Genomic DNA, 55,682 nt, shown 5'->3' on the forward strand with positions numbered 1-55,682 from the left:
GGCGCCACCATCAATTTTGGCAGCGGTGGCGGCACGCTCAATCTTGCCGGTTCCGACGCGGGCATTGCGCTGCTGTCTGGCGCATCCATCAACCACTTCGGCAGTGGTGATTCCATTATCGTGGAGAATAATGGCGCCCCGGCAACCGTGACCGGCATCAGCTATGATGGCCTGTTCGGCACGTCCACCCTCACCTTCTCCAACGGCGATACGCTGGCGCTACAGGGCCAGTATCAGGATACAAACCCGAAGGCCGCGGGATATGTCTCCACCGTAGCGGATGCCGATGGCCAGGGCACGGTCCTGGTCTGCTTCCTAGCCGGCTCCATGATCCGCACGCCAGATGCTGACATTGCCGTTGAAGACTTGTGCGCGGGCGACACCATCATCGCCATGGTGAATGACGCGCCACAGCCGCGCACCATCACATGGGCAGGCAGGGCGCATGCTACGGTTCGCCCCGAACTGCCTGATGATGAAGCGGGTTACCCGGTCCGTATCCTGAAAGACGCCATAAGCGAGGGCGTACCTTACAAGGATATGCTGATTACGGCGGAGCACTGCCTGTATTTTGATGGCAGATTCGTGCCCGCCCGCATGCTCGTCAATCAGACATCCATTTTCTATGATCGCGCGATCACGTCCTACGATTACTATCATATTGAAACGCAGGAACACGCGGTCATCATCGCTGATGGCATGCTGACCGAAAGCTATCTCGATACCGGCAACCGCCGTGCCTTCCGGCAAAATGGCAATGTCGTTTTACTCAGTGGCAGCCGCAACCTGACATGGGAACACGCCGCTGCCCCTCTGGACGTGTCGCCGGGCTTCGTCGAGCCACTGTTCCGCCAGATCGCAGCCCGGGCCGCTGCGGCAGGGCACTCCCCCCAGCCACAGGCCGCCAACCTGACAGATGCGGCCGACCTGCATCTGGTCACGCAGGCTGGCGCCATCATCCACAAGATGCGCGAGGCAAACGGATTTGCCTTCTTCATGATCCCGCCCGGGGTGGAGAGCGTGCGCATCATGTCCCGGACCAGCCGCCCATCGGACACGATCGGCCCCTACATTGACGACCGCCGCCAACTGGGCGTTCTGGTCAAGGACATCAGACTGTTCGAAGGCAGCGTGGCACGCCCCATTACCACCCATCTCGCCCCTGAAGCGCCCGAGGGCTGGCATGATGGCTGGTACGCGCCTGAAAATGTTCCCTGCCGCTGGACAGACGGGCAGGCCACCGTGCAACTGGGCGCCCGGCACCCCACGCTCATGGGGCTGCTGTGCCTCGAAATCCTTGCAGGTGGCCCCTATGTCATCAGGCCTGCCGCCCAGCCCCGGTCCCTGACAGCCTGAGGAATGATCCCTGCACCCTGAACGGGTGCGGGGATCGACAAAAGCATGAAAACACCCTTTACCCTCAAAGCCGGACAGATCTGGACCGGTGCGCCCCCGCGCAGTGAAATACGCGGCATTGATGATGTGGGGGAAACCGAGGTCTCGTTTCACAAACAGACCTCAAGGCGCCGTTTCCTGACCTATCAGACCACGACGATCATGGGATTCCGGAAATGGATCCAGCAAAGTCAGGCCGTGTCCAATGATGGGCTGAGTGCTGCCAGCATCCACGGATTTTCCCCATCACGTGAAATCGGGCAGCGCATTCAGCTCCTGCGCAAGGCGGCGGGGCTGAGCCAGCAGGCCCTGGCCAACAGGCTTGGTGTCTCCCGTACCGCCGTTGGTTTTTGGGAAACGGGGCGCCCCAGCATGATCAGCAAGCATGTGCCGCGTATCGCGCAGATTTTTGGTATCAGCGAGGAAGTTTTCCTGAACGGCCAGAGCAGCGAAAAAACACAGATGGCCATTACAAAGGACGAAGAAAATATCATAAACCTCTACAGAGCCCTTTCAATAGATGACAGGCTCCAGGCCATCAAACGCATGGAAATGCTTTATAAGAAGACATTATATTCTTCATGATGCGTTGCAAAATGTCAGGCCGTTACTACAACTTATATTATTTCCATGCTTTGACCTAAAACCCGATAACCGCATCACCACCAAAGGTGAACATGCCGTTATTGCGCCCGCCATTGAATGGCGTGGTGCCATTGAGCGCCCGGTCAAAGCGGATTTCAGGCCGCAGCATGAACACGCGCACATGGTGACCAATCTGCGGGCGGTAGCTCAGCCCTAGCGTCATTTCCCCATAGGTCGTGCCGTGGCTCGAGGCGGAAGGCCCCGGCACCACCGTGCCACCCGTACCCGCAAGGGCCTGCATGTAGGAATTGTTGCCCTGGAAGGTCGCGACCATGGCGTTGTTGTTGTCGCGATAGATCTCGCCACGATAGTTGAATGTCAGGTCGCGGTTGATGCGGTAACTCAGGAAGCTGATGAAGCTCTCCGCATCCACCCCCGCAAACTGCCCGCGCGCGCCCATGCCGCGCGTGCCCTCATCATGCAGGTAATTGAACTCCGCCGTCAGGCTCAGGCGTTTGTTGACCTGGTAGTAGGCGCTGACATCGTTCCAGAAACGCTGGGTGTGATTGGCTTCGTAATGCCCGATGCCGCGCCAGGCGTTTTCAGGCCCGACCCGGCTCAGTTCCACGATCCTGAGCCTGCCGTGGGCAAGATTGTTGAGGTTGAAGCCAAAATAGCCCGCGGGCGCATTGTTGTTGTCGGAGTGGCCAAACGATGTCTGGTTGCCGGTATCGATCCCGAACGTCACATCGACCATCGGCGTCACGTGCCAGTTGAACATGGCCCCGATATGCTGGAACGGCACCGAATATTCAGACGTATAGGCCAGCGTGTAGAAAGGGCGCGAGGTGGGGTCCAGTCCTTCCACCCCCATCGGGGCCTGCAATATGCCCGCCTGCATGTCCAGCCCGCCACGGGTGGCCCAGGGCAGGTGCACATCCATATGCGCCTGCGCGGGAATAAGCTGGTAACGCGCGTTCCATTCCCGGTCACTCACGCCAAGCAGCTGGTAGTAACGGGCATCCGAGCCGTACATTCCTTCGAGCGTAAACCCGACCTGATAGGTATTGCGGGTGGAATCAATGGCCTTGGCGAGTGTGAATTCCGCCTGGTTCAGTTGCACCTGATTGGCGTGGTCGGCAAAGAAATCACCAAAATTGTAGCCGGGCTGGGGGCGGGCGGGGTTGGCCATGATGCCGCCTTCGATCTGGCCCGTCAGGGTCACGCCACCCAGCCAGCGCGTGAAACCCGTGTCATGCCCCAGCCCGGAAAACACCTTTACCTGCGCCCGCGCCTTGCCCGAAACGCCGGTGAAAAGGCAGGCGACCACCAGAAGGCCCCAAACCCGGTGGTGTGATTTCATGACAGGCTGCTCCCCCTCCGGCATCCGCGGACAGCGCCAGGGCATGCGCGCCCGTGTCCGGCAATCATGAAATTTCTTTTATTTTATTTTCCGTCAGGCCGAAACCTAAATTATTGAAATGGTTCGATCTTATAACAATATCCTATAAGATATATCTTTACTTCCCCAGCCATCCCCGCCGCCAGAACCACAACAGCGGCAGCGCAACGGTGGCCGCCATCAGGGCGAGCGAATACCAGTAGCCATATTTCCAGTTCAGTTCCGGTATATCGTGAAAGTTCATGCCGTAAATACCGGCCACCAGCGTGGGCGCCACGCCAATGAAGCTGACCACGGTCAGGATCTTCATGCCGTTATTCTGCTCGATGCTGATGAAGCCCAGCGTCGCATCAAGCAGGAACTGCACCTTGTTGGCGGTCTGTGACACGAAATCGTTGAGCGAGCGGATATCACGCCCCACCGTGCCCAGCCGCGCCTGCAGCCGCTCGCTCAGGTCATGGCGCTTGTTCTCGCCCAGAAAGATCGAGATCCGCTCAAGCCCCAGCAGGCTGTCGCGCACGGATGAACTCAGGTCGCCCGACCGCCCCACCCGGCGCAGCATGTTGCGCAGCAGGTTGGCCGCCTGCGCCTGGCTTGGCGCCTCGGACTGAAAGACATCCTTGGACATGCCATCAAGCGACTGGCCCAGGTGCTCCAGAATATCGGCCAGCCGGTCCACGATGGCCTCGAGCAGCATGATTCCCGCCTCATTGGCGCATAGCGGCGCGGTCTGCCCCGCCACCTGCCGCGCCACCACGTCAAACGCGCTGAAGCCGGTATAGCGGATGGTCAGGATCCGCTCATGCATGAGCACGAAACCAACGGGAGAGACAAAAAAATCGTCCGGCGTCTTGCGCACCAGCGGCGTGGAGAGATAGACGGCATCCCCTTCCATGAACAGGCGCGATGAACTCTCGATCTCGTCAAGCTGGGCGCGGGTGGGAATGCGCAGGCCCGTAATCTGGGCGGCGAGGGCTTCCTCATCTGTGGTGGGGTCAAGCAGGTCCAGCCATGCCGCACCTGCCGCATCTGCCGCCGTGGTCACGGTGCGGGCCGGTGCGCCGGGATGATGCGCTAGAAACATGGGCTGTCTTTCGTTGGTTCCTGTCGTTGTTCATCCATCATGCCGGGGCAGGCATGTCAAATCATGACACGCCGCCTTGGCCTGCAAGGGCTGGTCTTTTGCCGCCATCCAGTCCAGAACCGCATGACACGGCAGCCCGGGACGGCTGCATGACGAATACCCCTGAGCCACGCACCTATTTCTTGTTTCTTGCGGAGTAGCGAAGTTGAGCGCAACAGACACACAGGCAGGCGCCAATAGCCTGCGCAGCGGGCCGGACGGGCGCGGCCGTTTCGGCATTTTTGGGGGCCGCTTCGTGGCCGAGACCCTGATGCCGCTCCTGCTGGAGCTGGACGCCGCCTACAGGGCCGCCCAGGCTGACCCCGAGTTCCAGCGCGAGCTGGATTTCTACCTCAAGGATTACGTCGGCCGTCCCAGCCCGCTCTGGCTTGCCCGCCGCATGACCGAGCAGCTCGGTGGCGCCAAGATCTACATGAAGCGCGAGGAGCTGAACCACACCGGCTCCCACAAGCTCAACAATGTCATGGGCCAGATCCTGCTCGCCCGCCGCATGGGCCGCACGCGCATCGTGGCCGAGACGGGCGCGGGCCAGCATGGCGTGGCCACCGCTACCGTGTGCGCGCTGTTCGGCATGAAATGCGCCATCTACATGGGGGCTACCGATGTCGAGCGGCAGAAGCCCAACGTGTTCCGCATGCGGCTGCTCGGCGCTGAAGTCATTCCTGTCACGGCAGGCGCTGGCACGCTGAAGGATGCCATGAACGAGGCCATGCGCGACTGGGTGACCAACGTGCACGACACCTACTTCCTGGTTGGCACCGTGGCAGGCCCTCACCCCTACCCGCAGATGGTGCGTGACTTCCAGTCCGTCATCGGCGTGGAAACCAGAGAACAGATCATGGCAGCCGAGGGCCGCCTGCCCGACGCCATCGTGGCCGCCATCGGTGGCGGGTCGAACGCCATGGGCATCTTCCACCCCTTCCTCGATGACCTCGAGGTGAAGCTGATCGGCGTTGAGGCGGCAGGCTGCGGGCTGGACAGCGGGCGCACCGCCGCCTCCATCGAGCGGGGCAAACCGGGCGTGCTGCACGGCAACCGCACCTACCTTTTGCAAGATGAGGACGGGCAGATCACCGAGGCGCATTCCATCAGCGCGGGCCTCGACTACCCCGGCGTCGGCCCCGAGCATTCATGGCTCAGCGATATCGGCCGCGCGGAATATGTGGGGGCGACCGATCAGGAGGCGCTCGACGCCTTCCAGCTCTGCACCCGCACCGAAGGCATCATCCCCGCGCTGGAAAGTGCGCACGCCATCGCCTATGCCGCCAAGCTCGCGCCCACCATGGGCAAGGACCAGATCATCGTGGTCAACATTTCCGGCCGGGGAGACAAGGACATCTTCACCGTAGCCGAACATCTGGGAGTGAAACTGTGAGCCGCATCGCCCGCCGCTTCGCCACCCTGCGCGCGCAGGGCCGTGGCGCCCTGATCCCTTATGTCGAGGCCTGCGACCCCGATTACGACACCGCGCTCGCCATCCTGCGCGGCATGCCTGCCGCCGGTGCCGATCTGATCGAGGTGGGCGTGCCCTTCTCTGATCCGTCAGCCGATGGCCCGACCATCCAGAAGGCCGCCCTGCGCGGGCTGAAGGGTGGCTCGACCATGAAGCGCGTGCTGGAAATGGTCAGCACCTTCCGCAAGGACGATGACGAGACCCCGATCATCCTGATGGGCTACACCAACCCCATCGAGGCCTACGGGCCGGAACGCTTCTGCACCGATGCAAAAGCCGCGGGCGTGGACGGGCTGATCGTGGTCGACATGCCGCCGGAGGAAGCCGACCTGCTGGCAGGCCCGGCAGCGGCAGCCGGGCTGGACATCATCCGCCTCGTTGCCCCCACCACGCCCGATGCGCGCCTGCCCATCGTGTTCAATGGCGCGTCGGGCTTTGTCTATTACGTCAGCATTACGGGCGTAACCGGCACGCGCACGGCCAGCACCGATGAACTGGCCGCCGCCCTGCCGCGCCTGCGCAAGGCTACCGACCTGCCGATCGCCATCGGCTTTGGCATCCGCACGCCAGAACTCGCGGCCAATGCCGTAAGCGTGGCCGATGCCGCCGTAGTGGCCTCCGCCCTGCTCAACACGCTTGAGGGCACGCTTGATGCGGATGGAAAAGCAACAGCCACAACCGTGCCTGCCGTGCTGGAGCAGTTGCGGGCGCTGGCCGACGCCGTGCATGCCGTGAGCAAAACCGGCTCAAAATAATCCATTGATAAAAAAACAGAAGTTTCTGGATGCCGCCTTTTTTGAAAAAGGCGGTATTCTCTCGAAGCTTTTTGTAAAAAGCTTCACCAAAAACTTTTTATGGTTTGTGGGCCGTTTCACCGGCAATTTTCCACAACGGTGCCTGCAATGACAATCTGGCCCAATCGTTCATCTGCCTGTATGGAACAGGCCTCCAGAAAGCTTAAGGGAGAGGCAACATGAGCTGGCTGACCGAATATGTGCGCCCCAAGATCCGTGGCCTGCTCAAGCGGGAAGTGCCGGACAACCTGTGGACCAACTGCGAATCGTGCGAGCAGATGATCCTGACCAAGGACCTGCGCAAGGCGCTGAATGTGTGCCCGCATTGCGGCCACCACATGCGCGCCTCCGTGCCCGAGCGGCTGGAATGGACGTTCGATAACGGGGAATACACCCGTATCGAGCTGCCCAAGGTGCCGGTTGACCCGCTCTCCTTCCGCGATCGTAAGCGCTATACTGATCGGCTCAGGGATGAACGCGCCAAATCCCACCTTGAGGAATCGATGGCCGTAGCCCATGGCCAGATCGGCGGGCACAATGCGGTGGTGGCCGTGATGGCGTTCGAGTTCATTGCCGGCACCATGGGCGCGGCACTTGGCGAGGCTTTCCTTGCCGCCGCCCGCCTGGCCATCCTGCAGCAGTCACCACTGATCGTGTTTACCGCATCGGGTGGCGCGCGCATGCAGGAGGGCATGATCAGCCTGATGCAGATGCCGCGCACGACAGTTGCGGTGCAGATGCTCAAGGAAGCAGGCCTGCCCTACTTCGTGGTGCTGACCAACCCGACCACGGGTGGCGTATCCGCCTCGTTCGCCATGCTCGGTGATGTGCAGATTGCCGAGCCCAATGCGCTGATCGGCTTCGCGGGCCAGCGCGTGATCGAGGATACGGTGCGCGAGAAGCTGCCCGAAGGCTTCCAGCGCGCGGAATACCTCCTTGAGCATGGCATGCTCGACATGGTGGTCAAACGCGGCGACCTGCGCGAGGTGCTTGGCCGCCTGACAGCACAGCTCAACTACCGCCACATTGCCCCCCGCGCCGCCTAAGCTACGGAAACCCCGCACATGAAAGCGCCCGCCCTCGGGCCGGAATTCGTGGGCCGCACAGGGCAGATACTGGAACGGCTGAACCGGCTGTATCCGGCCCTGATCGACCTGTCGCTCACCCGGCTTGAAACGTTGCTTGGCCGCCTTGGCCACCCCGAGCGCCACATGCCGCCGGTCGTGCATGTGGCGGGCACCAACGGCAAGGGCAGCACCTGCGCCTTCATGCGCGCCGTGGGGGAAGCTGCGGGCTGGCGGGTGCATGTGCTCACCTCGCCCCACCTCGTGCATGTGACCGAGCGCTTCCGCATTGCGGGCCAGATCGTGAGCGAACACGAACTCGCCGCCGTGCTTGAAGAGATCGAACAGGTCAACGCAGGCGCCCCCATTACCGTATTCGAGGTGCTGACAGCGGCAGGCTTCATGCTCAGCACCCGCCATCCGGCGGATCTGACCATTGTGGAAGTCGGCCTCGGCGGCCGGTTTGACGCGACCAACGTGATCCAGCGCCCGGCAGCCTGCGCCATTACCGCCATCTCGATGGACCACGAGGCCTTTCTGGGCGATACGCTGGCTGCCATTGCAGGCGAGAAAGCCGGGATCATCAAGCACGGCGTGCCGGTCGCCACGGGCCGCCAGCCTGCCGCGGTGATGGAGGTTATTGCCCGCACCGCACAGGCACAGGAAGCCTCGCTGTGGCGGCGCGATCATGAATGGTTCATCGAACCGGCAGCAGACGGCACGGGCCTGCGCTACCGCGACGTGCACGGCACGCTGGACCTGCCCCTGCCCGGCCTGCGCGGCGCCCACCAGATTGATAATGCGGGACTGGCCATCGCCACCCTGCGGGCAAGCAGCCTGCCGGTACCCCGCCAAGGCTGGGCAGGCATTGCCCAGGCCCGCTGGCCCGCGCGCATGCAGCGCCTGTCAGGCCATCTGGCCGCCATGCTGCCTGCGGGGTGGGAACTGTGGCTTGATGGTGGCCACAACCCCGGCGCGGGTGAAGTGCTGGCGCAGGTGATGGACGGGTGGGCGGACCGGCCCACCCATCTGGTCATTGGCATGAAGCAGACCAAGGATGCCACCGGCTTCCTCGCCCCGCTGCTGCCGCGTGCCGCCTCCATTCAGGCCGTGGCGGAGGAAGGCCAGCATCTGGCCCAGCCCGTGGCCGACATCGTGGCCGCATCCGGCGGTCGCGCCACGGCAGGCCCGACCCTGCACGCTGCCCTGACCCACCTCGTGGCCAAGGCAGGCGCGGATGCCCTTCCTGCCCGCGTCATCATATGCGGCAGCCTGTATCTGGCAGGCGTGGCGCTACAGCAGGATGGCTGGCAGCCAGACTGAAAACGGATAAAAGTTTCTGGTGAAGCTTTTTGAAAAAAGCTTCAAAAAAAGAATGCCGCCTTATTTTGAAAAAGGCGGCACCCAGAAACTTTTACTTTTATATCAGCCTACTTCTCCTGCGGCAGTGGCGTACCCTGCCCAATCTCGCGCAACGGCAGGCCCGCCATCAGGCGCTGCTCGATCTTTTCAAGCGACATGTCCCGCGTCTCGGGAATAAAGCGCCACGTAATCAGCACGAAGAACAGGTTGAAGCCCGCAAACAGCCAGAAGGTCGGGCCATTGCCCATCCACTGCAGCAGCGACAGGAAGCTTGCGCCCACGATCATGTTGGCGATCCAGTTGGTGAGCGTGGAGATGGAAATGCCAAGGTCACGCCCCTGCAACGGCTGCACCTCCGAGCACAGCACCCACATCAGCGGCCCCGCCGACATGGCGAAGCCGGAAATATAGATCAGCAGCATGAACACCGCGATGATCTGCTCCGACTGGTCCAGATGCGGGCGGTTGAGCATGAAGCCAAGGCAGCCCATGCCCACGGCCATGATCAGGAAGCCAGTATAGAGGATCGGCTTGCGGCCCCAGCGATCGACAAGGCCAATGGCGATGAAGGTGGCCAGCATGTTCACCAGCCCCACCATGGCGGTGCACCACAGCTGCGCGGGGCCAACATAGCCTGCGAGCGCGAAGATCTTGGGGGCGTAGTACATCACCACGTTCACGCCGGCGAGCTGCTGCATGACCTGCAGCGTCATGCCCAGGAAGATGGAGCGGCGGAAATTGCGGTTGTTGCGCAGCAGGCTCCAGCCGTGCTGCTTCTGCTGCAGCTGGCGGCTGATGTTCTGGATCTCCTGCATGGCCACGCTCCGGTCGCTGCGCAGGTCTTCCAGCACTTCCAGCGCTTCCTTGCGGCGGCCGCGCATCATGAGCCAGCGCGGGCTGTAGGGCAGGAACAGCACGCCAATCAGGAACAGCACGCCCGGCACGGCGGCCACGGCGAACATGCCGCGCCAGTTGCCCGCATAGCTGAACATGGTGTTGCTGAGAAAGGCGATGAAGATGCCCGCCGTGATCATGAGCTGGTAGGTCGAGATCATGGCGCCACGCGCCTGCTCACTTGCAATCTCGGACAGGTAGAGCGGCGCCGTGAACGCCGCCACCCCGATGGCAAGCCCCATGATGAGCCGCCCTGCAATCATGGACGGGATCGACCACGCCAGCGCGCAGGCCAGCGAGCCCGCCACGAACACGGCCGCCCCCACCAGCAGCGCATGCTTGCGCCCGATCTGGTGCGACATCCAGCCCCCGCACAGCGAGCCAACGGCAGCACCACCCATCATGGCGCTGACAATCCATTCCTGCTGCAGGGTGGTGGCGTGGAAGGTGGCAGCTAGCAGGTCGAGCGCACCGGAGATGACCCCGATATCAAGCCCGGCCATGAGGCCTGCAAGTGCCGCGAGGCAACCAATAATGAGGGTACGCATCCGTGCCGAATCAAATACGGCGGGCGCGGGCTGATTTTCCATTAAAATCCGGTCCTTTGATATTTTTCTTGTTGCCGGTGATCACATTATTCCTGCCGCGCGAGACCGGTCAGGAGAAAGAACGATACACCATATTCGCGCGTGCGGTCGGGATCATGTTCCAGCAGCCTGTCAATGACAAATCGTTTTACCCTAAAAACAACAGGGCTATCTGATCTATGCCCTGCTTCACAGTCCGATTCCATGACTTCCATCATATTTGCAAGCCATGGAAGCACGCCGGGGCGCTCGGTCAGCACAAGCGGTGCCCGTGGCGAGAACAGGACCGTGCCACGCGCGCGCAGCGTGTCCAGCCCGGCGGCCGTGGTAATGTGGTAAAGATAGCCATCCGGCCCGTCATCAGGGCGCAGGCTGCGCGCCGGGACCAGGGCCAGCCCCAGGGTTGCGACATCAAGATAGGTCAGCGCATGCGGGCGGTCCGTCGTGGCGGTGGCAAACAGGTCGGGCTGGGGCACCACGGGCGGCGGTGGCGCGGCGAGAGGCGCCACGGGCCGCCTGCGGCGCGGGTGCCGGGGCGCCGTGGGTATGAGCGGCAGTCCCGCCATCCTGCCTTTGCGCTCCCGCCCCATGCATCCGCCCCATCAATACCGGCTCACGCCCCGACAGGGCCGCGCCTGCTCCGTTCAACCACCCTCAGCCACACGCGGCGCACAGGCCTTCAGCCTCGATGGTGGTCTGGCGCATTGTAAAGCCCCGCGCCTTCGTCACCTCAAGCAGTGCCTTGAGGATATGGGGATCATCGAGTTCGGTCACCCGCCCGCACGCGCTACAGATCAGAAATTGCGCCGCATGGACATGCCCATGGCAGGCATGCCCCGATTCCAGCATGTGTCGGCACCCCACAAAGGCCGAAAGCCGCTCGATCTTGTGGATCAGCCCCTGCTCCATCAGAAAATCCAGCGCCCGGTACACCGTGGGCGGCGCCACCGGCCTGCCCCGGCTGGCGCGGATCTGCTCAAGCAGTTCATAAGCGCCGAGCGGCCGCTCGGCGGCGAGCACCAGCCCAAGCACCAGACGGCGCATGTCGGTCAGCCTGACCGAGCGCGCGGCGCACAGGCTGGCTGCCTGCTCAAGCAGGGCCTCGATCCCTGCGGGCAGGCCGGTTCCAGCCGTCTGTGTCATGCGGGCCACTGCGGTGCTCCTGTGCGGTTGCCGGGGGGTTCCGACTACCCTGCCCGGTGCCCCGGCAGGCGGTCAGTCCGGCAGGTGATCCACCCACATGGCCATCAGGGCCACGAAAAGGGCAAGTCCCGCATGTATCCAGATCAGCCCGCGCAGCGTCAAGACAGGAACCTGCGGGGCGCGTGCGCGCGGGGTCTGTGTCATGGCGTCGGCTCCTCCTGTCGCATTGCTCGGTTATGCATGCGCCAGAAGGCTGGATTTTTTCTTAATATGAAGAAGTGTAAAAAGTTTTTGGTGAAGCGTTTTGCAAAAAACTTCAGAAAGAACGCCGCCTTTGTGAAAAAAGGCGACCTCCGAAAACTTTTATCTTCCGGGCCGCACTACTCGCCCGGCGCGTGAGGCAGCATGTGGTAGCTGCGGTTGAAATAGACCAGCCCGCCACGGGGGCTGGAATTGCGCAGGCTTTCCACCGCGCCAAACATGACGCTGTGGGTGCCTACTTCCACAATGCGCTCGATGCGGCAGTCAAGCGACAGCACGGCCTCGTTCAGCACGGGCGCACCCGTGGTCAGCGTATCCCAATGGCCGGAACGGAAGCGCTCGGCCTGCTCGAGCGGGCTTGCGAACACGCCCGATATATCCTGCTGGTCGGCGGCAAGCACGTTGATGCACATGGCGGCATCCACCCGAAAGCGGTCGCGCACGCGGGAGTTGCGGTTGAGGCAGACCAGAACCGTGGGCGGCGTATCGGTTACCGAACACACGGCAGACGCGGTAAAACCCGCCGGGTCTTCCAGTGTTCCCGTCGTGACAACATTTACGGCCGCGCCAAGGCGGGCCATGGCGTTGCGAAAGGTGAGGGCGTCAATCCCCATGGTGCTTCTGCCTTCGGTAACTGTGCATGCCTGTAGTCCGCACGCAGCCGTGACGCGGGACAGCAGCGGAGGTAGCGCATTCTATCGCCATTGAATACCGCAAAACCACATGAAAGGACGCAACCCGTGCCCCCCGAACCCATACAGACCACCGTGCAGGGCGTGCTCGGCCGCATCACGCTCGCCCGCCCCGAAGCGCTCAATGCCCTGAACCTGGGCATGATCGACCACATTGCCACCACCCTGCACACATGGCGCCATGACCCACGGATTGAAACCGTGCTGCTCGACAGCACCAGCCCCCGCGCCTTCTGCGCAGGCGGCGATATCCGCGCCATCCGCGCCCTGTTGCAAGAGCATGGGCTAGAGGCGGCAACACAACCCTTCCGCCACAGCTACCGGATGGCCTCGATGCTGGCGGGCTACCCCAAGCCGGTTGTCTCGTTTCTTGACGGGATCTGCATGGGCGGCGGCGTGGGCCTTGGCGGGCATGTGCGCCACCGCATCGTGACCGAGCGCGCCTGCGTGGCCATGCCCGAAAACGCCATTGCGCTGACACCGGATGCAGGCGGGTCCTACCTCCTGTCGCGCGCGCCGGGTCTGAGCGGGCTGCGCCTTGCCCTGACCGGGGGGCGCATGAACGCCACCATGGCCATCGCCGCAGGCTTTGCCGACCGGCAGGCCCCCTCCGGCGCACTTGATGGCATAAGGCAGGCGCTCACCCACATGCCCGCAGGCCAGGTGATGGACAGCCTGCCACCCTGCCCCGCCCTTGATGGCGGGCCGGACACCACCACCATCGCCCCGGTCTATGATGCGCCGGACGTGGCGACGGTCATCGCGCGGCTACAGGCCCATCAGGCGCCCTGGGCGCAGGCCGACCTTGCCGCCCTGCGGGGGGGCTGCCCGTTTTCACTGTGCATCACCTTTGCCGCCTATCATGCAGCCCGCGCCCTGCCCGACCTTGACCATGTGCTCGAGCAGGAGTTCCAGCTCATCTGCCAGCTACTCCGCCGCCCCGATTTTGCCGAGGGCGTGCGCGCCCGCCTGATCGACAAGGACAACGCGCCGCGCTGGTCACCGCCCACGCTGGCCGATGTGTCCGGCCACGAAATTGCCTCCTGCCTGCAAAACCATGCATCCTTTTCCCTCGACCTGCCCGTGCCCGATGCGGATCAGGAACAATAAATTATCACCCGTAAAGTAGATGAAAATGCCCTTCTCCACCCGTTACGCCCCCGCCACCCATCACAGCCGCCTGGGCGATGAATTCTATGACGTGGTTCAGGCCGCCACCTTCCCCGCCCATATCCTGCGCTACCGCAATCATGATGTTTCGCCCCGCATTGGCCTTGATGGGCTGACGGATGAAGAGTGGATCCGCCATTTCGGCCATTTCGACCCCCTGCCCGGCTCGCTGCCCCGGCCACTTGCCCTGCGCTATCACGGGCATCAGTTCCGGTCGTACAACCCCGATCTGGGCGATGGGCGGGGCTTCCTGTTCGCGCAGCTCATGGACAGCGTGGATGGCCGCCTGCTTGATATCGGCACCAAGGGCAGCGGCACCACGCCGTGGTCACGCGGGGGGGATGGACGGCTGACGCTCAAGGGCGGCGTGCGTGAAATCCTGGCCAGCGAGCGACTTGATGCGATGGGCGTGCGCACTTCGCGCACACTGAGCGTGATCGAAACCGGCGAGGCGCTGCACCGGGGCGACGAGCCCTCGCCCACGCGCTCATGCGTGCTCGCGCGGCTCAGCCATTCGCACATCCGCATCGGCACGTTCCAGCGCCTTGTCGCCAATGATGACAGGGCCAGCCTCGGGCACCTCGTGGCCTATGTGCTCGAGACCTACTACCCCCATCTTGCCAATGAACCCGACCCCGCGGCGGCGCTGTACGATGCCGCCACCACCCGCATGGCCGAAATGACGGCGCAATGGATGACGGCAGGCTTCGTGCACGGGGTGCTCAATACCGATAACATTAATCTGACCGGCGAGAGCTTCGATTACGGCCCGTGGCGGTTCCTGCCCAGCTTCGACCCCCGCTTCACCGCCGCCTATTTCGACCATTCGGGCCTGTATGCCTATGGCCGCCAGCCCGAGGCGATGATGTGGAACGTGGCCCGGCTGGGCGAGTGCCTGATCGCGCTTTCGTCACTTGAGAAAATTCAAAGTATTTTTGATGACTTCTGGGAGAGATATGAAAGATTCCTTGATATTTCTGTATTGAACCGGCTTGGTGTCAATGAAATTTCAAGAAAATCATCGCAACATCTGCGTGAATGTCTGTTCTCGTTCATGGAAGAAAGCCAGATTGGGTTTGAATTTCCGTTTTTTGACTGGTATGGTGGCCCCAAGAGCCAAAAACGGGCCGTATCAGGACCGCGTGCATCTTTTTATGCACAGAACAGTTTCCGCCCCGTGCAGGATGCGCTCATGCAGCATGAGCCCGTGGCAGGCCGTGACCTGTCGCACCCCTATTTTACTGACGGGGTGCCGTGCCTGATGCCGGTCGAAACCGTGGAAGCCCTGTGGCAGCCCATCGCCACGGCCGATGACTGGAGCGGCCTGCACGCCACCATGGGGCACATTGCCCGCATGAAGGCCGCCCTCGGCAGCCCGCCCCGCTGAGCGGGCAGGCGGCCCCCACGGGGGAACCGGGGCGATACGGATGAATTATAACAATAAGGAAGGAAAAGGCACCCGCATGAACACCCAGTCCCCCCCAACCCAGAACACGCAGCAACCAACCGAACCATTGCCCGATCTGTCGCAGATCGAGATTTCACCCAACGCACGCAAGACCCTGTGGCTCGCAGCCATCGTGGCCGCAATCTGTGGCGGCCTCTATGGTTACGATACCGGCATCGTGTCGGGCGCGCTCCTGCTCATCACCAAGGATTTCCACCTCAGCAGCTTCCTGCAGGAGATGGTGGCCTCCGCCATCCTCGCGGGCGCCGTGCTTGGCTCGCTGCTCACCGGCTGGCTGTCGGAGCATTATGGCCGGCGCAAGTCGGTCATGATCGTCACGGCGGTGTTCGTTCTTGGCGCGTTGGCCTGCGCGTTTTCGCCTGATGTGTATACGCTCATCGTGGCCCGCGTGTTCCTCGGCCTTGCGGTCGGTGGCTCCACGCAGGTGGTGCCGATGTACATCTCGGAACTCGCCCCCGCGCACAAGCGCGGCCACATGGTCACGATGTTCAACATCGCCATCGGCATCGGCATCTTTGCCGCCAACATCATCGGCTTTGCCGCGCGTGATTCATGGGGCTGGCGGCCAATGGTGGCCATTGCGGCCATTCCGGCGGCGGGCGTGTTCATCTCCATGTTCTTCCTGCCCAAGAGCCCGCGCTGGGCGGCAGAGCATGAAAGCCTGGATTCCGCCCTTGAGCAGCTCCAGCGCATCCGCACCTCCGAGCGCGAGATCCGCCGCGAGATGCGCCGCATCCACGCCAACGCCAATGAGGAAACCGACCCGCGCGATGTCGGCTGGCGCGGCATCCGCCAGCCCTGGGTGCGCCCGGCACTGGTGGCCGCCCTTGGCGTCGCCTTCTTCACGCAGGCAGGCGGGCTTGAGATGATGATCTACTACGCGCCGACCTTCCTGTCGGATGCGGGGTTTGGCAGTTCATCGGCGCTGATGGCCAGCATTGGCATTTCCATCATCTATCTGGTCATGACCGTGCTGGGCTCGAACATTGTTGACCGCATCGGCCGCCGCCGCCTTGTGCTGGTCATGGGGCCGGGCAGCGTGCTGAGCCTGATCGGGCTGGGCATCATGTTCCTCGCCCACCCGCAGCCGGGCAGCATGGGCAGCTGGCTGATCATCGTGTTCATGCTGCTGTTCATGGTGTTCAACGCCGGTGGCATTCAGGTCGTGGGCTGGCTGCTTGGTGCCGAGATGTTCCCGCTTTCCATGCGCGGCAACGCCACCAGCCTGCATTCGGCCATGCTGTGGGGCAGCGACCTGCTGGTGACCAGCACGGCGCTCACGCTGGTCACCAAGATCACGCTGGGGGGCACCATGTGGTTCTATGCCGGGGTGAACCTGCTTTCGGTGCTGTTCGTGTATTTCATGGTGCCGGAGACGCGCGGCGCCTCGCTTGAGGATATAGAGGAGGCCCTGCGCGAGGGCCGCTTCCGCCCCACGCGCGGCAACACCGCGATCGTGGAGGAAGAGGAATAAAGGTTTTGGGGTGCCGCCTTTTTGAAAAAAGGCGGCGTTCTTTAGAAGCTTTTTGAAAAAAGCTTCACCAAAAACTTCCCTAAGCTTTCAGATCAACCGTAAGGGCAGGGGTCACGGGCAGGCGCAGCACCTGCTGGTAGAAGGCCAGTTCCAGCTCCCAGGCCTGCCGTATGGTAGCCTCCTGCCGGAAGCCGTGGCCCTCGCCCGCAAATTCATACAAGGCGCAGGGCACGCCCTGCCCACGTAGGGCCGCCACCATGGAACGCGCCTGCGAGGGCGGCACCACCTTGTCATCCAGCCCCTGCAGGAACAGCACCGGCGCCTTGATATGGGCCACCTGCGTAATGGGGGAGCGGGCCAGATAGGTCGCTTCATCGGCAGGGTAGGGGCCAACCAGCGTATCAAGATAACGTGACTCGAACTTGTGGGTATCGGTTGCCAGCGCCCGCAGGTCGGTCACGCCATACAGGCTGGTGCCCGCGGCAAACAGGTCGGAACGCGCCAGCGCCAGCAGCACCGTCAGCCCCCCGGCACTGCTGCCGCGTATGACGATGCGGGCCGGGTCCACCAGCCCCTGCCCGGCCAGATAATGGCAGGCGGCGATGCAGTCATCCACATCCACCACGCCCCACTGGCCCTCCAGCCGCTGGCGGTAGGCACGGCCAAAGCCGGTCGAACCACCATAATTGACATCGACCACGGCAAAGCCCCGACTGGTCCACCACTGCACCTTGAACGAGAAGGCGGCACTCGCCCGCCCGGTCGGACCGCCATGGGCCATGACCACCAGCGGCGGCGTCTCGTCCGCAGGCCCGGCATGGCGGCTGCTGGTGGGCGCATAGAAAAAGGCCTGGCCCGTGCCATCGCCTGCGGGCAGGGGAAAGGTGATGGCGCGCGGCAGGGCAATATCGGCTGGCCCGAGCGGCAGGTCGGTGGCACGGCGCAGCACCTGCGGCGGCAGCCCCATGCTGCCGGTCACCACCGCCGCCGCGTTGTCAGGCGGCACGTCGAGCCACGCGAAGCCGCCACCTTCCACCGGCACGGGGCACCCGGCGGGATGGCCAAGCGCCACGGGGGTTGCCACGCCATCACGCAGGCAGGCCATGCGGGCTTCGCCGCCGCTTATGATCATGGCCAGGATCGTGCCATCGGCCAGCAGCGCGTAGCTGCGCAGGCCAAAGATCCAGTGCGGCTGGCCAATTTCGGCCTGCATGGGGGCAACCGCCACCGGGGCGGAGGATGTGGTGTCGAACCGGTAGAGGTTCCACCACCCGCTGCGATCCGACAGGGCGAGCAGGCGGCCTGCCACATCCCAGCTTGGTTCAATGACGGATTCCGCCTGCCCGTCCTCGCCCGCAAGCGTCCAGGGTGCTGCGAGGCGAGGGGGGTCGCTGCCCTCCTGCAACAGGGTGGCGACACGCAGGCGGGTGGCGTCCCACGGCATGGCGGGGTGGTCCCACTCGATCCAGGCCAGGTACCGCCCATCGGGCGAAGGACGCGGCGAAGAAAGGAAATCCGGCCCCATCACCAGCGGCGTGCCGCCATTGAAGGCCGGGTCGTCCACCACTGCCATGCAGTCGAACACCACGATGGCGGCGGCGGGCTCGCCCTCCGCCACGCCATGATCCTCGCGCACGCAGAACAGGAAGCGGCCATCGGCGCTGAAGGTCAGGTCGGCAAAACGCAGGCCCGCGCCTGCGGCAAGGCAGCGCGACTGCCCGCCTTCCATCAGCCACACGCTGCCATCGCGCCGGTTGCTCAGCGCAATCCGGCCCTGGCATACGCTGTAGGCCCCGCCGCCATATTCATGCACGCGGGTGCCGACATCAAACGGCGCGGGCGTTACATCGCCCACCGTTCCCGCGCGCGCGCGCACCAGCACCCGGCGGCCCCCTTCGGCCGGGCGGCCCTCGATCCAGTAAATATCCCGCCCATCAACCCGCACATCGGACAGCGACACCGTCTGCCCCGCCACCAGCGCCGCGCTGACGGGTGAGGTCCAGGTGCCATAAGGGCTTGTATCGATGTCCGTCTTGCCGCTGGTGCCGGACTGGGTCATGCTTTAGCTCCTGCCATTTATGCGTGACAATGGTGTCGGGATTGCCCAAACCGTGTTTCACGGCCTGAACCCGTACCCTACATAATCTTCTTATCTGTGACAGGTAGTCCGCTGCTTCACCATCTTGAATCCCTTTTCCAGCATTACGGCTATGGCGTGATCGGGGTCATTGTCATGCTCGAAAGCATGGGCATCCCGCTCCCGGCGGAAACACTGGTCATCTCCGCAGCTCTTTACTGCGCCACCACCCACAGGCTGGATATCAGATGGGTGGCGACCGCCGCCATCGTGGGCGCGATCATGGGCGACAACTGCGGCTACCTGATTGGCAAATGGCTGGGCTACCCGCTGCTCGAGCGCAAGGGCGCGCGCATCGGGCTGACGGCGCGGCGGTTGCAACTCGGGCGCTTCCTGTTCCGCCGTCACGGGGGCATCATCGTGTTCCTGGGGCGCTTTATCGCCATATTGCGGGTATTTGTTGCCCTGCTGGCAGGCGCAAACCACATGGCGTGGCCCAAATTCCTCCTGTTCAACGCCATGGGGGGCATATTATGGGCGGGGGGCTACGCCTATGCGGCCTATTATCTGGGTAACCGCATCACGCGGCTGTCTGGCCCGGTGGGCATAGCGGTCGCCATCTGTGGCGGGATCGTGCTGGTGTGTGCCATCATCTTCCTGCGCCGCAACGAAGCGCGGCTGACGGCCGAGGCTGAAGCCGCCGCCGAGAAAGAAATGAACCAACCCGGAGAACAGGCTGAACCATGAGCAGACACTGGACCATAAAACAGGCCCCCCGCATGGACGGGCGCCTGGCCCTGGTCACGGGTGCGACCGGTGGCCTGGGCTACCAGACCGCCCTTGGCCTGACACAGCGCGGCGCGCGGGTCATGCTGGCGGGCCGCAACCCCGACAAGGGGCTGGCCGCCCTGACGCGCCTGCAACATGACGCGCCGGGGGCCAATGCCTCCTTCCGCCTGCTTGATGTCGCCTCCCTTGACTCGATCGCGACCTTCGCCCGCGACCTTGCCGCCGAGACCGATACGCTCGATGTGCTGGTCAACAACGCCGGCGTGATGGGCACGCCCCACCGGCTGGAAACGCGCGATGGCTTCGAGTTGCAGTTCGGCACCAATTTTCTCGGGCCGTTCGCACTCACCGCGCGCCTGCGCCCGCTGCTCTGCGCGCCCCGCCATGGTGGCCGGGTCGTGACAGTAGCAAGCCTTGCGGCGCTGACCGGCCAGATCGTGTTTGATGATTTGCAGGCCCGCCGCCGCTACGCGCCGTTCCGCGCCTACCGCCAGAGCAAGCTGGCTGACCTCATTCTGGCGCTGGAACTTGACCGGCAGGCCCGCACGCATGGCTGGAACCTGCATTCCATCGCAGCCCACCCCGGCTGGTCCATGACCGATATCGCCACCAGCCGCCTCAATAACGACCAGGGCCTGCATGAGCGCATGACCCGCTTTGGCGCGGTATGGGCCTTCCGGCTGATGGGGCAGTCCGCCATGGATGGGGCGCTGCCCATCGAATTCGCCGCCATGGCACCCGAGGCGCGTGATGGCGGTTACTACGGCCCCGGCGGCTGGGGCGAGCGCCGGGGGCCGGTGACCGAGGCCTTCGTGCCGCCCGCTGCCCGCGACCTGACCATTGCACGGCGGCTGTGGCAGGCGGCGGAACGGCTGACGGGCACGTCGCTGTCGTAATCAGCGGCGGGTGAAGGTCCAGTACATCGGCTGGCGGCCTGCCTTGAGGGCCTTGGCCTCATAGCGGGTGGGGGGCCAGCCTTCGGGCCGCACGGTGGCGGGGGGGGCTGTGTCAAACAGGTCCTGCGCGCCCATCACTTCCTCCACCCAGGCCTGATAGGTCGGGTCATCGCTGGCCACGCGCCACACGGCGCCGGGGCGCAGGATGCGGGCCGCCATCTTCACCGTCTCGGGGTGCACGAAGCGGCGCTTGGCATGGCGCGACTTGGGCCACGGATCGGGGAACATGAGAAACAGGCGGTCGATCGACTGATCTGGCAGGCCACGCAGCAGAATGCGTGCATCCTCATCCCACACCCGCAGCATGTCGGGCACGGGGGCGGTTTCCTCGCCGCCATCGGGCACCACGCGCGAGAGCAGGGAACACAGGCCGTTCTCGAACACCTCGCAGGCAATATAGCCCACATCGGGATGGGCTGCGTGCTGGGCCAGCGAATGCTCGCCCCCGCCAAAACCCACTTCCAGCCAGACCTGCGCGGGCCTGTGGCCAAAGCCCGTGGCCGGATCAGCAATCGCGCTTTCCGCAAAGCGCAGGCGCGGCAGCGTCTGGTCCAGAAGGCGCTGCTGGCGCGGGCGCAGCGGGTGGCCGCGCTGACGCCCATAAAGTCGGTCTGGCGATGCCTTTACGTCCACGGAGGCCGTCATCTATCCGAAAATCCTGCTCCTGCTGCCGTGGTGCACGGCATGATTGAAAAACGCATTGGGGGCCGCCACGACCCGCTTTTGCAAGCAGCCATGGCAAGCCCCCTCTGATACAGAAGTTTTTGGTGAAGCTTTTTTCAAAACGCTTCACCAAAAAACTTTTATTGTTTTTTAGCGGTTGAACGCACCACGCAGGGCATCGACCAGATCGGTCTGCTCCCAGGTGAAGTCGTCCTTCGCCGCATCCGGCGTGCGGCCGAAATGGCCATAGGCGGAGGTCTGGGTGTAGATGGGGCGGTTGAGGCGCAGGTGCTTGCGGATGCCGCGCGGGGTGAGGTCCATGACCTCGCGCAGGACGCGGCCAAGCTTCGCCTCGTCAATGTCCTTGCCCGTGCCATCAAGGTCCACATAGACCGAAAGCGGGTGCGAGACGCCAATGGCGTAGGAAATCTGCAGCGTGCAGCGATCGGCCAGGCCGGCGGCCACGACGTTCTTGGCCAGGTAGCGGCAGGCATAGGCTGCCGAACGGTCCACCTTCGTGGGGTCCTTGCCCGAGAACGCGCCGCCACCATGCGGGGCAGCGCCACCATAGGTGTCGACAATGATCTTGCGCCCGGTCAGGCCGCAATCGCCATCGGGGCCGCCGATCACGAACACGCCGGTCGGGTTGACGTAGAATTCGTCTTCCGGCGGCATCCAGCCCTCGGGCAGCACATCACGCACGATGCTGCCAAGTTCCTCGCGGATGGTGGCCTGGCTGGCGCCTTCAACGTGCTGGGTCGAGATCACGACCGAGGTGGCGCCCACGGGCTTGCCATCGACATAGCGCAGCGTGACCTGGCTCTTGGCATCGGGCTGGAGGGCTGCTGCACGCGGATCGCCCGCCTTGCGCAGGTCGCGCACGCGGTGAAGGATGTCATGCGCGTAGAACAGCGGCGCGGGCATGAGGCTTTCGGTCTCACGCGTGGCGAAGCCGAACATGATGCCCTGATCGCCTGCGCCTTCGTCCTTCTCGCCCGCGCTGTCAACGCCCACGGCAATATCGGCGGACTGGGCATGGAGGTAGTATTCCACCTCGGCATTGCGCCATGAGAAGCCGGCCTGATCGTAGCCGATATCCTTCACCGCATCGCGCGCGCCCTGGATCAGCAGGTCGGGTGTAACGGAAGACGGACCACGCACTTCACCGGCAAGGATGATGCGGTTGGTGGTGACCATCGTTTCACACGCAACGCGGGATTCACCGTCTGCTGTCAGGAATGCATCGAGAACGGTATCACTGATCCGGTCAGCGACCTTGTCGGGATGCCCTTCGGATACTGATTCCGATGTAAACAGAAAATCGCCTTTATTGCGCATGATGGTCCTGTCTGCCTCGTATGGAGTAGAATAACGCCTGCGAAACCGGGCGTAAGATCGCATGCGTTTGGCGGAAAGCCGCCCAAGCGTCAAGCCATTTCCCCGAATGGCACCCTCCCGCAGGTTTCTGTTGCGCGGGGATGGCCGGAGCCCTGCGTGGAAAATCAGTCGCGCAAACATTGCGCGGACATGAGAAAGTTTTTTATCAGTATTCTATTTTATTCGCGCGGCAGGCCCAGCACGTCTTCCATATCATAAAGCCCCACCTTATGCCCGCGCAGCCAGTGCGCGGCCCGGACTGCGCCCGTGGCGTACACCCTGCGGTCAAAGGAGCGGTGGGTCAGGCTGATCTGTTCATGGCTGGACGTGAAAATGACCGAATGCTCGCCCACGATCTGCCCGCCGCGCAGGGCAGCAAAACCGATCGCGCCATCGGCACGCGGGCCGGTGTGCCCGTCACGTCCGCTTTCAATATGCTCTTCCAACCTGATGCCCCGCCCATCAGCCACCGCGCGGCCCATGGCCAGCGCCGTGCCCGAAGGGGCATCCACTTTCTGCCGATGATGCATTTCCAGTATCTCGGCATCATATTCGCTGCCGGGCAGCACCGCGCCCATCTGGCGCGCAAGGCGCGTGACAAGCGTGACACCGGGCGAGAAATTGGCCGCCTGCACCACGGCAATGCGGGTCGCGGCCTGATCGACCGCCTGCTGGTCGGCAACTGAAAGCCCGGTCGTGCCCAACACCCAGGCCGTGCCTGCTGTTGCCAGGGCCTGGGCATGGCCCACGACCGTGCTGGCATGGGTGAAGTCGATCACCACATCGCACTGCGCGGCAAGGGTGGCGATATCGGCATGAACGGGGCAATCGATCCCGTCAACAGGGCGGCCATCGCGCGTCGTGCCACCGGCCAGCACGGCCCCGGCCGCTGGCACTTCCTGCGCCAGAAGGCGACCGACACGGCCATTGAGGCCCGTAATCCCGATCCGCAGGGGCTGCGCGTTCATGCTGTTTTCTCCACCAGTGCCCAGATATGCAAATGGCGGCGCGACCGGGGGATCGCGCCGCCTGAACTCTATCCATGGTGCAGGTTGGGGGGGATTCACCATGAATAGTGGTTCGACCCTACACCTGACCCATCAGCAATTTCAACCATCTGCACGCCATGGTCGCCATGGCGTGAAAGCAGGCTTACAGCTTGCCTTCAAAAAAGTCCTTCACCTTGCTGAAGAAGCCCGTGCTCTCGGGGCTGCCCTTGGCGTGGCCTACGGCATCAGCCTCGAATTCCTCCAGCAGTTCACGCTGGCGCTTGCTCAGGTGGCGCGGGGTCTCGACCACGACCTGAATGTACATGTCGCCCCGCGCGGATGAGCGCAGCACCGAGAAGCCCTTGCCGCGCAGGCGGAAGTGCTCGCCCGTCTGGGTGCCTGCCGGGATCTTGACCTTGGCGCGCGAGCCATCAACCACCGGCACCTCGATCTCGGTGCCAAGGGCGGCCTGCCCCATGCGCACCGGCACGCGGCAATAGATATTGGCGCCATCACGCTGGAAGATGGCATGCGCCTCTACCGCCACATGCACATACAGGTCACCTGCGGGCACGCCCTTGCCGCCGGCCTCGCCCTCGCCGCTGACACGGATGCGCGTGCCATCCTCAACGCCTGCGGGGATCGCCACCTCGATGGTGCGGTTCTTTTCCACCGTGCCCGCGCCATGGCATTCCTTGCACGGGTTGCGGATCAGGCGGCCGGTGCCGTGGCAGGTGGGGCAGGGGCGCTCGATGGCGAAAAAGCCCTGCTGCGCGCGCACCTTGCCCGCGCCGTGGCACGAGGGGCAGGTTTCGGGCGGCTGGTCCTTGTCGGCAGAGCCGGTGCCATCACAGCTTTTGCAGGTGACGCGGGTGGGAATGGTGATTTCCTTTTTCACCCCCGCAAAAGCCTCGGCAAAGGTGATGGTGACCTGCACCTGGATATCAGCGCCCGAGCGGCGGCCACCACGCCTGCCGCCCATCATGTCACCAAACATCTGCTCGAAGATGTCGCCAAGGCCGCCGCCACCGAAGTCGAATCCGCCCGCCCCGGGACCACCGCCCTCGAACGCGGCATGGCCAAAGCGGTCATAGGCGGCGCGCTTCTGGTCATCTTTCAGCACGTCGTAGGCTTCGCTGATTTCCTTGAACTTGTTTTCCGCTTCCGCATCGCCCGGATTGCGGTCGGGATGGTATTTCATGGCCAGCTTGCGATATGCCCGCTTGATCTCGTCGCCATTGGCATCGCGCGCAACCTCGAGAGCTGCGTAATAATCTATCTTGGTGGCCATGTCGGTCCTCTAGCAAACGCGGCCGCCCGGCTTGTCGCGGCACGATCCTCGCGTTCCATCTGTCGTTGTTGGGCAGAATATGAAAAGCGCCCGTCTTCAAAGAAGCACGGGCGCCACCTTGGTGGAAGGGGAGTGCAGGCCCGCAGGTCTGCACCCCGTTTTCCGGAGCCTGTATGACGCCTTGCGGCAATCAGGACTTCTTGGAGTCGTCCACGTCCTCGAAGTCGGCGTCGACGACCTTTTCGTCCTTCGGCGCAGCCCCGCCGGGGGCACCGGCCGCACCTTCAGCCTGGCCCGCCTTGTGAATGGCTTCGCCAACCTTCATGGCCACCTGCGTCAGGTGATCGGTCGCGGTCTTCAGCGCCTCGGCGTCAGTGCCTTCAAGCGCCTTGCGCACGGCGGCGATCGCGGCTTCCGCCTCGGTCTTGTCCGCAGCCGGGATCTTGTCGCCACCTTCCGCCAGTGACTTCTCGACCTGATGGGTCATGCCTTCGGCCTGGTTGCGGGCCTCGACCTGCTCCTTCTTGGCCTTGTCGGCCTCGGCATTGGCTTCGGCGTCCTTCACCATCTTCTCGATGTCGGACTCGGACAGACCGCCAGAAGCCTGGATCTTGATCTGCTGTTCCTTGCCGGTCGCCTTGTCCTTGGCCGAGACGGACACGATGCCGTTGGCGTCGATGTCGAACGTCACCTCGATCTGCGGCACGCCGCGCGGGGCGGGAGCGATGCCGGTCAGGTCGAAATTGCCCAGCAGCTTGTTGTCAGCCGCCATTTCACGCTCGCCCTGATAGACCTTGATGGTCACGGCGTTCTGGTTGTCTTCCGCGGTCGAGAAGGTCTGGCTCTTCTTGGTCGGGATGGTCGTGTTGCGGTCGATCAGGCGGGTGAACACGCCACCGAGCGTCTCGATGCCCAGCGACAGCGGGGTTACGTCGAGCAGCAGCACGTCCTTCACGTCACCCTGCAGCACCGCGCCCTGCACCGCGGCGCCGATGGCGACCACTTCGTCGGGGTTCACGTTGCGGGCGGGTTCCTTGCCGAAGAACGCCTTAACAGCCTCGATCACCTTGGGCATGCGGGTCATGCCGCCCACCAGGATGACTTCATCGATCTCGCCCGACGAGACGGACGCATCCTTCATCGCCGCGCGGCAGGGCTCGAGCGTGCGCTGGATCAGGTCATCGACCAGGCTTTCCAGCTTCGCGCGGCTCAGCTTGACCACGAGGTGCTTGGGGCCGGACGCATCAGCCGTGATGAACGGCAGGTTGATCTCGGTCTCCTTGGAGGAGGAGAGTTCGATTTTCGCCTTTTCCGCCGCTTCCTTCAGGCGCTGCAGGGCCAGCTTGTCCTGACGCAGGTCGATGCCCTGCTCGCGCTTGAACTCGTCGGCCAGGAAGCCGATGATGCGGGCATCGAAGTCTTCACCACCAAGGAAGGTGTCGCCGTTGGTGGACTTCACCTCGATCACGCCATCGGAAATCTCGAGGATGGACACGTCGAACGTGCCGCCGCCAAGGTCATAGACCGCGATGGTGCCGCCGTCCTTCTTCTGCAGGCCATAGGCCAGGGCAGCAGCGGTCGGCTCGTTGATGATGCGCAGCACTTCAAGGCCCGCGATGCGGCCCGCATCCTTCGTGGCCTGACGCTGGGCGTCATTGAAGTAGGCCGGAACGGTGATGACGGCCTGCTTGACCGGCTCGCCGAGATAGGATTCGGCGGTTTCCTTCATCTTGCCCAGAATGAAGGCGGAGATCTGCGCGGGCGCGTATTTCTTGCCCTGGGCCTCGACCCATGCATCGCCGTTGTCGCCCTTGACGATCTCGTAGGGGACAAGGCCCTTGTCCTTCGCCACGGTCGGGTCGTCATAACGGCGGCCGATCAGGCGCTTGACGGCATAAAGCGTGTTGGCGGGGTTGGTGACGGCCTGGCGCTTGGCGGCCTGGCCTACGAGCATCTCGCCACTGTCGGTAAAGGCGACCATCGACGGGGTCGTGCGCGCGCCTTCGCTGTTCTCGATAACCCGCGTTTCGTCGCCTTCACGCACGGCAACGCAGGAATTGGTCGTACCAAGGTCGATACCGATAACCTTGCTCATGTAATCTTCTCCTTTTCAGCGGCCTGTCCGGACCCGAAGCATCGGGACAGACCCTTCTTTTTTCAGTATTCCGGCGCGTGGTGCGGACTGTCTTTTCACATCCACCCGCACGCCGTCATCATTATCCGATGTAGGCAGCCCGGGCATCGCTTTCAAGAGGAGCCAGCCATGCGCGGGCGGGATTTCACCCTGCCTGCGCCGGGCCTTTCGACACGACCACCATGGCCGGCTTGAGCAGCCGCCCATGCAGGGTCCACGCCGGGGTCCAGGCCTCCATCACGGTATCGACCGGGTGTTCGTCGCTGTGCTGCTGGCTCATGGCCTGGTGCAGGTTGGCGTCAAAGGGCTTGCCCTTCGCGTCTTCCGCCTTGATGCCATTGCGCTCGAGAATGCCCATGAACGAACGCTCGGTGCTCTCGATGCCTTCGCGCATGCTGGTCAGCAGCTTGTCCTCGCCCTCAACAGGCTTGGGCAGGCTGGCGAGCGCGCGCTTGAGGTTCTCGGCGGCCTCGACCACGTCCTTGGCGAATTTCTGCACGGCGTACTGCCGGGCATCTTCCACTTCGCGCTTGGTGCGGGTGCGCAGGTTCTGCATATCGGCTTCCGCGCGCATCCACTTGTCGCGCATGGCCGAGACTTCGGCTTCAAGCTCGGCTATGCGCGGGTCGGTTCCGGCTTCAGCCTCGGGCGCGGGGGCCGCTTCATGGGCGTGCGCATCCTGTGCGCCGGAGGGCGTGCCGTCGCCGTGGGGGGCGTCGGCAAAGGGGGTGGGGTCTGTGTTCTCGCTCATGCTCTTACAAGTAGGTAACGACTGACCGATGGACAAGGCATTGCGCTCCGGGCAGACATGCCGATTTTGCGCAACATCCCTGCCGTGAACGGAGCAGCCGGAATGACGTTATCATTCCAGGGGATCCCGGCACCCGCATCCCCTCATGACATGCGGGCGGTTATGACGCTATGCTGCGCGCGCCTGCCAGGCAAGATGCTGGCGGTCATGCCCGGATCGGCGAAGGAGCAAAAAGAGAGCCCCCATGGAGCCAACGAAACAGACGATCGTGCTGGTTGACGATGACAGGAACATCCTGACCTCCGTGCAGATGACACTGGAGGCGGAAGGCTTCATCGTCCGCACCTATACCGATGGCGAGAGTGCGCTGCATGGTCTGTCATCGCGCCCGGCAGACCTGGCAGTGCTTGACATCAAGATGCCGCGCATGGACGGGATGGAACTGCTCCAGCGCCTGCGCGCGCGCTCGCAGCTGCCGGTGATCTTCCTGTCCTCCAAGGATGAGGAAGTGGACCAGCTCATGGGCCTGCGGCTCGGAGCGGATGACTACATCACCAAGCCGTTCTCGCAGCGCCTGCTGCTCGAGCGCATCCGCGCGCTGCTGCGCCGCAACGAGGTCAGCCGCAGCGAGGCGGCGGGCATCAGCCCCACCGGCACCATGGTGCGCGGCGGCCTGTCGCTTGATGAAACCCGCCACCAGTGCCTGTGGCACGGGCGCGACATCCAGCTTACGGTCACCGAGTTCCTGCTCGTCAAGGCGCTCGCCGCCCGCCCCGGCCTGGTCAAGTCGCGCGACCAGCTGATCGATGCCGCCTATGGCGAGAACATCTACGTGGATGACCGCACCATCGACAGCCACATCAAGCGCGTGCGCAAGAAGTTCCGGCAGGTGGATGACGAGTTCAACCAGATCGAGACGCTGTACGGCATCGGCTACCGCTACAAGGAAGAATGACCACGCCGGTGCCCCCTTCCTTCCTGTCCGCCATCAGGCTCCCGGCCCCGCTGCGCCGCCTGCTGCCCCGGCGCTGGAGCGGCGAGCAGCAGAACGCGGTAGCCGAATTCATGGAATACCGCACCCGGCTGGTCTCGCCGCTCATGCGGCGCATCCTGCTGGTCAACACCCTGCCGCTCGGCCTGCTGGCGCTGACGCTGCTCTATCTCACCCAGTTCCAGAACAGCCTGCTCGAGGCCGAGGTCTCGGCGCTGCGCGAGCAGGCGCGCATCTATGCGGGCGCGCTGGGGCAGAGTGCCGTGATCGTGTCGCGCCGCGACGTGACCCTGGCCCCTGATCTTGCGGGCCCGCTGCTGCTGCGCCTGACCGAGCCCAGCCCGAGCGCCCATGCCCGCCTGTTCGCCCCTGATGGACAGATCGTGGCCGACAGCCGCGTGGAACAGGCAGGCTTCGGCATCAAGGCAACGCCCCTGCCACCGGCTGAGGAAGACGAGCATCCAGCCCCCCCTCACGGGGCCTCGATCAATATGGGCGAGCGGCTGTATAACTGGCTTCTGGCGCAGTTGCCCACGCTCTCGGGCGAGCGGATCATGACGCTGGACACGCCGGATTCAGACCCGTCGATCCAGCCCGTCACCCAGCCGGATGGCACGCGGGTGATGGAAATTCCGCCCTATATCCGCCGCAACGCCGACCACCAGCTTATGGTGACCGTGGCCGAGCCGGTCATGCATGCGGGGCAGACCACGGTGGGCATCATCCAGCTCACGCGTGAGGCGCGTGATGTGGACCGCTCGCTGTTTGCGGTGCGCTCCTCCATCCTGTCGCTGTTCCTCATGGCGCTGGCGCTGACCATCCTGCTGTCGTGGTACCTGTCGCTCACCATTGCGCGGCCCCTGCTGCGGCTGGCGGCCTCGGCCCATACCATGCGCGAATCCTCCGACCGCACCGACATGGTGCCCGAGCGCCTGCTCGCCCGGCGCGACGAGATTGGCGAGGTCGCCCGCGCGCTGCAGGACAGCGCAAGCGCACTGTGGGCCCGCATGGACGCCATCGAGCGCTTTGCCGCCGATGTCAGCCACGAGATCAAGAACCCGCTCTCCTCCATCCGCTCGGCCATTGAAAGCCTGCTGCGCATCGACGACCCCGAGCGCCAGCGCCGCCTCATGTCGATCATCAATGACGACGTGCGCAGACTCGACCGGCTGATTACCGACATTTCCGATGCCAGCCGCGTGGATGCCGAACTCTCACGCACCCGTGCCGAGCCGGTGGCCATCGTGCCGCTGCTGTCCGTGCTGGCCGAAATCCATCAGGCCACCCGCCAGCCGGGCCAGCCCTTCATGGCGGTGGCGAGCAGCGGCGACAGCCCGGAACGCAGGCTGGTGGTGCTGGCGGTGGAAGACCGGCTGGTGCAGGTGCTGCGCAACCTGATCGGCAACGCCATCTCGTTCTCGCCGCCCGATGGCAAGATCCTGCTCAGCGCGGTGCCTGCGGGCGGCATGGTGGAAATTGCGGTCAGCGATGAAGGGCCGGGCATTCCGCAGGCCAAGCTCGACAACATTTTCGACCGCTTTTATTCCGAGCGGCCAAGCAGCGAGAATTTCGGCCAGCATTCCGGCCTGGGCCTGTCGATCAGCAAGCAGATCATCGAGGCCCTGCGCGGCACCATCAGCGCGGAAAACCGCATGGACGCCGATGGCCACGTGCAGGGCGCGCGCTTCGTGATCTGCCTGCCGCGCGTGGACGTGAAGGGTGAGGTCAGCCGACCTCATCCGTAGCGCGCGCATACCGCCGGTAGCGAAACGGCGGGGGTTCAGCGGGCAGGGTATCGAGCACGGCCTTGACTCGCTCATGGTCGGGCGCGCGCGAGCAGACCGGGTCGGTTGCTGCCGCATCACCCGCCAGCGCCAGGGCCTGGCAGCGGCAGCCGCCCCAGTCCTTCTCGCGCTGGTCGCAGCTCCGGCAGGGCTGGGGCATCCAGTCCGTGCCGCGGAACATGGTAAAAAGCGGGGCCTCGCGCCAGATGTGGTCCAGCGTGTCATGCTTTACGTCAGGGAAGGCGACGTTGGGGATGGTCTCGGCCGCGTGGCACGGCAGCACCCGGCCCGAGGGCGAGACGTTGATGAACCGCCGCCCCCAGCCACCCATGCACGGCTTGGGCCGGTCGGCATAGTAATCGGGGGTGACGTAATCGATGGTCAGGCGGCCTTCGTATTTTTTCCGTGCCGCTTCGACTGCCTCGGTGGTCTGCTCAAGCTGGGCAGCGGTGGGCATGAGGGCCGCGCGGTTGGCCAGCCCCCAGCCATAATACTGCGTATGGGCGATCTCGACCCGGCGCGCGCCCATCTGGAGGGCGGCCTCAAGCATCTGCGGCACGCGTTCGGCATTTTCGCGGTAGATGACGAAGTTCAGCGTCAGCGGCATGCCATCGGCGGCGACCAGTCGCGCCGCCTCGATCTTGCGAGCCTGCGCGCCCTTCATGCCGCCCACAAGTTCGGCATTTGCCGTATCGATATCCTGAAACGAAAGCTGGACGTGATCGAGTCCCGCCTCCACCAGCGCCGGGAAGGTCTTCTCGTTGAGCAGCACGCCGGAGGTGATGAGGTTGGTGTAAAGCCCCAGCCCCACCGCATGGCGGATGAGTTCGGGCAGATCGGGGCGGCTCATCGGCTCGCCACCGGAGAAATGGACCTGCAGCACCCCCATCCCGGCGGCCTGGTCGAGCACGCTGATCCACTCGGCAGTGGAAAGCTCGTTGCGGCGCGGCTCCAGCGCCAGCGGGTTGGAACAGTACGGGCACTGCAACGGGCAGCGATGCGTGAGTTCCGCCAGCAGGCTCATGGGCGAGAGAATGGTTTCGGTCATGCCACCAGCACCTGTCGGGTCATGAGATCACTGACCATGACATGGACATCGCGCCCGATCACATCAACCGGGGCGGCAAAGCGGCTGGCCAGGTCGGCAATGATCTGGCCCAGCGTGCGCGTGCCATCGACCAGCTTGAGCACCTCGGCTGCGATGGGGTCGGGAATGAAGGCCCGCTCCGGCGCCTGGATGATCCAGCGCTCACGCACGCGGTCATGCTGCAGCCGCACCCCGCGTGCGAAGCGGATAACGCTGTCGTCTGTCAGGTCTGCGCTCATGCCGCATCCGGGCGGAACGCACCGGGCGGAATGCGACCGGGATTGACGTAGGCGTATTCCAGCTCATCAAGCATGGCCCACAGCACGCCGCACTTGAACTTGAGCGCGCCAAGCACCGCCTGCTGCTGCTCGGGCGTGCGGGCATGTTCCTTCACGTAACCCAGCGCAAAGTCGGAATCACGCGGGGCCTGTGTGAGGCGCGGCTGGAAGTAGGCCAGCGTCTCAGGCGTGATGAAGTCGTAATGGCGCAGCATGCCCGCCACGCGCTCGCTGATGATGGTGGGCGAGAACAGTTCGGTCAGCGACGAGGCAATGGCCTCAAGGATGGAGCGATCACGCACGAAGGCCACATACGCATCCACCGCAAAGCGGGTGGCGGGCAGCAGCCCTTCGAGCGACTCCACATAGGCACGATCCAGCCCCAGCCCGTCGGTCAGCTTGAGCCAGCGCGCCACGCCACCGGTGCCCGGTGCATCGCCATCATGGTCCACCAGCCGCCGGCGCCATTCGCGCCGCAGCTCCGCCGTGGGCAGGCGGGCAAGCAGCGTTGCGTCCTTGGCGGGGATGCTGGCCTGATAATAATAGCGGTTCAGCGCCCAGGCCTGCACCTGCGCGCGGTTGAGCCTGCCATCATGCAGCGCACGGTGGAAAGGGTGCAGGTTGTGGTAGCGTTCCGCCCCGATGGCGCGGAGGGCTGCTTCAAGTTCATCAGGGGAAAGCAGGTGTGCGCTCATGCCGTAATCCTCATCCCGTCATGGGAGATTTCCCACCCTGCGGCCTCAACGGCGGCGCGCTCGGGCGTATCCGCCAGCAGCACAGGGTTGGAATTGTTGATGTGTATGAAAATCTTGCGCTTGATGCCCAGGTCATGCAGGGCGGCAATGGTGCCGTCCATGCCATCCATCGACATATGGCCCATGCGGCGGCCGGTCTTTTCACCTAGGCCCGCGCGAACCATCTCGTCATCCACCCACAGCGTGCCGTCAAAGAACACGGCATCCGCCCCGCGCAGGCGCACGCGCAGGTTATCGGTCATGCGCGCGCAGCCGGGCACGAAGCACACGCGGTGGCTGCCATCGGAAATCTCGAGGCCGATCGTCTCGCCATTTTCACATATGGCCGCAGGGTCAGGCCCGGATTCGGCATAAAGCGGCACCTTGCCGGGCACGGCGAAGGGCACGATGGTCAGGCCCGCGGGCTTGCCGTCGGTCAGCTTCAGCGCCAGGGGCTGGTCGAGTCCCATCGGTTCACGGGTCACGACCGCGCGGTTCAGGGCTTCAAAAATGGGGTTGGCGTCCAGCATGGACAGCACTTCGGGCGTGGCCAGAAGGGTAAAGGGCTGTCGCTCGCGCAGGGTGAGCAGGCCGGTGATGGTATCCACCTCGCCACCCGTCAGGATCACGCCAGCGATGGGCGTGGAACGCAGGCCCTCGCTGGGGTGGAGGGCCGGGGTCTGGTTGATCTGGGTGCGCAGGTCAGGCGATGCGTTGACCACGAACCAGTTCTTTCCATCTCCGCTGATGGCGATGGAAGCCTGTGTGCGGGGCAGGGCTGCCGGATCGCCGGCCCTGGCCCGCCTGCAACCGGGAGCGTTGGAGTTCCATTGGGGAAATCCGCCGCCCGCCGCCGCGCCGAGAACGATAATGTCGATCATGGACGCAGAGTGTAAAAGAAAATCGCCGCCTGTGCGAGACAGGCGGCGATGTTTCCATCTTACTTCTTTTCGCCACAGACGTAGCTGTTGATCTCGGCGCCCAGGGGGACTTCAACGATCTTGGGGGTATTCCAGGCCATGGGACTCTCCATTGATTTGTATGCGAAAGGCAGAAACCTTCGTCTATGGAGTATTTGAGCCCGGTCTCCCGCCACTTTCAAGTCGTGTGTGGGGGCATATGGGGCCTGAAAATTCACGTTAGCGTGTACCGCGTCGCCCCCTGCAATGGTTGCGTAGCGGGAATGTGCCAAAATCCTTGGTCCTGCCTGCCCGATACAGCCATAAGAAGCGGGTGGGCGCGGGAAAGCGGATAACCAGCCCCGGGCCATACGGGCCAAGCCAGCACAAGCCAGGACCTGAACCGATGCCGCCCGAGACACCGCCAACCCCGCCGCCATCCTACGAGCAGGTCCAGCAGCAGCGCGCCATCGAGGTCATGCGCCACAGCCGCCTCGACACGCGCACGGCCTGCCTGCTGCTGCTCAGCGTGCTGGCGGTGTTCTATACGCTGTATTTCGCCTCGGCCATCATCCTGCCCATGATCCTGGCGCTGGTGGTCAACCTTTTGCTGTCCTCTCCACTGCGCTTTCTGCACACGCGGCTGCACCTGCCCAAGCCGCTGGCGGCGCTGTGCCTGATCCTGTGCGTGTTTGGCGTGGTGGGGGCGGTGGGCACCGCCATTTCCGTGCCCGCCACCGGCTGGCTGGAGCGCGCGCCCGATGCGGTCAATACATTGCAGGAACGCCTGGCCTTCCTGCGCGGGCCATTCCAGCTCCTGACCGGCGCTTCGGACCGGATCCATAATTTCCTCTCCATCGCAGGCGGGCACGCCACGGCGGCCGCGACCGATGCACAGGGCCAGGACGGGCATGTCATTGTCGTGTCCACACCCGCGGGTGGTGGCGGGGTGGCGGGGCTTGACCGCTTTTCCTCCTCCATCCTGCTGGGCACGCAGGCGTTCATGGGCCAGTTCTTTACCATGATCCTGATGCTGTTCTTCCTGCTTGCGCAGGGGGACAGCCTGCTCAGGCGCTTTGTCGAGATCATGCCCACCTTCGCCGACAAGCGCCGCACGGTGCAGATCGCCTATCAGATTGAGCGCAATGTGTCGGAATACCTGGCCACCATCACCATCATCAACAGCCTCGTGGGCGTGGTGAACATGGTGCAGTGCTGGCTGCTGGGCATGCCCAACCCGCTGCTGTGGGGGGTTGTGGCGTTCCTGCTCAACTACATCCCCATCATCGGGCCGATGATGGGCATCATCATCTATTTTCTGGTGGGGCTGTTCGTCTATCCATCGGTGTGGCAGGCGCTGCTGCCCCCGGCCATCTACCTGTGCATTCACCTGACGGAAGGCGAGACCATAACCCCCATGGTGCTGGCGCGGCGCTTTACGCTCAACCCGGTGCTGGTCATGGCGTCACTCATGTTCTGGGACTGGCTGTGGGGCATTTTCGGGGCGTTTTTGTCGGTGCCCCTGCTCGCGGTGTTCAAGATCATCTGCGACCATGTGGAAATTCTGACCCCGCTGGGTCACATCGTCGGTGGCCCGGCCCATCCCGCGCCACAAAAACCGCTCTTTAGCGAAATACCCGACAGCGCCACGCCGGATGAAGACCCCGACAGGCTGGAAGACTAGCTGTTGCCTGCGGCCAGAACCTCAAGCTTGGCCGTTGACACGATGGTAATGGCGTAGCCCTTGCCCACCTCGATCATGCCCTGGGCGCGCATCCAGCTCAGCGTGCGGCTGACGGTCTCGATGGTCAGGCCCAGGTAGTCGGCAATATCGCCGCGGGTCATGGGCAGGTGCAGCCGCCCGCCTGATGGTGGCGGCTGGCCGGGCAGGAGGCCAGCCTGCATCTGGTCAAGCAGGAAGCTCGCCACGCGCTCGCGCGCGGTCTTGCGGCCGAGCAGGAGCATCTGGTTCTGGGCGGCCACGAGTTCGTTGGAGGCTTCTTCAAGCAGGCGGCGCTCGAGCTTGGGGAAATCATCGAGCAGTTCGCCCATCTTCTCACGCGAGAAGCGGCATACGCGCACCGTATCAATCGCCTCTGCGCCAAAGGCGTAGCTGTCAGAGACGGCAAGGCCGAGGAAATGCCCCGGTGCGGCAAAACCGGTGATCTGGCGCCGCCCGTCGGGCAGGGCCTTGAACAGCTTCACGGTGCCTGATGTCACGTTGAAGAAGTCGGTCGCGGGCGCGCCTTCCTCGATGAAGCCGCGACCGGGGGAAACGATGGTTTCCACCGCGACTTCGGCCAGGCGGGAGATATCGGAGGGTTCGATCACGCTACAGACGCTGGTGGGACGGACGCTGCAATTGGCACAGAAATCCGCCTGCACGCTACCCGACCCGATCACGATACGCCGTGGCCTCGATTCAAACTGACACGAAGGCATATCCGACATGCTAATTTCCAATTCACTTTCAGGCGCCCACGTTCCGGCGCCGAAGTAACCGGACATGCCCTGGCTCCCTAGAAATACAATAAATGCATTCGCCAAGAGCGACGACTATGGCGGATGGGTTGATGTAAATCAATGCAGTCAACCCAGAAATATAAGGTAAACGTGACCGATCAGAACAAAAAATTCTTAGCCCGAGGAAATCCCGACGCGTGCAGGCCGTCCCCCCGCCCATGGTCAGACGACTGGACCCCGCCGATGTCCCGCTCCTTTATCCACTTGTGCGCCTGTCCTTTCCACACCTTACGCTGCGCGAATGGATGCGGATCGGCCGCAGGCTGGCCCGCCCCGGCGCACGGGCGCGGCAGGGCATCCTTGTCGCCCGCTATGGCGATGGCAGGCCGCCCTGCGGCATGGCCACCTTCCGCCGGGGGTTCGACCTGTGCTCGGGCGATACCCTGACATCGGACTACATCATCACCCTGTCCTACACCGGGGCGCAGACCATTATCGACGCGCTGCTCCCCGCCATGGAAACACTGGCGCGCGAGTGGGGGTGTGACGCCATGCGCACCATCACCCATAGTAAACCCGTTGCAAAACCATACAGCCCGGTTCTGAAACTGTGTTCATCCGGCAACATTACCGAAAGAACAGTCAGGCTGGACCACAATACGTAAATAGTTCTGGCTGGTTGATTGATTCATATCAAGGCCGAGTGCTAGGTGGCCGTGATTTCTGCACACATCAAACTAACTTGAATATTCTTAATCCTCTCGCCTGCCTGCCAGCCGGGAAAGAAACTGGGGTCTGCTTACCATGAAGAACATCCGCAAACTCGCCCTGTCGGCAGTGCTTGGCGCCTCGGCGCTGGCACCGGTCGCGGGCCACGCACAGACGGCGGCTCCCTCCACCTACGTCAATGCCCCGCTGGCAGCACCCGTGGCACCCGCGCAGCCGAAGGGCCATTGCGGCATCTTCGAGACCTGCGCCTCCACCAAGATCGGCCTGGGCCGTGGCGATTTCATGATCCGCCTGTCCGCCGTGGGCGTGCTGCCCGAAGATCGTGACAGCAAGGTATGGGCGAACGGCGCGGCACTGACTGGCACCCGCGTCAAGACCACCAACCAGGTCATGCCGGAGCTGACGTTCGAATACTTCGTGACCGACAACATCTCGCTGGACCTGATCGCGACCAGCACCCGTCATGAAGTGCAGGCCAATGGCGGTGCCCTGTCCGCGCTGACCGGCACCAGCAAGACCGATGTCGGCAGCGCCTGGGTTCTGCCCCCCACGGTCACGGTGGCCTGGCATTTCCGCCCGCACAAGCGCCTGAACCCGTATGTGGGCATTGGTGGCACCTTCATGTGGTTCCACAACATGAATGCCAGCGGCGCATTGGGTCTGAGCAAGCTGAACTCCGGCTTTACCGGTGGCCCGTCCATCAACGCCGGTGTGGATTACCAGCTGGTTGGCAACTGGTTCTTCAACTTCGACGTAAAGCAGATGTTCGTGCGCATGCACGCCTGGGCTGAAAACAGCGACGAAAGCCTGAAGGTCAAGGCCCACGACTCTCTGGACCCGACCGTCATTTCCGCCGGTATCGCCTACCGGTTCTGATGGCATGAACGCGGCGGACAGCACCCTGCTTTCGCGCTACGGGGGCAACCTGCCGCGTTATACCAGCTACCCCACCGCAGCCCAGTTTACGGATGCGGTGGGCCCGGACGACAGCCGCAACTGGCTGTCCTCCCTCCCGGCGGACCAGCCGGTTTCCCTTTACCTGCATGTTCCCTTCTGTGACACGCTATGCCGGTTCTGCGGGTGCAATACCGCCGTGCTGCGCAATGCGGATGCAAGGAGCGCCTATGCCGCCCTGCTGCATGAGGAACTGCGCCGCGTCGTCTCCCTGATCGGCCCCGGCCGCCGTATCACACACCTGCAATGGGGTGGCGGCACGCCCACCACGCTCCCCGCAAGTGCGATGCGCCGCGTGATGGACGCCATCCGCCGCGACTTTGACATCGCACCCGATGCCGAGATCAGCATCGAGGTCGATCCTCGCCATCTCCCCCCCGACTATCCGGCCCTGCTGCATGAACTCGGCTTCAACCGCGCCAGCATGGGCGTGCAGGATCTTGATGCCAGCGTGCAGCAGGCCTGTGGCCGCATCCAGAGCTGGGAGCAGACGCGCGACTGCCTCGATGCGCTGCGGGGGGCAGGTGTCGCCTCCATCAATATCGACCTGATCTATGGCCTGCCCCGGCAGAATACCGAAGGTGTTGCCCGCACGGCGCGGGCCGTGGCCAGCCTGAAGCCTGACCGGCTGGCCGTGTTCGGCTACGCCCATGTGCCGTGGAAGCAGAAGCGCCAGACCCTCATGCCCGTGGGCGACCTGCCGGGCGCGGAAGAGCGCATCATGCAGCGCGCGGCGATGGACAGCGTGCTGCGCGCGGCCGGTTTCCTGCCTGTGGGGCTCGATCATTACGTCAGCCCTGATGACAGCATGGCCCATGCGCTGCGGGCGGGCACGCTGCACCGCAATTTTCAGGGCTACACCACCGACAGCGCGCCCGTGCTGATCGGCATCGGGGCCTCGGCCATCTCCTCGCTGCCCGGCGGCATGACACAGAACGCTGTCTCGGCTGCCGCCTATGCCCGCCTCATGGCCCGGCCCGACAGTCTGCCCGTGGCCCGTGGCGTGCGCCTGCAGGAAGATGATAGGGCCCGCGCCGATATTATTGAACAGATCATGTGCACCATGCAGGTCGATCTCGACACGCTGAGCGCCCGCCACGGCCTGCCCGCCAGCCATTTCGACACCGAATGCAACCGTCTTGCGCCCATGGTGGCTGACGGGCTGCTCACCCTCACGGGCCGGGAAGTGCGGCTTACCGAAAAAGGACGGCCTTTCGTGCGGCATGTCGCAGCAGCTTTTGACCGCTACCTCACGGCCCAGAGCAGCACCCGGCACGCCAGCGCCCTCTAGCGCGCCCGCGCGGCACCAGCACGGCCCACCCCCACAACCAGCAGCAGACCTTCATGCAAACCAACTGCGTCACCGCCGCCCTTGCCGCAAGCCCCGTCCTGCCGTGGCCCTATCCCCACTGGCAACTGCATGACGTCCTGCCCGCCTCCATTGCCGCTTCCCTGGTGCAATGGGTGCCCGGCACACGGTTCATTGGCGGCGACAGCGGCGGCCAGCGCGCAGGCCGCAACGGGCACCGGCTGTTCGTAACCCCTGCCCAGCGCGCAGCCCACCCGGCACTTGACCATTTGGCCTGCCTGTTCGACGCCGCCGCCACGCGCGCGGGCTTCACCCGCCAGTGCAATGCCCGGCTGGAAGACGCCGCCCTGCGCCTTGAACTGTGCCTCGATACCGATGGCTTCTGGCTTGAGCCGCATACCGATATTGGCGCCAAGCGGCTGACGCTTCTGGTCTCGCTCTCGATGGGTGCCGAGGCGATGGACTGGGGCACCGATATCATGACCGCGGAGGGCACGCCGGTGGCGCGTGCCTCGGGGCTGTTCAATTCGGGGCTGCTATTTATTCCGTCCGCGCAATCATGGCATGGCTTCGTGCGCAGGCCGCTGCACGGGGTGCGGCGCACGCTGATTGTCAATTACGTCAGCCCCGAATGGCGGGCGACGGAGGAACTGGCCCAGAGGCCACACGCCGCCTGAATATGGCCCCGCCATGCGGCCGGACGGAACAGAATGCGCACGCAAGGCTTTATTCGCGCACCAATCGGTTCTAGGTAACACTCCTATACAAGTTTAACCCCTTTCATCCCATGTCATCCCGGTCATGACGCAAGAGGACAACAGAGGTATGAGCGAGACCCCGCGCGAGACTATGGAATTCGATGTCGTCATCGTAGGTGGCGGCCCGTCTGGCCTGGCCGCGGCCATCAGGCTGCGCCAGATTGCCCCCGATGCCACCGTGTGCCTGATTGAAAAAGGCAGCGAGATCGGCGCCCACATCCTGTCCGGCGCGGTCATCGAGCCCCGCGCGCTGGAGGAACTCCTGCCGCACTGGCGCGAGGAAGGCGCCCCGCTGAACACCCCCGTGACGGAAGAGCAGATGCTCTACCTGACCGAGAATGGCGGCATCGAGGTTCCGTTTCTCGACCGCGTGATGCCGCACATGCGCAACCACGGCAACTACATCGTGAGCCTTGGCGACCTGTGCCGCTGGCTGGCGGGCCGCGCGGAAGAACTCGGCGTGGAGATCTATCCCGGCTTTGCGGGCGCCGAGGTGCTGGTTGATGAGAGCGGGCGCGTGGCCGGTGTGGCCACGGGCGACATGGGCGTGGACCGCGATGGGGAACCCACCGGCAATTACGCGCCGGGCATGGAACTGCGCGCGAAATACACCCTGTTTGCCGAAGGCTGCCGTGGCTCGCTGACCAAACAGGTCATGGCAATGTACAACCTGCGCCAGGGCGTGGACCCGCAGACCTACGGGCTGGGCATCAAGGAACTGTGGGAAATCCCCAAGGAGATGCACCGCCCCGGCCTGATCCAGCACAGCTTTGGCTGGCCGCTGGATGACCGCACCTATGGCGGCGCGTGGATGTACCATTTTGGGGAAAACCTCGTCTCCTACGGTTTCGTGGTGGGGCTGGATTACCCCAACACCTGGCTCTCGCCGTTTGACGAGATGCAGCGCGTGAAGCTCCACCCCTCCTTCCGCCCGTATTTCGAGGGCGCACGGCGCATCGCCTATGGCGCGCGCGCCCTGTCGGAAGGGGGCATCCAGTCCATTCCGCGCCTGACCTTCCCCGGCGGTGCACTGATTGGTGATACGGCGGGCTTCCTCAACGTGCCCAAGATCAAGGGCACGCACACGGCCATGAAGTCGGGCATGCTGGCCGCCGAGGCCGTGGGCGAGGCGCTGGCCACCAGCCGCGTGGAGCCGGGTTCCTATACCCGCCGCATCAAGGATTCCTGGCTGTGGGATGAACTGCGCACCGTGCGCAACATCCGTCCGGCTTTTGCCAAATTCGGCATGAAGGGCGGCGCGCTGTATGCGGGCATCGACGCCATGCTGCTGCGTGGCCGCGCGCCGTGGACGCTGCACACCCGCCACGCCGATAACGAAGTGCTGGAACCGGCCTCGATCGCGCCGAAAATCAACTACCCCAAGCCCGACGGCAAGATCACCTTCGACCGTCTCTCCTCGGTGTTCCTGTCCGCCACCAACCATGAGGAGGACCAGCCCGTCCACCTCAAGGTGCGCAACATGTCGCTGTGGAAGACGGTGAACTGGGATGTGTTCCGCGCGCCTGAAAGCCGCTACTGCCCGGCGGGCGTGTATGAAGTGGCCGATGAGGCGACCGACCCGCACCTGCAGATCAACGCGCAGAACTGCGTGCACTGCAAGACATGCGACATCAAGGACCCCGCGCAGAACATCGACTGGGCCACGCCGGAGGGGGCGGGCGGCCCGAACTATCCCGGCGGGATGTAATTGCCCGGCGGGTACGGTATGTATCCGCCACACCGATTGCCCTTATCCGAAGACAGACAGGCAAATATGCAATGAAGGTTCTTGTACCCGTTAAGCGCGTGATTGACTACAACATCAAACCCCGCGTGAAGGCCGACGGCTCCGGCGTGGAGACCGCTGGCGTCAAGATGTCCATGAATCCGTTTGACGAGATCGCGGTCGAGGAAGCCGTGCGCCTGAAGGAAAAAGGCGTGGTGAGCGAGATCATCGCCGTCTCCATCGGCGAGGCCAAGGCGCAGGACACGCTGCGCACCGCCATGGCCATGGGCGCTGACCGCTCCATCCTGGTCGAGACCGATGTCGTGACCGAGCCGCTCGCCGTCGCCAAGGTGCTCAAGGCCCTGGTGGAAAAGGAAAAGCCGGAACTCATCATCCTGGGCAAGCAGGCCATTGATGATGACATGAACGCCACCGGCCAGATGCTGGCAGGCCTGCTTGACCGCCCGCAGGCCACCTTCGCCTCGAAGGTGGACGTTGCTGATGGCGCGGTAACGGTCACCCGCGAGATCGATGGTGGATCCCAGACCATCAAGCTGGCGCTGCCCGCCATCATCACCGCCGACCTGCGCCTCAACGAGCCGCGCTACGCCTCGCTGCCCAACATCATGAAGGCGCGCAAGAAGCCGATGGAAAAGATCACGCCAGCCGATCTGGGCGTGGACATGACCCCGCGCCTGAGCGTGATCTCGGTAGCCGAGCCGCCGGAGCGCAAGGCGGGCGTGAAGCTCGACTCGGCGGCGGAACTGGTTTCGCGTCTGCGTAACGAAGCAAAGGTGATCTGATCATGACCGTTCTCGTTTATCTCGATCATGAAGGCGGCGTGATCCGCCAGGCTTCGCGCTCCGCCATCACGGCCGCGAGCAAGCTCGGTGATGTCGATGTGCTGGTCACCGGCCCCGATGCCGCTGCCGCCGCGAAGTCGGCTGCCGCCATTCCTGGCGTGCAGAAGGTGTTTGCCGTAACCGACACCACCGGCAACAGCGAACTCGCCGAGCCGGTGGCCGCGCTGCTGGCACAGCTTGCGGGCGGTTACACGCATATCCTCGCAGCCTCTTCCGCCACGGCCAAGAACGTGCTGCCGCGCGCGGCGGCCCTGCTTGATGTGCAGCCGATCCCCGATATCGTCGCCATCAACGATGCCGAAACCTTCGTGCGCCCGATCTATGCGGGCAGCGCGCTGGCCACCGTGAAGTCGGCTGATGCGAAGAAGGTCATCACGGTGCGCGCATCCGCCTTCGATCCCGCCCCGGCGGAAGGCGGCAGCGCCACCATCGAGGACATTGCCCTGCCCGCAGGCCCGGGTGGCTCCACTTTTGTTGCCACCGAGCTCTCGAAGTCCGAGCGGCCGGAACTGGAATCCGCACGCGTGGTGGTTTCGGGTGGTAACGGCATGCTCAATGAAGAGAACTTCAAGCTGCTCGAGCCGCTGGCCGACCGTCTTGGCGCCGCCATTGGCGCCTCGCGCGCGGCGGTGGACAAGGGCTTTGTCTCGAATGAATACCAGGTGGGCCAGACCGGCAAGATCGTGGCGCCGGAACTGTATATCGCCATGGGCATTTCCGGGCAGATCCAGCATCTGGCCGGCATGAAGGACAGCAAGGTCATTGTTGCCGTCAACAAGGACCCCGAAGCGCCGATCTTCCAGGTGGCGGATTACGGGATTGTGGGCGACCTGTTCACCATCCTGCCGCAGCTTGAGGCGGAACTCGACAAGGCTGGCTGACCCCTACGGGCCAGTCGCAACACGAAAGGGGTGCCGGGCAATCTGTCCGGCACCCCTTTTTTTTGTCATGCGGGTCTATTCATTTTCCAGCACGGCATGGGCGCGGGCAACCACCGTGTCATATTCCTGCTGGCTCAGGTCGCCACGGTGCAGCATCTCGCTCGCGCGGGCCAGCGCATCACGCGCATGGGTTACGTCGGGTATGGGGTAGCGCCGGCCCGGCAGGGCAAAGGCTGAATCGGGCAGGGCATCACGTTCGGCCGCCGTCAGTCTGGACATCGGTATTCCTCCCTTAATGCAGGAGTTCCTGCCACGGGCGGGAACCGGCTTTAGCGTAATGGAGACACCCCATTCGCGACCAGCAGTAAAAGCGCTGGTCTCCTGCGCTGCCATCACCCCCTTGCCCGGATCATTGATGAAAAATGATAAAAGTTTCTGGGTGCCGCCTTTTTGAAAAAAAGGCGGCACCAGAAACTTCTTGTAGCAGAAAACTTACAGATCCTGCTCGACCTCATGGGCCACGTGATGCCGCCCGTCAGGCGCAAGGCCACCGGGCAGGGGCTGCGCGGTCTCCACGGGGTGCATCTGCGCGCGCAGGGTCGGCATGGCCTCGATGCAATAAAAACTAAAAAGCACAACGCAGGTCATCATGCCACAATACACGCTCAGCAGCAGTCTGTGCCTGACGGGCATGAGATAGGCAACTGTCATGGACAGCATTTCCAGCACCTCGAGGCCAAGATCGGTCGCATTGCTGTAACCCCACTGCCAGTAGGTCAACGCCCCCTGCAGGCCCATGGCAACGATGAAAAACACGCCGTTTTTCTGCCATGCCTGCAGCCGGGACAGGCGCCCGATCAGCCAGTACGGCAGGCTCATGCATGCGGCATTGCCCGCAAGATTGATCAGCCCCCCGGCGATAAGCCCTATAAGCAACACAAGAGCCATGACCCCCTCGGCCCCAAGGATGCCCGACAGGTGCTGCAGGGTATGCTGCATCTGCGGGCTGTCGAAGGCTTTGATAAAGGGGTTTTCCGGCTCAAGGAGCACATTCACCCCGCCACACAGCACGCCCATGCCGCCAGCCAGCAGGTAGGGGTGTTTTTGCAACAAGGACAGTCTGTTCATGGGGGCGGCACTCTGGCAGATCGGGTTACACGGCAGCCAAGGCTGCGATTTTTTCAAATAGACTGGTACAGTCCAATTTGAAACCCGGCTTGACGCCCGCCATCGCGGCACCAGCGTGCCCTGCAACCGTTACGGCCTGCAGGGCATTATACGAGAAGGGCAGCGCACAAAAAAAGACAGGGCCGCCCATTGGGTGACCCTGTCAGTAGAACGTTGATACCGGAGGGTAACACGTCCAGCCCGGTATCATGACCGGATTTTATTGGTTTTTATGGAAGCCAGCGGCTTCGTGTAACCCCTTATGCCATTCCCCTATTTACACGTCAACAATAAATATAAATAAAAATACGATTTTACTTTTTTTGCACTGCACAATCGATATGGTTATTTTGCACTGCACAATCAAATTTTATTATATACAGCAATAACACGGCAATTTTCTGCCCGGTGGCAAAAACAGGCCGGGCAGGGGGTCTTGTGCCCGGTTTCAATGCCCCCCATCATGGGGCGTGACCATGGCGGCACCGGCCAGGCCGCCCCCACTGCAGCAGACAGGACACCCGAATGGGGGGACAACCCGCGACCCGACCCAAAGCCGCATTCTGCACAGGCAGCATTGTCCGCCATGTCGTGGTCATGGCCGGGACGGGCGCCATCGGCCTGATGGCCGTGTTTCTTGTCGACCTGCTGAACCTTTTCTACATTTCGTGGCTTGGCGACCCGGCGCTGACGGCAGCCATCGGCTTTTCCGGCGTCATCAGCTTCGTGCAGATCGCGGTCTCCATCGGGCTGTCGATTGGCATCGGCGCCATTACCGGCAGGCTAATCGGCGCGGGCAAGATGGAGCAGGCGCAGCGGGTCGCATCCTCCTTCGGCATTGTCATGCTCGGCTTCTGCCTGCTCATCGGGGTGTTCACCGCATGGCTCGCACCGCTCCTGCTGGCCCTGCTCGGGGCACAGGGGGAAGCGGCACGGCAGGCGGCCACGTTCCTGCGCATCATCTCGCCCGGCCTGCCGCTGATCGCAGCCGGCATGGGGTGCTCGGGGCTGTTGCGCTCCATCGGGGCTGCGCGCATTTCCATGAACGTGACGCTGATCGGCGCCATGATCTCGGCCATAGCCGACCCCGTGCTGATTCTGGGCCTCGGGCTGGGGCTCAAGGGGGCGGCGATCAGCACCATTTTCTCACGCGGGATCGTGGCGCTGATGGGCTTTCGCTGCGCGCGCCGTCACGGCCTGCTGGCATGGCCCGTGCGCACCCATGTCGTGGCCGACACAAAGCTGGTGGGGCAGGTGGCCATGCCCGCCATCCTGACCAATCTGGCCACGCCGGTGGGCAGCGTGTTCGTAACGCATGCCATGGCGGGGTTCGGACTGGCGGCGGTGGCGGGGCAGGCGACCATCGAGCGGATCGTGCCGGTGGCCTTTGCCTTTGTCTTTGCCCTGACGGGATCGGTGGGGCCGATCATGTCGCAAAATCTTGGCGCGGGTAAACTTGCGCGCGTGCGGGCGACACTCGTGGCCTCGCTGTGGCTGGTGGCAGGCTGCGTGGCACTTACATGGGCCATCCTGTTCCTGACCCAGGACCTGGTGGTGCGGGTGTTTTCAGCGCAGGGCACGGCGGCGATGCTGATCCACCTGTTCTGTAACTGGACCATTGCGGGCTACGTGTTCATCGGCATGCTGTTCGTGGCCAATTCCGCCTTCAACAATCTGGGCCACCCGCTCTATTCCACGCTGTTCAACTGGGGGCGGGCGACGCTGGGCACCATTCCGTTCGTGTGGATCGGCATGCGTTACGGGCCAGGTGGCGTGCAGGTGGGGCAGGTTCTGGGCAGCGTGCTGTTTGGCTCCTGCGCGGTGCTGACCGCCTTTTCCGTGGTGCGGCGCCTGCACCCGGGCGACCGGGCCACGGAACAGGCCATGCCGGTCATTCCCCCGCCGCAGACCGGCGAAGCAGGCCTGATCGAACTCGACGAACTCGACCACTCAGCCTGATTACCGGGCCAAGACTATCCGCCCACCCGTGCCGTGATGGAAAAGGGCTGCGCGTCAGGCGTAATGGAACCAGTCGATCACGGCAGAAAAGGGCGGTGCCGCCGCATCATGCGCCGAGATAATGGCCTGACCATCGGCCACCGGCCATTCAATGCCCAGTGTTGCGTCATTCCAGCGCAGGCTGCGCGCGCAGGTGGGGTCGGAGGGAGAGGTGCATTGGCAGTGCACCTCCGTATGGTCGGTCAATGTGCAGAAACCGTGCAGGAATCCCGGCGGTATCCAGAACTGGCTACCGTTTTCGTCATTCAGGGTCACGCTGACCCACTGCCCGAAGGTGGGCGAGCCGGTGCGCACATCCACCGCCACATCCCAGATCGCCCCGCGCGTGCACCGCACCAGCTTGCCCTGCGCACCGGGCGCCACCTGGGCGTGGAGGCCCCGCACCATGCCGCGTTGCCGCAACAGGCTGTAATGATCCTGCGCGAAAGCACTGCCGCTGGCCATGCCGATCCGGGCCAATAGGGCCGTATTGCAGGTTTCGCTGGAACAACCGCGCCCCTCTTTCAGGCGGGGCGGAGTAAGCAGAAGCAGGCCTTCAAGCGGCAGGGTCTCGACCTGAAGGACATGCCCCGCTGGCGTTCGGTCGGAATCTGGCCGGGAACGGGCAAAGGACTGCGTTCCCATTTTCAGCGCGTCCACATGGTCGGGCAATTGGTTGAAGGCTGCATCATGGCCCTCCTCGCTCGTCGGTCGGGTTATTTCATCACTTTCAAATGCAGTTTTAACGCCGCATCGGTTACGAACCGATTAAGAGCACGCTCTGAAATAACTCTTTGATAGGAAATGATAAAAGTTTCTGAAGGCTGCCTTTTTTCAAAACAGGCGGCGTTATCTGAAACTTTTTGAAAAAAGCTTCACCAAAAACTTTTGCAGGGTTTTAGAACGCACAAAGCCCTCATGCGACACATGAAGGCACTGATGCGGTCATCAACAAATGAAATGTGGGGGTACCAGATAAGGAATCTGGTGGAGCCAAGGGGAGTCGAACCCCTGACCTCCTGAATGCCATTCAGGCGCTCTCCCAACTGAGCTATGGCCCCACTGTTCCGACGGTGCAGGCCATCTACATGGCCACCGTGGTCCGGTGACGGGGGTATAACCGCAAGCGCAGACCGATGCAACCCCCCTTCAACCGATTCAGGGCAAGATAATGCCCTGCATGCGCAGGGCCGCGAGCAGGGGCAGCAGCGGCAGGCCCATAATGGCCGACTGTTCCCCCTCGATGCGTGAGAAAAGCTGGATTCCGAGCCCTTCAAGCCGGTAGCACCCCACGCAGGACAGAATCGCCTCGCCCTCGGCCGCCAGATACCACGCGAGAAAAGACTCGCTGAAGGCGCGCATATGCAGCACGGGGCAGGCGACATGGCGCCAGACCTCGCGGCCATCACGCCACATGCTTACCGCCGTGTGCAGCACATGCGCCCGGCCGCGCAGGCGCAGCAACTGCGCACGGGCGGTATCGCGGTCATCGGGCTTGTCGAACCATTCCTCGCCACAGGACAGGATCTGGTCCGCGCCAATCACCACCGTGCCGGGTGCGACCCGAACCGCCCGGGCCTTGGCGCGGGCAAGCTCAAGGGCTGCCGCGCTGGCATCATGCCCGGCATGGCGCTGTGCCGCGCGAATGGCGTGTTCATCCACATCCGCCGCCATGAACCGGGCTGAAAGCCCCGCCGATTCCACCAGCGCGCGCCGCGCCGCTGAGCGGCTGGCCAGTACTATCCGTGGCGACTCCACCTGTAATGGGACGGGCTTTAGTACTAAACTGGAGTCGTCCGGCATCGTGCTCTCCGTACTGCGGAAGTGAAACATTTAATTCGGGGCTCTGGAGTACTGGGGTACATGGGGACAGTACTCCAAACAATTCTGTGCCGTACCGAGTACCGTGGACAACGTGTACCCGCCCCATTCCGGTGAGTTGTACACAGCCTTATGTCGGTACATTCGGGATAACTTTCCGACTCCGTGGGAATCCTTGGAGTCGGAAACGGTACACACTGTGGGGAAAACGGGGTACATTTTCGGAAACATGGGTACCCCGTGATCCACAGCACTAAAAGAACATCAAGAAATTTCTTTCTCTTTTCTTTTATTGTTTTGAAAGGGGCGCGCGCGGTGCGCCCTGCCCGCTATCCGTCAGCCCGAAAGTACGAGATAGTCCGGCCACAACGAAACAGAACGACGGATCGATGACAGAAACACGCAAACCCCTGCTCGCCACCCTGATGGGAGAGGCGACCTGGCCCCCTCCGGTATGGCTGATGCGGCAGGCGGGCCGGTTCCTGCCAGAATTCCGGGCATTGCGTGAAAAGGCGGATTTCATAACCCGCTGCATGACCCCCGACATGGCGGTCGAGATCACGCTGCAGCCCATCCGCCGTTTTGGCATGGATGGGGCCATCCTGTTCTCCGATATCCTGATCCTGCCCTGGGCAATGGGGCAGTCGCTGGAATTCGTGCCAGGACGGGGGCCTGTTCTGGGGGCCGTGCGCTCGCAGGCCGATCTCGACCGGCTTGATCCGGGCCGGGTGGCGCAGGCGGTTGAACCGGTGATGCAGACGCTGCGCAGGCTGCGGGCCATTGTTGACGGGCCAGAGGCGATCGGCCCGGCCCAACCAGGGCAGGTGACACTGATCGGCTTCGCAGGCGCGCCGTTTACGGTGGCGTGCTACATGGTGGAAGGCCATGGCTCGCGTGAGTTCGAGGAAACCCGCAAACTCGCCTATACCGACCCCGCGTTTTTCGACCGGCTAATCGACCTGCTCACCACCTCCACGGCGGATATGCTGTGCGCCCAGATCGAGGCGGGAGCCGAAGCGGTCATGCTGTTCGATAGCTGGTCGGGCCTGCTGCCGCCCTCGCAGTTCCGCAAGCATGTGATTGAACCGGCGAAGCGCATCACCGCCATCATCAATGCCCGCCACCCCGGCGTGCCGGTCATTGGCTTCCCCCGTCTGGCGGGGCTGATGGCGATTGAATACGGGCGTGAAACCGGCGTGAACGCAATGGCGCTCGATACCGGGGCGGACATGAAGGCCGTGGCCGACAGGGTGCCCGGCACGCTGGTGCTCCAGGGCAATCTCGACCCCATCCGCGTTCTGGCGGGTGGCGAAGGCATGCGGGCCGAGGCCCGCGCCATCCGCGATGCCATGAAGGGCCGCCCGCATGTGTTCAACCTTGGCCACGGCGTCATTCCCACCACGCCGCCCGAGCATGTGGGCGACCTGATCAAGACCATCAGGGAGGTCTGAGCCATGCTGCCCTCCGCCCTGCGCCCTGACGGCGCGCTCAGGCTGGTCATTTTCGATTGCGATGGCGTGCTGATCGATAGCGAAGGCCCGTCATGCCGCATGATCGCGCGCACCCTGCGCGACTATGGCACCGAGATCAGCGATGAAGACGCCGTGCATCGGTTCGCCGGGCATGCCCTGACCGCGCTCAAGCACGAGATCGAGGATGAGGAGGGCATAAAGCTGCCTGCTGACTGGCCAGCACAGATGCAGCGCAACCTTGTCACCCTCATGCGCAATGAGGCGGAAACCATCGAAGGCGCGCCCGCCATGCTGCGCGGCGTGGCCAGGCTGGGGCTGCCCTACCGCATTGGCTCCAATTCATCAGTAGAGGAAATGGAGGCCAAATTCGGCCGCACCGGGCTTGATGCGCTGATCGCGCCCGACACCATTCACTCCGCGCGTGACATGGGCCAGCCCAAGCCGGACCCGGCGGTGTATCTGGCGGCGGCAAGGAAGCAGGGCGTGCCACCGGAATGCTGCATCGTGCTGGAAGATACCGATACCGGCGCCCGCGCGGCACAGGCGGCGGGCATGGGCTGCGTGCTGCTGCGCGCGCCCGACCTGCCGGCACCAAAATGGCCGGGACTGCTGCGGATCGCGCATCTAGATGAATTCGTGCAGCTGCTCACGCACATCCTGACCAGCCAGAAACAGGCGGGCCACGTGAATGGGTAGTGCCCTCATTCCCTTCATGCTGTGGCTTAAGGCGTTCCACATCATGTCATTCATTGCGTGGATGGCGGGGCTGTTCTACCTGCCGCGGCTGTTTGTCTATCACTGCCAGGTGGTGGCCGGTTCACCGGAATCAGCACGCTTCAAGGTGATGGAATACAAGCTGCTGCGCTTCATCATGGCGCCTGCCATGATCAGCACCTTCGTGTTTGGCGGGCTGCTTGCCGCTATACCAGGGCTGATCGACTGGCATTCCGGGTGGTGGCTGGTCAAGCTGGCCTGCGTGCTCGCCATGGCAGGCTTTCAGGGCGCGTGCGGGCGGTGGAGGCGTGACTTCGCTCATGACCGCAATACGCGGCCTGAACGCTTCTATCGCATGGCCAATGAAGTGCCGACCGTGCTGATGATGGTCATCGTCATCATGGTGGTGGTCCGCCCGTTCTGAACGATCAGGCGAACCCCGCAAGACCGTGGATCAGAGCAGGGACTTGCCCTGCTTGAGCACGGCATTGCAAACCTTGGTGGTGATCTTCTGCTTGAGGTTGCCCTTCAGCGTGGCAAGCGAGAAGGTGTTGCCATTGCCGGTATCCAGAATGCCGTTCTGGCCGTTGGAATACTGGCTGCTCGAGGTATCAAGCCCGGCCTTCTGTTTGAGCGAGGACAGCAGGGTGGAGGGGCTGTTGCCCTGCAGGTAATTGTTCTGCACGCAGTAGCTCAGCAGGCCCGTAACGTTGGAAGGGGCCAGCGAGGAAACGGAGGGCACGCTCAAGCCACTGCCCGACAGCAGGCTCGATGCGTCCCCACCCAGACCGCCAAGGCCGCCAAAGCCTTCTGCATGCGCGGGTGCGGTGGAAAGGGCGGCTGCTACGGGCAGGGCGGCGATAAGCGCCAGGAAACGGTTTGATTTTTTCATGTGAATATCAACTCCTGAAAATGCGGTCCGAGTGAAAAAGCATGGCCCGTGCACCCATTATAGGCCGCACGATGGCGGCGGGGATAGTCCGCTTACATCGGGGGAACAAGCAGCATGTGCTCGACCCTGAACAGGATCGGCATCACGACGTACTGGATCAGCAGCAGCAGCACGAGCGGGCTGAAATCCATGTTGCCCAGATCAGGCAGCACGCTGCGGATGGGGCGCAGCAACGGTTCGGTCATGCGGTACAGGAAATTGCTGATGTTCCATACGATCTGGTTGCGCTGGTCGAGAATGCCGAAGGCCAGCAGGAAGCTGAACAGGCACGAGACCAGTACCACATAGGTGTAAAGCTGTATCAGTTCAGCCAGCAGGCTAAAGATTATGGGAATCAACGGGCCAACTTTCATAGATGACGACACACGGGAATCTAGTGTCGTCAGGGGGTGCATACAACCGCCGTGAACCGCGTGTTCATTGCACGAAATTATATAAGCCCCCAAATTTGGCCTTGACTTGCGCCTGTCGCAGGTTATCTATCGCGCGAGGATTGTGGGGCTGTAGCTCAGATGGGAGAGCGCCTCGTTCGCAATGAGGAGGTCAGGGGTTCGATTCCCCTCAGCTCCACCACGATCCCCCAAATTTCACGAAAATTGTAGCACGCCTTTCAGGCTGATGCCCGTCAGGCGTCCGTGTCGTCCGGCGCTGTTGTGGCGAGCAGTTCGATCTCGGCCAGCTGGCCCGGCTGGTCAAACTGCTTGACCAGGCGCAGCGTGGTGGCGGGGCAGGTGCGGCCGAACAGATCGTTGAGCAGGGGAAAACAGGCGGCAAATCCCGCAGTTTCATGCAGCATGAAGATGATGCGCGTGACGTTTTCCGCCTTCATGCCCTGGCTGGCCAGCTGGTCCATGCCCATCATGAGCGCCTGGCGGATCTGACCAAACAGTTCAGGGGGGAAGCCACCGGTCTGCGCGTTGATCCCGGTCAGGTGCCGGAGGTGAAGTTCGGGCTGCGGACGCAACGACGTGTTTTCTTCCATCTGTAAAAGAATCATGAAGTCGCCATGTTTTGTCCATAAAAATTTTTCCTTTCCCGAAACAACGCCCTGTCCGGTAAAGCACGGACATGAACGCGCCGCTCCACATCCATGCCTCCTGTGCCGCGCGCGGTGCGCAGGGCGTTCTGCTCATGGGGCCATCGGGGGCGGGCAAGTCGGACCTTCTGCTGCGCCTGATCGATGCGGGCTATGCCCTCGTGGCCGATGACCAGGTCTGCCTGCACGCGGGGTGGGCCAGTCCGCCGCCCGCCCTTGCGGGGTTGCTCGAGGTGCGTGGCATCGGCATCATCCGCATGGCATGGCAGGAACGGGTGCGGGTGGCGGCCCTTGCAAGGCTGGTGGCGCCGCCCGATTATGCCCCCCGCCTGCCACCGGCCCCGCAACATGATGCGCTGACCGGCGTGCCCGCGTTCCGCCTCGACCCGGCCCAGCCTTCGGCCGTGGCGCGCGTGGGCCTGATCCTTGACTGCGTTGCCGGACGTAGCCAATTGCTGGATGAAAGACAGATGTGATGCGGCTGCCACTTTCCATGATTGCCCTTTCGGGGGAGAATGGGTTCAGGAAAAGGTTTCGATCCCGCCATGATACAGCGATCTGTCACCCGGCAAATGGCTGAGAGAAGTCAGGGTTTTGCGTGACTGACACCATGCATGAAGACACACCTCTCCCCCGTCGCATCCTGCTTGTGACCGGCCTGTCCGGGGCAGGAAAATCCTCGATTCTGCGCATTCTGGAGGATCTCGGGCACGAGGTGATCGACAATCCGCCGCTGGGCATGCTCGATGAGATCGTGGCCCGCGCCGAGCGCCCGGTGGCCATTGGCGTGGATTCGCGCACGCGCGGCTTCGATGCCTCGGCCGTGCTCGCAGCCCTGGCCCGCCTGCGCGTCAACCCAGCCCTCAATGCCGAGCTGATCTATGCCACGGCGGAGGAAAGCGTGCTGCTCAGCCGCTATACCGCCACCCGCAGGCGCCACCCGCAGGCCGTGCATGGCACGGTCAAGGAAGGGATCGAGGCCGAGATCCGCCTCACCTCCCCCCTGCGTGAGGCCGCCGATGTGGTGATCGATACCTCCGACCTGCCGCCATTCGAACTGCGCCAGCTTGTCGAGGCCCGCTTTGGCGAATGGTCGGCAGGCGGCCTCGACGGGCTGACCGTGGCGCTGATGTCCTTCGCCTTCCCCGCAGGGCTGCCACGTGAGGCGGATATGGTGTTCGATGCCCGCTTCCTTACCAATCCGTATTATGACCCCGCTCTGTCGGCCATGACCGGACTTGATGCGGCCGTGGCGGATTACGTGGCCAATGACCCCGATTACGCCGAATTCCTTGATCGCATGGCGGGCCTGCTCGAACTCGTGCTGCCGCGCTTCGTGCGCGAGGGCAAGAAATACGCCACCATCGCCATTGGCTGCTCGGGCGGGCGACACCGCTCGGTCACCCTTGTCGAGGCCCTGGCGCGGCGGCTGGCGCAGCGTGCTGACAGTGCCCACCCCCAGGATGCATGGCCCGTGGTGATCATGCACCGTGAACTGGCCCGTCAGGGTCGCAGTAGCTGGCGCTGGGCCAACCGCCCGCGCGGGCTGGCCGAACCAACGGAGCAGGCGGACCCGCAATGATCGGTCTTGTATTCGTGATGCATGGCGTTCTGGGCGAGACCCTGAAGGCGGAACTCGAACATGTGGTCGGCCCGCAGGCGCAGGCCACGGTGTTCAATGTCACGGCGGCTTCGCTGCCGGGCACCTGCCGCGCGCCATTGCGCCAGGTCATCGACTCGGTCGATAGCGGGCAGGGCGTGATCCTGCTGACCGACATGTTCGGCAGCACGCCATCGAATGTTGCGATTTCCGTGCTGGAGAACAACCGCGTGGAGGTGCTGGCAGGCGTCAACATGCCCATGCTGGTCAAGCTGGCGCAGATGCGCGGCCAGGCTGGCCTGCAGGATTGCCTGCACGGCGCGGAAGAGGCGGGCAGGCGCTATATTTCGGTTGCCTCGCACCTGCCACCGGCCTGCCTGTCGGGCGTGGGGGGCTGCGTGGGCGAGGGGGCGGACAGCGTCGCGGGCCATGGTGGCTGAACCCGTGGCGCAGGCGGCACCCCGGCGGGCGGATGTGGGCATTGTCAACCAGCGCGGGCTGCACGCGCGGGCGGCGGCCAAATTCGTCACGGTGGCGGAAAAATTCGATGCGACCATCGACGTGACCCATGCGGGCATGACCGTTTCGGGCCATTCGATCATGGGGCTCATGATGCTGGGGGCGGGAAAGGGCGAGACAATCGGCATCGCGGCCCACGGCCCGCAGGCGGCACAAGCGCTCGCGGCCCTCGTGCGGCTGGTCGGGGCCGGGTTTGATGAAGACGACTGAACGCAGCACCCCCCGTCGCTCCCGCCCCGGTGAGGTGCGGCTGGAAGGCCAGCCTGTGTCACCGGGCGTGGCCATCGGTTATGCCGCCATCGCGCATGATCCCGCCCTGCCGCCCATCGATACCGCGCGGCGCGACTGCGACCCTGGCCACGAACGCGCCCGCCTGCATGAGGCCATAACCCGCTCCACCGCCCAGTTGCGCCGTCTGCATGACCGTCTGGCCCTGCTGCCTGAGGACGGGCAGGTGGAAATAGGCTCCCTGCTTGAAGTCTATCGCCGCATGCTTGGCCCCTCGCGCCTGCGGCGCGGCATCGAGGCGCGGCTGGGTCACGGCATGCTGGCCGAGGCCGCCGTGCAGCTCGAAACCGAGGCCCTGGCCGCTTTCATGCTTGCCCCACCCGGCCGCCCCGCGCCTGAAGGCGAGGATGCGGTGGCGGCAAGGCGACGGGCGGGCGAATTTCGCGAGATCGGGCGCAGGCTGGTGCGCAACCTCAGCGGCACGCCGTATCGGTCGTTTTCTACCATTCCCGATGGCGCAATCCTTGTGGCCGAGCAGTTGCGCCCCGCCGATGCCGCCCTGATCGACCCCTCGCGCATTGCCGCCGTGGTAACGGAGGAAGGCGGCAGCACCGGGCACACCGCCATCCTGCTGCGCGCGCTGGGCATTCCCGCCGTGCTGGCCACCCACGGCCTGCTGGCGCAAATGGGGCGGCGCACGCGGCTGGTGGTTGATGGTGCGACCGGGCATGTCATCATCCGGCCTTCCACCCGCACGGCGGCAGCAGCCCGGGTGGAGGTGGCGGCCTATGCGCGTGAACGCCA

General features: G+C 63.7%; 57 protein-coding genes and 2 tRNA genes (2 of these 59 running past the window's edge). 31 read left to right on the forward strand and 28 right to left on the reverse strand.

Translation table 11 applies throughout. The features are described from left to right. Positions 1–1,356, forward strand: the 3' portion of a protein-coding gene (locus R5N89_RS13605) for a Hint domain-containing protein (RefSeq protein ID WP_110568668.1). The gene continues 396 nt to the left of window position 1, outside the view; the window shows 1,356 of its 1,752 coding nt (coding positions 397–1,752); the start codon falls outside the window, past its left edge; it ends in the stop codon at positions 1,354–1,356. A 45-nt stretch (positions 1,357–1,401) separates the two neighbouring features. Further along, entirely contained in the window at positions 1,402–1,980 is a 579-nt protein-coding gene (locus R5N89_RS13610) for a helix-turn-helix domain-containing protein (RefSeq protein ID WP_110568666.1), read from the forward strand. A gap of 55 nt (positions 1,981–2,035) precedes the next feature. Here R5N89_RS13610 and R5N89_RS13615 read toward each other — a convergent pair whose 3' ends face one another. Both R5N89_RS13615 and R5N89_RS13620 read right to left on the reverse strand, forming a co-directional pair. Then, positions 2,036–3,343, reverse strand: coding sequence for an outer membrane beta-barrel protein (locus R5N89_RS13615; protein WP_110568733.1), 1,308 nt, complete (start codon positions 3,341–3,343; stop codon positions 2,036–2,038). 157 nt (positions 3,344–3,500) lie between these two features. Then, positions 3,501–4,466, reverse strand: coding sequence for a magnesium transporter CorA family protein (locus R5N89_RS13620; protein ID WP_110568665.1), 966 nt, complete (start codon positions 4,464–4,466; stop codon positions 3,501–3,503). Positions 4,467–4,671: 205 nt separating this feature from the next. On the opposite strand from R5N89_RS13620, the gene trpB reads away from it, so the two are divergent. From trpB to R5N89_RS13640, 4 genes are all read left to right on the forward strand, one after another. Beyond that, positions 4,672–5,901 (forward strand): tryptophan synthase subunit beta, encoded by a 1,230-nt coding sequence (gene trpB / locus R5N89_RS13625; protein ID WP_110568664.1) that lies wholly within the window; start codon positions 4,672–4,674, stop codon positions 5,899–5,901. Beyond that, a complete protein-coding gene (gene trpA, locus R5N89_RS13630) occupies positions 5,898–6,734 on the forward strand; it encodes a tryptophan synthase subunit alpha (protein ID WP_110568662.1) in 837 nt (278 codons plus the stop codon). Before trpB ends, trpA begins: the two co-directional genes overlap by 4 nt. A 218-nt stretch (positions 6,735–6,952) precedes the next feature. Further along, positions 6,953–7,819 carry an acetyl-CoA carboxylase, carboxyltransferase subunit beta gene (gene accD, locus R5N89_RS13635; protein ID WP_110568661.1) on the forward strand — a complete coding sequence of 289 codons (867 nt, stop codon included), beginning with the start codon at positions 6,953–6,955 and terminating at the stop codon, positions 7,817–7,819. Positions 7,820–7,837: 18 nt separating this feature from the next. After that, positions 7,838–9,160, forward strand: coding sequence for a folylpolyglutamate synthase/dihydrofolate synthase family protein (locus tag R5N89_RS13640; RefSeq protein WP_110568660.1), 1,323 nt, complete (start codon positions 7,838–7,840; stop codon positions 9,158–9,160). Positions 9,161–9,267: 107 nt separating this feature from the next. Here the strand turns inward: R5N89_RS13640 and R5N89_RS13645 are convergent, their stop codons facing one another. From R5N89_RS13645 to R5N89_RS13665, 5 genes are all read right to left on the reverse strand, one after another. Further along, entirely contained in the window at positions 9,268–10,683 is a 1,416-nt protein-coding gene (locus R5N89_RS13645; protein WP_110568659.1) for a sugar porter family MFS transporter, read from the reverse strand. Positions 10,684–10,727: 44 nt separating this feature from the next. Beyond that, the gene (locus tag R5N89_RS13650; RefSeq protein WP_244192137.1) at positions 10,728–11,246 is read right to left on the reverse strand and encodes a hypothetical protein; all 519 of its coding nucleotides are present in this window, start codon (positions 11,244–11,246) and stop codon (positions 10,728–10,730) included. Positions 11,247–11,334: 88 nt separating this feature from the next. Beyond that, entirely contained in the window at positions 11,335–11,823 is a 489-nt protein-coding gene (locus tag R5N89_RS13655; protein WP_110568731.1) for a transcriptional repressor, read from the reverse strand. 72 nt (positions 11,824–11,895) lie between these two features. Next, complete coding sequence (locus R5N89_RS13660) at positions 11,896–12,027, reverse strand: hypothetical protein (RefSeq protein WP_265001309.1); 132 nt, start codon at positions 12,025–12,027, stop codon at positions 11,896–11,898. Positions 12,028–12,203: 176 nt separating this feature from the next. Continuing rightward, complete coding sequence (locus R5N89_RS13665; protein WP_078525600.1) at positions 12,204–12,698, reverse strand: flavin reductase; 495 nt, start codon at positions 12,696–12,698, stop codon at positions 12,204–12,206. A gap of 126 nt (positions 12,699–12,824) precedes the next feature. Between R5N89_RS13665 and R5N89_RS13670 the strand changes: the two genes are divergently transcribed. The 3 genes from R5N89_RS13670 (at position 12,825) to R5N89_RS13680 (ending at position 16,888) form a co-directional block, all read left to right on the forward strand. Next, the gene (locus R5N89_RS13670) at positions 12,825–13,886 is read left to right on the forward strand and encodes an enoyl-CoA hydratase/isomerase family protein (protein ID WP_110568655.1); all 1,062 of its coding nucleotides are present in this window, start codon (positions 12,825–12,827) and stop codon (positions 13,884–13,886) included. Positions 13,887–13,911: 25 nt separating this feature from the next. Next, positions 13,912–15,333, forward strand: a complete 1,422-nt coding sequence (locus R5N89_RS13675) for a protein adenylyltransferase SelO family protein (protein WP_110568729.1) — start codon at positions 13,912–13,914, stop codon at positions 15,331–15,333. Between the two features lie 76 nt (positions 15,334–15,409). Continuing rightward, positions 15,410–16,888, forward strand: coding sequence for a sugar porter family MFS transporter (locus R5N89_RS13680; protein WP_110568727.1), 1,479 nt, complete (start codon positions 15,410–15,412; stop codon positions 16,886–16,888). Between the two features lie 79 nt (positions 16,889–16,967). On the opposite strand, the gene R5N89_RS13685 is transcribed toward R5N89_RS13680, so the two are convergent. Next, positions 16,968–18,947, reverse strand: coding sequence for a prolyl oligopeptidase family serine peptidase (locus R5N89_RS13685; protein ID WP_110568653.1), 1,980 nt, complete (start codon positions 18,945–18,947; stop codon positions 16,968–16,970). 96 nt (positions 18,948–19,043) lie between these two features. Between R5N89_RS13685 and R5N89_RS13690 the strand changes: the two genes are divergently transcribed. Further along, a complete protein-coding gene (locus R5N89_RS13690) occupies positions 19,044–19,712 on the forward strand; it encodes a DedA family protein (RefSeq protein ID WP_244192136.1) in 669 nt (222 codons plus the stop codon). Further along, on the forward strand, positions 19,709–20,650 hold the full coding sequence (locus R5N89_RS13695) for an SDR family oxidoreductase (protein ID WP_110568651.1): 942 nt from the start codon (positions 19,709–19,711) through the stop codon (positions 20,648–20,650). Before R5N89_RS13690 ends, R5N89_RS13695 begins: the two co-directional genes overlap by 4 nt. Here the strand turns inward: R5N89_RS13695 and R5N89_RS13700 are convergent, their stop codons facing one another. The 6 genes from R5N89_RS13700 to R5N89_RS13725 form a co-directional block, all read right to left on the reverse strand. After that, complete coding sequence (locus tag R5N89_RS13700) at positions 20,651–21,355, reverse strand: tRNA (guanosine(46)-N(7))-methyltransferase TrmB (RefSeq protein ID WP_110568650.1); 705 nt, start codon at positions 21,353–21,355, stop codon at positions 20,651–20,653. 168 nt (positions 21,356–21,523) lie between these two features. After that, complete coding sequence (gene metK, locus R5N89_RS13705) at positions 21,524–22,711, reverse strand: methionine adenosyltransferase (protein WP_110568648.1); 1,188 nt, start codon at positions 22,709–22,711, stop codon at positions 21,524–21,526. A gap of 218 nt (positions 22,712–22,929) precedes the next feature. Beyond that, positions 22,930–23,718 carry a 4-hydroxy-tetrahydrodipicolinate reductase gene (gene dapB / locus R5N89_RS13710; protein WP_110568646.1) on the reverse strand — a complete coding sequence of 263 codons (789 nt, stop codon included), beginning with the start codon at positions 23,716–23,718 and terminating at the stop codon, positions 22,930–22,932. A gap of 184 nt (positions 23,719–23,902) precedes the next feature. Next, the gene (gene dnaJ / locus R5N89_RS13715) at positions 23,903–25,030 is read right to left on the reverse strand and encodes a molecular chaperone DnaJ (RefSeq protein ID WP_110568644.1); all 1,128 of its coding nucleotides are present in this window, start codon (positions 25,028–25,030) and stop codon (positions 23,903–23,905) included. A 190-nt stretch (positions 25,031–25,220) separates the two neighbouring features. Then, complete coding sequence (gene dnaK / locus R5N89_RS13720; protein WP_110568642.1) at positions 25,221–27,125, reverse strand: molecular chaperone DnaK; 1,905 nt, start codon at positions 27,123–27,125, stop codon at positions 25,221–25,223. Between the two features lie 184 nt (positions 27,126–27,309). Next, positions 27,310–27,915, reverse strand: coding sequence for a nucleotide exchange factor GrpE (locus R5N89_RS13725; protein WP_110568640.1), 606 nt, complete (start codon positions 27,913–27,915; stop codon positions 27,310–27,312). Positions 27,916–28,159: 244 nt separating this feature from the next. Here R5N89_RS13725 and R5N89_RS13730 point away from each other — a divergent pair, with 244 nt between their 5' ends. Both R5N89_RS13730 and R5N89_RS13735 read left to right on the forward strand, forming a co-directional pair. Beyond that, complete coding sequence (locus tag R5N89_RS13730) at positions 28,160–28,870, forward strand: response regulator transcription factor (RefSeq protein ID WP_061275238.1); 711 nt, start codon at positions 28,160–28,162, stop codon at positions 28,868–28,870. Further along, positions 28,867–30,651, forward strand: coding sequence for a stimulus-sensing domain-containing protein (locus R5N89_RS13735; RefSeq protein ID WP_208624663.1), 1,785 nt, complete (start codon positions 28,867–28,869; stop codon positions 30,649–30,651). Before R5N89_RS13730 ends, R5N89_RS13735 begins: the two co-directional genes overlap by 4 nt. On the opposite strand, the gene pqqE is transcribed toward R5N89_RS13735, so the two are convergent. The 5 genes from pqqE to pqqA are packed head-to-tail and all read right to left on the reverse strand — an operon-like array spanning position 30,632 to position 33,810. Further along, positions 30,632–31,738 (reverse strand): pyrroloquinoline quinone biosynthesis protein PqqE, encoded by a 1,107-nt coding sequence (gene pqqE / locus R5N89_RS13740; RefSeq protein WP_110568638.1) that lies wholly within the window; start codon positions 31,736–31,738, stop codon positions 30,632–30,634. The two genes, R5N89_RS13735 and pqqE, sit on opposite strands and share 20 nt — an antisense overlap. Then, positions 31,735–32,016, reverse strand: coding sequence for a pyrroloquinoline quinone biosynthesis peptide chaperone PqqD (pqqD, locus tag R5N89_RS13745; protein WP_110568636.1), 282 nt, complete (start codon positions 32,014–32,016; stop codon positions 31,735–31,737). The genes pqqE and pqqD overlap by 4 nt, the downstream gene beginning before the upstream one ends. After that, the gene (pqqC, locus tag R5N89_RS13750) at positions 32,013–32,750 is read right to left on the reverse strand and encodes a pyrroloquinoline-quinone synthase PqqC (RefSeq protein ID WP_110568634.1); all 738 of its coding nucleotides are present in this window, start codon (positions 32,748–32,750) and stop codon (positions 32,013–32,015) included. Before pqqC ends, pqqD begins: the two co-directional genes overlap by 4 nt. Next, complete coding sequence (pqqB, locus tag R5N89_RS13755) at positions 32,747–33,670, reverse strand: pyrroloquinoline quinone biosynthesis protein PqqB (RefSeq protein WP_110568632.1); 924 nt, start codon at positions 33,668–33,670, stop codon at positions 32,747–32,749. Before pqqB ends, pqqC begins: the two co-directional genes overlap by 4 nt. A gap of 59 nt (positions 33,671–33,729) precedes the next feature. Further along, entirely contained in the window at positions 33,730–33,810 is an 81-nt protein-coding gene (gene pqqA, locus R5N89_RS13760; RefSeq protein ID WP_010508617.1) for a pyrroloquinoline quinone precursor peptide PqqA, read from the reverse strand. Between the two features lie 284 nt (positions 33,811–34,094). Between pqqA and R5N89_RS13765 the strand changes: the two genes are divergently transcribed. Next, positions 34,095–35,372, forward strand: a complete 1,278-nt coding sequence (locus R5N89_RS13765; RefSeq protein WP_373320368.1) for an AI-2E family transporter — start codon at positions 34,095–34,097, stop codon at positions 35,370–35,372. Here R5N89_RS13765 and R5N89_RS13770 read toward each other — a convergent pair. After that, a complete protein-coding gene (locus R5N89_RS13770; protein ID WP_110568630.1) occupies positions 35,369–36,139 on the reverse strand; it encodes a Crp/Fnr family transcriptional regulator in 771 nt (256 codons plus the stop codon). The two genes, R5N89_RS13765 and R5N89_RS13770, sit on opposite strands and share 4 nt — an antisense overlap. A gap of 209 nt (positions 36,140–36,348) precedes the next feature. On the opposite strand from R5N89_RS13770, the gene R5N89_RS13775 reads away from it, so the two are divergent. The 7 genes from R5N89_RS13775 to R5N89_RS13805 all read left to right on the forward strand — a co-directional run bounded on the left by R5N89_RS13775 (position 36,349) and on the right by R5N89_RS13805 (position 43,371). Continuing rightward, positions 36,349–36,816, forward strand: a complete 468-nt coding sequence (locus R5N89_RS13775) for a hypothetical protein (protein WP_244192135.1) — start codon at positions 36,349–36,351, stop codon at positions 36,814–36,816. 139 nt (positions 36,817–36,955) lie between these two features. Continuing rightward, a complete protein-coding gene (locus R5N89_RS13780; RefSeq protein WP_110568626.1) occupies positions 36,956–37,756 on the forward strand; it encodes an OmpW family protein in 801 nt (266 codons plus the stop codon). A 4-nt stretch (positions 37,757–37,760) separates the two neighbouring features. Further along, positions 37,761–39,125, forward strand: coding sequence for an oxygen-independent coproporphyrinogen III oxidase (gene hemN / locus R5N89_RS13785; RefSeq protein WP_110568624.1), 1,365 nt, complete (start codon positions 37,761–37,763; stop codon positions 39,123–39,125). Positions 39,126–39,178: 53 nt separating this feature from the next. Continuing rightward, positions 39,179–39,820 (forward strand): 2OG-Fe(II) oxygenase, encoded by a 642-nt coding sequence (locus tag R5N89_RS13790; RefSeq protein ID WP_110568622.1) that lies wholly within the window; start codon positions 39,179–39,181, stop codon positions 39,818–39,820. A gap of 148 nt (positions 39,821–39,968) precedes the next feature. Beyond that, complete coding sequence (locus tag R5N89_RS13795) at positions 39,969–41,609, forward strand: electron transfer flavoprotein-ubiquinone oxidoreductase (RefSeq protein ID WP_110568621.1); 1,641 nt, start codon at positions 39,969–39,971, stop codon at positions 41,607–41,609. 71 nt (positions 41,610–41,680) lie between these two features. Then, positions 41,681–42,430, forward strand: coding sequence for an electron transfer flavoprotein subunit beta/FixA family protein (locus R5N89_RS13800; protein ID WP_110568619.1), 750 nt, complete (start codon positions 41,681–41,683; stop codon positions 42,428–42,430). Positions 42,431–42,432: 2 nt separating this feature from the next. Beyond that, complete coding sequence (locus tag R5N89_RS13805) at positions 42,433–43,371, forward strand: electron transfer flavoprotein subunit alpha/FixB family protein (RefSeq protein WP_110568617.1); 939 nt, start codon at positions 42,433–42,435, stop codon at positions 43,369–43,371. A 75-nt stretch (positions 43,372–43,446) separates the two neighbouring features. Here the strand turns inward: R5N89_RS13805 and R5N89_RS13810 are convergent, their stop codons facing one another. Further along, on the reverse strand, positions 43,447–43,650 hold the full coding sequence (locus R5N89_RS13810; RefSeq protein WP_061275262.1) for a hypothetical protein: 204 nt from the start codon (positions 43,648–43,650) through the stop codon (positions 43,447–43,449). Between the two features lie 213 nt (positions 43,651–43,863). Continuing rightward, a complete protein-coding gene (locus tag R5N89_RS13815) occupies positions 43,864–44,499 on the reverse strand; it encodes a hypothetical protein (protein ID WP_146220198.1) in 636 nt (211 codons plus the stop codon). A gap of 564 nt (positions 44,500–45,063) precedes the next feature. On the opposite strand from R5N89_RS13815, the gene R5N89_RS13820 reads away from it, so the two are divergent. Continuing rightward, complete coding sequence (locus R5N89_RS13820) at positions 45,064–46,497, forward strand: MATE family efflux transporter (RefSeq protein WP_110568614.1); 1,434 nt, start codon at positions 45,064–45,066, stop codon at positions 46,495–46,497. A gap of 54 nt (positions 46,498–46,551) precedes the next feature. On the opposite strand, the gene rfbC is transcribed toward R5N89_RS13820, so the two are convergent. The 3 genes from rfbC to R5N89_RS13835 form a co-directional block, all read right to left on the reverse strand. Further along, a complete protein-coding gene (gene rfbC / locus R5N89_RS13825) occupies positions 46,552–47,181 on the reverse strand; it encodes a dTDP-4-dehydrorhamnose 3,5-epimerase (RefSeq protein WP_110568721.1) in 630 nt (209 codons plus the stop codon). A 340-nt stretch (positions 47,182–47,521) separates the two neighbouring features. After that, positions 47,522–47,597: transfer RNA gene (locus R5N89_RS13830), tRNA-Ala, on the reverse strand. 97 nt (positions 47,598–47,694) lie between these two features. After that, positions 47,695–48,294, reverse strand: coding sequence for a Maf family protein (locus tag R5N89_RS13835; RefSeq protein ID WP_408887030.1), 600 nt, complete (start codon positions 48,292–48,294; stop codon positions 47,695–47,697). Between the two features lie 452 nt (positions 48,295–48,746). Here R5N89_RS13835 and hemE point away from each other — a divergent pair, with 452 nt between their 5' ends. Genes hemE through hemJ form a run of 3 tightly spaced genes read left to right on the forward strand, consistent with a single transcriptional unit; the run spans position 48,747 to position 50,967 of the window. Next, complete coding sequence (gene hemE, locus R5N89_RS13840; RefSeq protein WP_110568610.1) at positions 48,747–49,808, forward strand: uroporphyrinogen decarboxylase; 1,062 nt, start codon at positions 48,747–48,749, stop codon at positions 49,806–49,808. A gap of 3 nt (positions 49,809–49,811) precedes the next feature. Beyond that, positions 49,812–50,525: an HAD family phosphatase gene (locus R5N89_RS13845; protein ID WP_110568608.1), complete on the forward strand. Its 714-nt coding sequence runs from the start codon at positions 49,812–49,814 to the stop codon at positions 50,523–50,525. Continuing rightward, positions 50,518–50,967, forward strand: coding sequence for a protoporphyrinogen oxidase HemJ (gene hemJ / locus R5N89_RS13850; protein WP_110568606.1), 450 nt, complete (start codon positions 50,518–50,520; stop codon positions 50,965–50,967). Before R5N89_RS13845 ends, hemJ begins: the two co-directional genes overlap by 8 nt. Before the next feature lie 30 nt (positions 50,968–50,997). On the opposite strand, the gene R5N89_RS13855 is transcribed toward hemJ, so the two are convergent. Both R5N89_RS13855 and R5N89_RS13860 read right to left on the reverse strand, forming a co-directional pair. Then, on the reverse strand, positions 50,998–51,435 hold the full coding sequence (locus tag R5N89_RS13855; RefSeq protein WP_110568604.1) for a YjjA family protein: 438 nt from the start codon (positions 51,433–51,435) through the stop codon (positions 50,998–51,000). A 92-nt stretch (positions 51,436–51,527) separates the two neighbouring features. Beyond that, positions 51,528–51,848: a YggT family protein gene (locus tag R5N89_RS13860; RefSeq protein WP_110568602.1), complete on the reverse strand. Its 321-nt coding sequence runs from the start codon at positions 51,846–51,848 to the stop codon at positions 51,528–51,530. A gap of 144 nt (positions 51,849–51,992) precedes the next feature. On the opposite strand from R5N89_RS13860, the gene R5N89_RS13865 reads away from it, so the two are divergent. Continuing rightward, positions 51,993–52,068, forward strand: a tRNA-Ala gene (locus tag R5N89_RS13865). Between the two features lie 52 nt (positions 52,069–52,120). Here R5N89_RS13865 and R5N89_RS13870 read toward each other — a convergent pair. Further along, on the reverse strand, positions 52,121–52,492 hold the full coding sequence (locus tag R5N89_RS13870; RefSeq protein WP_110568600.1) for an endoribonuclease L-PSP: 372 nt from the start codon (positions 52,490–52,492) through the stop codon (positions 52,121–52,123). A 71-nt stretch (positions 52,493–52,563) separates the two neighbouring features. Here R5N89_RS13870 and R5N89_RS13875 point away from each other — a divergent pair, with 71 nt between their 5' ends. The 5 genes from R5N89_RS13875 to ptsP form a co-directional block, all read left to right on the forward strand. Beyond that, positions 52,564–53,007 carry an HPr kinase/phosphorylase gene (locus tag R5N89_RS13875; protein ID WP_110568598.1) on the forward strand — a complete coding sequence of 148 codons (444 nt, stop codon included), beginning with the start codon at positions 52,564–52,566 and terminating at the stop codon, positions 53,005–53,007. Positions 53,008–53,141: 134 nt separating this feature from the next. Next, positions 53,142–54,113 (forward strand): RNase adapter RapZ, encoded by a 972-nt coding sequence (gene rapZ, locus R5N89_RS13880; RefSeq protein WP_110568596.1) that lies wholly within the window; start codon positions 53,142–53,144, stop codon positions 54,111–54,113. Then, positions 54,110–54,571, forward strand: a complete 462-nt coding sequence (locus R5N89_RS13885; RefSeq protein WP_110568594.1) for a PTS sugar transporter subunit IIA — start codon at positions 54,110–54,112, stop codon at positions 54,569–54,571. Before rapZ ends, R5N89_RS13885 begins: the two co-directional genes overlap by 4 nt. Beyond that, on the forward strand, positions 54,561–54,860 hold the full coding sequence (locus R5N89_RS13890) for an HPr family phosphocarrier protein (RefSeq protein WP_167400854.1): 300 nt from the start codon (positions 54,561–54,563) through the stop codon (positions 54,858–54,860). Before R5N89_RS13885 ends, R5N89_RS13890 begins: the two co-directional genes overlap by 11 nt. After that, on the forward strand, positions 54,847–55,682 hold the 5' portion of the coding sequence (gene ptsP / locus R5N89_RS13895) for a phosphoenolpyruvate--protein phosphotransferase (RefSeq protein WP_110568592.1). Its footprint extends 1,003 nt past the window's final position; only the first 836 of its 1,839 coding nucleotides appear in the window; its start codon is at positions 54,847–54,849; its stop codon lies off the right edge, out of view. The genes R5N89_RS13890 and ptsP overlap by 14 nt, the downstream gene beginning before the upstream one ends.

Source organism: Komagataeibacter sucrofermentans DSM 15973 (assembly GCF_040581405.1).
Classification (GTDB): domain Bacteria; phylum Pseudomonadota; class Alphaproteobacteria; order Acetobacterales; family Acetobacteraceae; genus Komagataeibacter; species Komagataeibacter sucrofermentans.

Coding starts and splice junctions, on each gene's coding strand:
- R5N89_RS13790 (WP_110568622.1), top strand. CDS start 39,179: ATGCAAACCAACTGCGTCACCGCCGCCCTTGCCGCAAGCCCCGTCCTG.
- dnaJ (WP_110568644.1), bottom strand. CDS start 25,030: ATGGCCACCAAGATAGATTATTACGCAGCTCTCGAGGTTGCGCGCGAT.
- R5N89_RS13845 (WP_110568608.1), top strand. CDS start 49,812: ATGCTGCCCTCCGCCCTGCGCCCTGACGGCGCGCTCAGGCTGGTCATT.
- R5N89_RS13770 (WP_110568630.1), bottom strand. CDS start 36,139: ATGTCGGATATGCCTTCGTGTCAGTTTGAATCGAGGCCACGGCGTATC.
- accD (WP_110568661.1), top strand. CDS start 6,953: ATGAGCTGGCTGACCGAATATGTGCGCCCCAAGATCCGTGGCCTGCTC.
- R5N89_RS13890 (WP_167400854.1), top strand. CDS start 54,561: ATGGTGGCTGAACCCGTGGCGCAGGCGGCACCCCGGCGGGCGGATGTG.
- hemJ (WP_110568606.1), top strand. CDS start 50,518: ATGGGTAGTGCCCTCATTCCCTTCATGCTGTGGCTTAAGGCGTTCCAC.
- R5N89_RS13695 (WP_110568651.1), top strand. CDS start 19,709: ATGAGCAGACACTGGACCATAAAACAGGCCCCCCGCATGGACGGGCGC.
- R5N89_RS13795 (WP_110568621.1), top strand. CDS start 39,969: ATGAGCGAGACCCCGCGCGAGACTATGGAATTCGATGTCGTCATCGTA.
- rapZ (WP_110568596.1), top strand. CDS start 53,142: ATGCATGAAGACACACCTCTCCCCCGTCGCATCCTGCTTGTGACCGGC.
- R5N89_RS13765 (WP_373320368.1), top strand. CDS start 34,095: ATGCCGCCCGAGACACCGCCAACCCCGCCGCCATCCTACGAGCAGGTC.
- R5N89_RS13660 (WP_265001309.1), bottom strand. CDS start 12,027: ATGACACAGACCCCGCGCGCACGCGCCCCGCAGGTTCCTGTCTTGACG.
- R5N89_RS13805 (WP_110568617.1), top strand. CDS start 42,433: ATGACCGTTCTCGTTTATCTCGATCATGAAGGCGGCGTGATCCGCCAG.
- dnaK (WP_110568642.1), bottom strand. CDS start 27,125: ATGAGCAAGGTTATCGGTATCGACCTTGGTACGACCAATTCCTGCGTT.
- R5N89_RS13800 (WP_110568619.1), top strand. CDS start 41,681: ATGAAGGTTCTTGTACCCGTTAAGCGCGTGATTGACTACAACATCAAA.
- pqqE (WP_110568638.1), bottom strand. CDS start 31,738: ATGACCGAAACCATTCTCTCGCCCATGAGCCTGCTGGCGGAACTCACG.
- R5N89_RS13810 (WP_061275262.1), bottom strand. CDS start 43,650: ATGTCCAGACTGACGGCGGCCGAACGTGATGCCCTGCCCGATTCAGCC.
- pqqD (WP_110568636.1), bottom strand. CDS start 32,016: ATGAGCGCAGACCTGACAGACGACAGCGTTATCCGCTTCGCACGCGGG.
- R5N89_RS13620 (WP_110568665.1), bottom strand. CDS start 4,466: ATGTTTCTAGCGCATCATCCCGGCGCACCGGCCCGCACCGTGACCACG.
- R5N89_RS13875 (WP_110568598.1), top strand. CDS start 52,564: ATGAACGCGCCGCTCCACATCCATGCCTCCTGTGCCGCGCGCGGTGCG.
- R5N89_RS13855 (WP_110568604.1), bottom strand. CDS start 51,435: ATGAAAAAATCAAACCGTTTCCTGGCGCTTATCGCCGCCCTGCCCGTA.
- R5N89_RS13780 (WP_110568626.1), top strand. CDS start 36,956: ATGAAGAACATCCGCAAACTCGCCCTGTCGGCAGTGCTTGGCGCCTCG.
- R5N89_RS13680 (WP_110568727.1), top strand. CDS start 15,410: ATGAACACCCAGTCCCCCCCAACCCAGAACACGCAGCAACCAACCGAA.
- metK (WP_110568648.1), bottom strand. CDS start 22,711: ATGCGCAATAAAGGCGATTTTCTGTTTACATCGGAATCAGTATCCGAA.
- R5N89_RS13615 (WP_110568733.1), bottom strand. CDS start 3,343: ATGAAATCACACCACCGGGTTTGGGGCCTTCTGGTGGTCGCCTGCCTT.
- R5N89_RS13700 (WP_110568650.1), bottom strand. CDS start 21,355: ATGACGGCCTCCGTGGACGTAAAGGCATCGCCAGACCGACTTTATGGG.
- R5N89_RS13870 (WP_110568600.1), bottom strand. CDS start 52,492: ATGATTCTTTTACAGATGGAAGAAAACACGTCGTTGCGTCCGCAGCCC.
- R5N89_RS13665 (WP_078525600.1), bottom strand. CDS start 12,698: ATGGGGATTGACGCCCTCACCTTTCGCAACGCCATGGCCCGCCTTGGC.
- R5N89_RS13885 (WP_110568594.1), top strand. CDS start 54,110: ATGATCGGTCTTGTATTCGTGATGCATGGCGTTCTGGGCGAGACCCTG.
- R5N89_RS13675 (WP_110568729.1), top strand. CDS start 13,912: ATGCCCTTCTCCACCCGTTACGCCCCCGCCACCCATCACAGCCGCCTG.
- dapB (WP_110568646.1), bottom strand. CDS start 23,718: ATGAACGCGCAGCCCCTGCGGATCGGGATTACGGGCCTCAATGGCCGT.
- pqqC (WP_110568634.1), bottom strand. CDS start 32,750: ATGAGCGCACACCTGCTTTCCCCTGATGAACTTGAAGCAGCCCTCCGC.
- R5N89_RS13730 (WP_061275238.1), top strand. CDS start 28,160: ATGGAGCCAACGAAACAGACGATCGTGCTGGTTGACGATGACAGGAAC.
- hemN (WP_110568624.1), top strand. CDS start 37,761: ATGAACGCGGCGGACAGCACCCTGCTTTCGCGCTACGGGGGCAACCTG.
- R5N89_RS13655 (WP_110568731.1), bottom strand. CDS start 11,823: ATGACACAGACGGCTGGAACCGGCCTGCCCGCAGGGATCGAGGCCCTG.
- R5N89_RS13685 (WP_110568653.1), bottom strand. CDS start 18,947: ATGACCCAGTCCGGCACCAGCGGCAAGACGGACATCGATACAAGCCCT.
- R5N89_RS13640 (WP_110568660.1), top strand. CDS start 7,838: ATGAAAGCGCCCGCCCTCGGGCCGGAATTCGTGGGCCGCACAGGGCAG.
- pqqA (WP_010508617.1), bottom strand. CDS start 33,810: ATGGCCTGGAATACCCCCAAGATCGTTGAAGTCCCCCTGGGCGCCGAG.
- hemE (WP_110568610.1), top strand. CDS start 48,747: ATGACAGAAACACGCAAACCCCTGCTCGCCACCCTGATGGGAGAGGCG.
- R5N89_RS13860 (WP_110568602.1), bottom strand. CDS start 51,848: ATGAAAGTTGGCCCGTTGATTCCCATAATCTTTAGCCTGCTGGCTGAA.
- R5N89_RS13815 (WP_146220198.1), bottom strand. CDS start 44,499: ATGAACAGACTGTCCTTGTTGCAAAAACACCCCTACCTGCTGGCTGGC.
- R5N89_RS13820 (WP_110568614.1), top strand. CDS start 45,064: ATGGGGGGACAACCCGCGACCCGACCCAAAGCCGCATTCTGCACAGGC.
- R5N89_RS13645 (WP_110568659.1), bottom strand. CDS start 10,683: ATGGAAAATCAGCCCGCGCCCGCCGTATTTGATTCGGCACGGATGCGT.
- R5N89_RS13725 (WP_110568640.1), bottom strand. CDS start 27,915: ATGAGCGAGAACACAGACCCCACCCCCTTTGCCGACGCCCCCCACGGC.
- R5N89_RS13650 (WP_244192137.1), bottom strand. CDS start 11,246: ATGGCGGGACTGCCGCTCATACCCACGGCGCCCCGGCACCCGCGCCGC.
- rfbC (WP_110568721.1), bottom strand. CDS start 47,181: ATGGGAACGCAGTCCTTTGCCCGTTCCCGGCCAGATTCCGACCGAACG.
- R5N89_RS13610 (WP_110568666.1), top strand. CDS start 1,402: ATGAAAACACCCTTTACCCTCAAAGCCGGACAGATCTGGACCGGTGCG.
- pqqB (WP_110568632.1), bottom strand. CDS start 33,670: ATGATCGACATTATCGTTCTCGGCGCGGCGGCGGGCGGCGGATTTCCC.
- R5N89_RS13735 (WP_208624663.1), top strand. CDS start 28,867: ATGACCACGCCGGTGCCCCCTTCCTTCCTGTCCGCCATCAGGCTCCCG.